Here is a 57,671-nt window from a genome sequence, read left to right as displayed (position 1 = left end):
CTGGAGCGGCTGCGCGCGATCGTCGCCGACATGCTGTTCCTGGCCCGCGCCGAACAGGGCCAGCGCGCGCGCCAGTGCGAGGACGCGTCGCTGGCCGAGGAAGTCGGCAAGACCGTGGAGTTCTTCGAGGTGCTGCTGGACGAGGCCGGCCTGCAGGTGGAGGTGCGCGGCGACGTGGTGGCACCGGTGGAGAAGTCGCTGCTGCGGCGCGCGCTGTCCAACCTGCTGCACAACGCCATCCAGCACTCGGCCGGTCACGCGCCGATCGTGGTGGAGATCGCACAGCGCGGCGGCGAAGCACTGATCGCCTTCTCCAACCCCAGCGTGGCGCTGGCGCCGGAGCATCTGCAGCGCCTGTTCGATCGCTTCTACCGCGGCGACGCCGCCCGCGCCAACAGCCGCGAAAGCCACGGCCTGGGATTGGCCATCGTCAAGGCGGTGGCGACCATGCACGGCGGACGCGTGTTCGCGCAGCACCGCGACGGCATCACCACGATCGGGTTTTCGGTGGCGCTGGGCGGCACTGCTACCGGCGCGCCGACACACGCCGCCCTGCGCTGGTAAACCGCAACGCCGGGCTCAGGCGGCCAGTGCGCGGGCCTGCAGCGCCGGCAGTTCGTGCGCGGTGACGAAACGGCCCTTGGCATCGCGCTGCAACTGGGCCAATGCGCAGTCCGGATCGTGGGTGAAGAACAGGCGCACGTCGCGGACCAGCGCGTCTTCCAGGAATGCGCGCTTCTCGTCGATCAGCAGCTCGGCGTTGCGGTCGTAGCCCATGGTGATCGGCACGTGCACCCAGGAGCGGCCCGGGATCAGGTCGGCGCAGAACGCCACACCGCCGTGCGCCTGGCCATCCTCGCCGTGGCCGGGGCCGACGATCTCGGCCAGCATCAGTCCCGGCGTGTGGCCGTCGCTGAAACGGAACCGTACCGCCTCGCCGAGCGCGCGCGAATAGCCGCCGTCGACCAGTTCCAGGCGACCACTGGCCTCGAGCAGGCCGGGCAGTTCCGGGATGAAGCTGGCGCGGTCGCGCGGATGCGGCTGCAGCGCGCGCTGCCAGTGCGCCGCGCCGACCAGGAACTGCGCATTGGGGAACAGCAGTTCCGGCGCGGCGCCCTCGCGGTACGCGGCCAGCAGCCCGCCGGCATGATCGAAATGCAGGTGGCTCAGCACCACCACGTCGATGTCGGTATGGGCGAAGCCGGCGTCCTGCAGCGAATCCAGCAGCACGTGGCGCGCCTCCTGCACGCCGTAGCGCTCGCGCAGCGCCGGCGGGAAGAACGCGCCGATCCCGGTCTCGAACAGCACGGTCTTGCCGGCCAGCGGGCTGGCCAGCAGCGCGCGGCAGGCCAGCGCGATGCGGTTGCCGTCGTCGGGCGCGGCCCACTGCTGCCACATCGCCTTGGGCGCGTTGCCGAACATCGCGCCGCCGTCGAGTTTCTGCGAGTTGCCTTGGATGGACCAGAGTTTCATGGGCGGGGATTCGGGAGTCGGGATTGGGGATTCGCAAACGTGGGCGTCAGGGCGCCGGCGCGGTCTGCAGCACTTCGGCACTGCCGACTTCGTTGCGCGGGTCGCTGCCGCCGCTGAGCACGTTGCGGCGCTTGTCCCATTCCACGGTCTGCAGGTTGCCCCAGACGTGGCTGGAGCCGTGGCCGTCCTCGGCCGTGTCGCCAGGCAGCTTGAGCGTGTGCCCCATCGCTTCCAGGCCCTTCGCGGTGTCCGCGTCGAAGGTGCCGGTCTCGGCCTCGATCACGTCCGGCAGCCACTGGTGGTGGTAGCGCGGCAGCGCGGCGACCTGCTGCGCCGTGAGGCCGTCGTCGTAGCCGAGGATGCCGAGCAGCACCATGGTGATGATGCGGCTGCCGCCCGGGGTGCCGAGCACGATCGCCTTGTCCGCGTTCTCCATGAAGGTGGGCGACATCGAGCTGAGCGGGCGCTTGCCCGGCTTGGGCGCGTTGGCCGCGTAGCCCATCACCCCGAAGGCGTTGGGCGTGCCCGGACGCAGCGCGAAATCGTCCATCTCGTTGTTGAGCAGCACGCCGGTGCCCTTGGGGATCAGCCCGGAGCCGTACAGCAGGTTGACCGTCTGGGTGGCGCCGACGCGGTTGCCTTCGCCGTCGATGATCGAGAAATGCGTGGTCTCGTCGTCTTCCAGCGGGGTCGGCTGGCCCGACAGCAGGTCGCTGGGCGTGGCCTTGTCCGGGTTGATCGTCGAGCGCAGGCCCACCGCATAGTCCTTGCTGAGCAGGATGCGCTGCGGCACGTGGGTGAAATCCGGATCGCCCAGGAAGAAGGTGCGGTCGCGGTAGGCGCGGCGCATCGCCTCCACGGTCAGGTGTACGCGGTGCACCGAGTCCATGGTCTTGAGGTCGTAGCCCTCCAGGATCTGCAGCATGCTGGCCAGGGCGATGCCGCCGGAGGACGGCGGCGGCGCGGTGGTGATGGTCCAGCCCTTGTAGTCGAAGCGGATCGGGGTGCGTTCCTTGACCGTGTAGCCGGCCAGTTCCTCCGCGGTCCAGCGCCCGCCGGCCTGCTTCACGCCGGCCAGCAGCTTCTTGGCGGTGGCGCCGCGGTAGAAACCGTCGAAGCCCTTGTCGGCCAGCAGTTGCAGCGTGTTGGCCAGTTCCGGCTGCTTGAACACGTCGCCCACCGCGATCGGCCGGCCGTTGCGCAGGTAGACCTCGCGGGTGCCGGGATAGCGCTCCATCACCTTGCGCCGCGACTGGTAGCCCTCGGCCATGCGCGCGTAGACCGGGAAGCCATCGCGGGCGATGCGGATCGCCGGCGCCAGCGACTGCCGCAGCGGCAGCCGGCCGTGCTTGGTCGCCAGTTCCACCAGCGCCGCCGGCAGCCCCGGAATGCCGGCCGACCACGGGCCGTTGATCGAGCGATCGCGGTCCAGCTCGCCCTTGGCGTCCAGGAACGCGGCCGGCGTCGCCGATTCCGGCGCGGTCTCGCGCGCATCCAGCATCACGTCCTTGCCGGTCTTCGCGTCGTGCAGCAGGAAGAAGCCGCCGCCGCCGAGGCCGGAGCTGATCGGTTCGACCACCGACAGCGTCGAGGACACCGCCACCGCGGCGTCGAAGGCGTTGCCGCCCTCGCGCAGGATCTGCAGGCCGGCCTCGGTGGCCAGGCGATGGCCACTGGCGATCGCGGCGCCGGGCGGATGCGCGGCCGGGGCGGTGGCGGTCGCCTCGGCGACCGGCGCCTCGGCCCACGCCGACGGCGTCAGGACCAGGGCGAGCAGCAGGACACGGCGGACGAGGCTTCTCATGCGGCGGGGGGCTCCTGTGGGTACAACTCGGGGTGGTCGCGCTGCAGGCGCTGCAGCTTGGCCAGCAACTGGGCGTGGGTCTCCGGGATGGCCGGGTCGGGGTCGATGCACTCCACCGGGCACACCACCACGCACTGCGGCTCGTCGAAATGGCCGACGCATTCGGTACAGCGGGCGGGGTCGATCACGTAGATCGTCTCGCCCATGGCGATGGCCTGATTCGGGCAGGCCGGCTCGCAGACGTCGCAGTTGACGCAGAGCTCGTTGATCTTGAGGGACATGTGGCGCACTTCGGCACTGACCCGGGCAGTTTACCGGATCGGGACGGGACGGCCCTGCGAAGGCGGCGCCGGGGAGCGGAACGCTGCAATGCAGCGCAAGGCGGCTTGGGCAACTACCGCGATGTGGCGCGGCACGCAGCAGAACTGCGCAGCGCAACCGCCCGTTGCGGGCGGCGCGGGATGGCGGAACCGGCGCGCATCGGCGCGCCGGTCCGCACGGGGCTTACTTGGCTTCGACGAAGATGTAGTCGGCGCCGGTCGGCTTGACCACGGCTTCGACGCGGGCGTTGTCGGCCGGGGCGCCGATGTAGACCACGCGCACGCCCTTCATGCTGTTGGCCTCGACCTTGGCGAACGCGGCGGCGATCAGGTCGGCCATCTTGGCCGAGGCCGAGGAGCCGAACGCCAGCATGTTGCCCGGCTGGATGCCGCGGCCGATGGCGGTGGTGGCGCTTTCGACCTGGCGCTCGTACTTGGCCTGGAACTCCGGATCCGATTCCGGCGGCAGGTAATACAGGAACGGGCTGTTGGTGACGTTGCCCATGTTCTGGATCGCCACTTCCTGCAGGTACTTCTTCCAGCCGGCATCGTCGTCCTTGGCCGGGGCGGTCAGCGCGGGCTGCGCGTCGGCGGCCGGCTTGGCGGCCTCTTCCTTCTTGCAGGCGGTGAAGCCCAGGGCCAGCGAAGCGATCAGCAACGCGCGTGCGGTGGTGTTCATGGAACGGCTCCCTCTGTGTCGTCAGTGAATGGTGGTCGGCTCAGCGCTGCGCGGCGGCCTGGCGGGCCTGGACCAGCGCCTGCACCACCGACGGCGGCACGAAGCCGGAGACGTCCCCGCCCAGGCGCGCGATCTCGCGCACCAACGAGGACGAAATGAAGCTGTGTTGCTCGGCCGGGGTGAGGAACAGCGTCTCCACCTCCGGGATCAGATGCCGGTTCATGCTCGCCATCTGGAACTCGTATTCGAAATCCGACACCGCGCGCAGACCGCGCAGCAGCACGCCGCCGCCGACCGAGCGCACGAAGTGCGCCAACAGGGTGTCGAAGCCCAGCACTTCCACGTTGCGGTGCCCGGCCAGCGCCTCGCGGGCCAGCGACACGCGCAGGTCCAGCGGTAGGGTCGGCCCCTTGGACGGGCTCTGCGCCACGCCCACGATCACCTGCTCGAACAGCGGCGCCGCACGGTTGACCAGATCGATATGGCCGTTGGTGATCGGATCGAAGGTGCCGGGATAGACGGCGATGCGGCTATGGGCCACGGTCATGCGTCGGGTACCGCGTGAAGGTCGCCGGGAAGTGTAGCAGCGGTGCGCCGGTACAGGGCAGCGCGCACCTCGCGGCTGCCGCCCTCGCGGTACAGCGCCCAGGGCGCCGGCACTGCGGGCGCCTGCCCGGCCGGCGACTCGAGGTATAGCCAGGCATCGGCCGCCAGCCGCGCCGGCAGGCGCTGCAGCACCGCGTCCCACAGCCCGGCGGCGAACGGCGGGTCGACGAAGGCGATGTCCGCCAGGGCCTCGGCCGGCGCCTCGGCCAGCCAGCGCAGCGCATCGCCCTGCACCACCTGCACCTGGTCCTGCGCCTGCAGCCGCGCGACCGTGGCACGTAACTGCGCCGCCTGGCCTAAATCGCGCTCGACCAGCACCGCAGCGGCCGCGCCGCGCGACACCGCCTCCAGCCCCAGCGCGCCGCTGCCGGCGAACAGGTCCAGCACCCGCGCCCCGGGCAGCACCGGCTGCAGCCAGTTGAACAGGGTCTCGCGGACCCGGTCGGAGGTCGGGCGCAGCCCGGCCAGGTCCGGCACCGGCAGCCGCGTGTTGCGCCAGCGCCCGCCGATGATCCGCACCTGGCCGCCGCCGGGACGGCTCATCGGCGGCCTCGCAGGGGCCGGGACAGGCGGGACGGGGAATGCAGGAACGGCATGGGCGGCGGGCGCGGAAACGGGGTCCGGATCATAGACCAGCGCGGTGTCGCGCGTATGCGCAGCCCAGCGCTTGAAGCCGGCCGCAGCCGCCACCATGTCGGCCGGCAGAGCCGTGCCCTCCTCCGCGCGGCCGCCCATCCTTCATGGAGCACCTACCGATGAGCGTGGAAACCCAAAAAGAAACCCTGGGCTTTCAGACCGAGGTCAAGCAGCTGCTGCAGCTGATGATCCATTCGCTGTATTCCAACAAGGAGATCTTCCTGCGCGAACTGATCTCCAATGCCTCCGACGCCGCCGACAAGCTGCGCTTCGAGGCGCTGGTCAAGCCGGAGCTGCTGGACGGCGATGCGCAACTGCGCATCCGCATCGGCTTCGACAAGGAGGCCGGCACCGTCACCATCGACGACAACGGCATCGGCATGAGCCGCGAGGAGATCGTGGCGCACCTGGGCACCATCGCCAAGTCCGGCACCTCCGAGTTCCTCAAGCACCTGTCCGGCGACCAGAAGAAGGATTCGCACCTGATCGGCCAGTTCGGCGTGGGCTTCTACAGCGCCTTCATCGTCGCCGACCAGGTCGACGTGTACAGCCGCCGCGCCGGGCTGCCGGCCAGCGAAGGCGTGCACTGGTCCTCGCGCGGCGAAGGCGAGTTCGAGGTCGCCACCATCGAGAAGGCCGAACGTGGCACCCGCATCGTGCTGCACCTGAAGGCCGACGAGAAGGACTTCGCCGACGGCTGGAAGCTGCGCGGCATCGTGCGCAAGTATTCCGACCACATCGCCCTGCCGATCGAGTTTCACAAGGAACACTACGGCGAGGACAAGGACAAGCCCGAGTCCCCGGAATGGGAAACCGTCAACCGCGCCAGCGCGCTGTGGACGCGCCCGCGCACCGAGATCAAGGACGAGGAATACCAAGAGCTGTACAAGCACATCGCCCACGACCACGAGAACCCGGTGGCGTGGAGCCACAACAAGGTCGAAGGCAAGCTGGAGTACACCTCGCTGCTGTACGTGCCCGGCCGCGCGCCGTTCGACCTGTACCAGCGCGACGCCTCGCGCGGGCTCAAGCTGTACGTGCAGCGCGTCTTCATCATGGACCAGGCCGAGCAGTTCCTGCCGCTGTACCTGCGCTTCATCAAGGGCATCGTCGATTCCAGCGACCTGCCGCTGAACGTCTCGCGCGAGATCCTGCAGTCCGGCCCGGTGATCGACTCGATGAAGTCGGCGCTGACCAAGCGTGCCCTGGACATGCTGGAGAAGCTGGCCAAGGACGACGCCGAGCGCTACCAGGGCGTGTGGAAGAACTTCGGCCAGGTGCTGAAGGAAGGCCCGGCCGAGGACTTCGGCAACCGCGAGAAGATCGCCGGCCTGCTGCGCTTCGCCTCCACCCACGGCAGCGACGGCGCGCAGAACGTCTCGCTGGCCGACTATGTGGCGCGGATGCAGGAAGGCCAGGACAAGCTGTACTACCTGACCGGCGAGAGCTACGCGCAGATCAAGGACAGCCCGCACCTGGAAGTGTTCCGCAAGAAGGGCATCGAAGTGCTGCTGCTCACCGACCGCATCGACGAGTGGCTGATGAGCTACCTCACCGAGTTCGACGGCAAGTCCTTCGTCGACGTGGCGCGCGGCGACCTGGACCTGGGCAAGCTCGACAGCGAGGAAGAGAAGCAGGCCAAGGAAGAAGCCGCCAAGGCCAAGCAGGGCCTGGTCGAGCGCATCCAGAACGTATTGAAGGACGAGGTCTCCGAGGTGCGCGTCTCGCACCGCCTGACCGACTCGCCGGCGATCCTGGCCATCGGCCAGGGCGACCTGGGCCTGCAGATGCGGCAGATCCTGGAAGCCAGCGGCCAGAAGCTGCCGGAGAGCAAGCCGGTGTTCGAGTTCAACCCGGCGCATCCGCTGATCGAGAAGCTGGACGCGGAAGCCGATGGCGAGCGCTTCGGCGACCTGGCCAAGGTGCTGTTCGACCAAGCGGCGTTGGCGGCGGGCGACAGCCTGAAGGATCCGGCGGCGTATGTGCGGCGGCTCAACAAGCTGTTGTTGGAGTTGTCGGTGTAGGCCTGAGACATGTGATTGCGAAAAGAACGAAGCCGGCATACGCCGGCTTTGTTTTTTGAAGAATCCTGAGTGATCGATCATTACAGTGCCTCGGAGCGAGGCGACGCTGTGCACGGCACCGGCCGACGTAGATAGAACTTCGAGATTGCATGACGCTCCCAGGCTTCTCACGAAGCGCCGTGAGCGCGAGAATCCATGACATTTCCGGACCGTCTTCTTCGATGAAAGCCAGCGACACTATCCCCCTGTCCCTGGACCAGGCCACCACCCTGGTCGAACGCATCCTGACCCACGCCGGCTTCAGCCCGGCGCACGTGCAGGCGCTCACCCACACCATCGTCGCCGGCGAACGCGACGGCTGCGCGTCGCACGGGTTGTACCGGACGCTCGGCTGCGTGGCGACGCTGCGCAACGGCAAGGTGGTGGGCGATGCCGCGCCTGCCGTGCACGATCATGCGCCCGGCATCGTGCGGGTCGATGCACGCGGCGGGTTCTCGCTGCTGGCGTTCGAGCGTGGGCTGCCGCTGTTGATCGAGAAGACCCGTGCCAATGGCCTGGCGGCGCTGGCGATCAACCATTGCGTGCATTTCTCTGCGCTATGGCCGGAGGTCGAACGCATCACCGACGCTGGCTTGGTCGCGCTGATCTGCAACCCCAGTCATGCCTGGGTGACCCCGGCCGGCGGCCGCACGCCGCTGCTGGGCACCAACCCGCTGGCGTTCGGCTGGCCGCGCGTGGACGCGCCGCCGTTCGTGTTCGATTTCGCCACCAGCGCGGTGGCGCGCGGCGAGATCGAGCTGCGCCGGCGCGCCGGCCAGTCGATTCCCGAAGGCTGGGGGGTGGACGCGGCGGGCGCGCCGACCACCGATCCAGCCGCAGTCGCCGACGGCGGTGCGATGCTGACCTTCGGTGGGCACAAGGGGTCCGCGCTATCCGCGATGATCGAACTGATCGCCGGGCCGTTGATCGGCGACCTCACCAGCGCCGAATCGCTGGCGCACGACGCTGGCGCCGGCGCTTCGCCCTACCATGGCGAACTGATTCTGGCCCTGGATCCGGCGCGCTTTCTTGGCGCCGACCGCGCCGCACACCTGGCCCGTGCGGAAGCATTTTTTGCGGCCTACGAGGCCACCGGGGCACGCCTGCCGTCGCAACGCCGTTACCAGGCGCGGGAACGCAGCCGCAGCGAAGGCGTGCGGATTCCGCAGGCTCTGCATCAGGATCTGCTGGCCTTGCTCGACTGAAGGAGACTATTGGTAACGCGCTTCAACGCGGCTCAGCGGGACATGCCGTTGTCGCGTAGAGGCGGCGTCAGCCGCGACCGGCATTACTGGTGAGGCGTCGCAGCTAAAGTCGCTTCTACAATTGAGCTTCAGCGCATCGTGTGCTCGTGTCATGCGCGCGCCAGATGCGGGTGAGCAAGCGCCCCGCCCGCACGATCCGCGGGCAGGAATGGCATTACCGCCGACGTGGAATCTCGCTAGCAGGTGGAATCGCGCCTGGCCGAACATACCGCGGCGGGCTCCACCCGCCACGGCACTGTCACCTACTCGCCTTCGCAACCAGGCTCCGCCTCAGAACTTCACCGTCGCCCGCGCCCAGTAGTAGCGGCCGAGCAGATCGTAGGTGGCCACGTCGGTGTTGGCGTTGGTGACGTTGTTGGCGTAGTACAGCGGCGGCTGCCGGTCGGCCAGGTTGTCCACGCCCACTTCGAAACGGGTGTTCCACGGCTTGACCTGATAGCCCACCTGCACGCTGTGGTAGACGTAGGCGCCGATGTCGCGGACCACGGCGGGCTGGTCGGCATCGGCCGACAGGCTCTGGCGGGTATCGGCGCTGCCGATCTCGGTGCGGCCGATGTAGCGGATGCGCCACGACGCGCTCCAGTCGCCCAGGTTCCAGTTCAAGGTGCCCAGCGCGCGCCAGCGCGGGAAGTTGCCGTAGGCGTAGGTGTACTTGCCGGCGTTGTGGATGGTGACGGTGCTGGCGTCGGTGGTGTCGGGGTTGATGTCGTAGCGGATCACGTAGGTGCCGTTGAGGCCGGCGCTGAAGTTGCCCCAGGCGGTGTCCGGCAGGCGATAGGTGAGGCTGAAGTCCGCGCCGCTGGCCCACAGCTTGCCGAGGTTCACGGTGGGCTCGGCGATGTAGTTGATGGTGCCGTTGTCGTTGCGGTGGATCAGCGCGCAGAACGCGCTGGCATCGTTGGCGTAGCACTGGTTGAGCACGGTCTGCGCCGAGACCTGGGTGATGGTGTCCTTGAGGTTGATCTTCCACAGGTCCGCGCTCATCGACAGGCCCTCGACCCAGCCCGGGTCGTAGACCACGCCGAAGTCGTAGGACATGCCGGTCTCCGGCTTGAGCTGGTAGCCGGCCACTGCCGCGCCGGAGGCCTTGGCGCCGACCTGGTTGTCGGCCTGCTGGTAGCTGCCATCGGTGGGCACGTTGGCGCAGGCCGCGGCATGTCCGCCGGTGTAGCCATTGCACGGGTCGGTGACCGACGGCGAGTCGCCGGCCACACCGGCATACAGCTCGCCGATGTTGGGCGCGCGGAACACCTGCGAGGCGGTCCCGCGCAGCAGCAGGTTCTCGATCGGGCGGTACTCCAGCGAGACCTTGCTGTTGGTCTTGCTGCCGACGGTGTCGTAGTCGGAGAAGCGGCTGCCCACGGTCAGGTTGAGCGAGTGCACGCCCGGCAGCCCGGCCAGCAGCGGGAACAGCGCTTCGGCATAGGCTTCCTTGACGCTGAAGCTGCCGCCGAGCACCGAGGCGCAGTACTCGAGCACGCCGCACATGCCGTTCTCGTCGCCGGTCCACAGCGGATCGGCGGCGGTACTGGTGCTTTCCTTGCGATAGGAGACACCCACGGCCAGGCTCGCGGTACCGGCCGGCAGCGCGAACAGTTCGCCGTTGGCGTTGGCCTCGAACTGCTTGACCGTATAGACGTTGGTGACGATCGGATTGACCACCAGCGCTTCCAGCGCGGCCTTGTTGCTGGCGGCGTTGAGGTTGAACACGTCGATCGGGGTGCAGCCGGCGATCGGCGCGCCGGCGCTGCCGCACTTGACCGTGCCGTCGGCGGCAAGGAACGACGGCCCCACCGCGGCGTTGAAGCCGGCGTAGTCGAGAAAGCCGTAGTTGATCGACTTCTGCTTGACCTTGCCGTAGTTGAGGCTGGCATCCCACTGCCAGGAACTGTCGCCGAAGCTGCCGCGCAGGCCCGGATTGATCTGGAAATTGTAGGTGTTGTACTCGTAACGGCGGTTGCCCAGCACCGTGGCGCGGGTGTTGAAGTTGTTGTACGAGGTGCCGGTGCTGCGGTCGGTGCCGAAGTTGACCCCGAACGGGTTGTAGTAGCTGGCGGAGGAGACCAGGAAGTTGTCGCCGTTGGCGAAGATCGGGATCGGCGCGATGATCGAGGACGAGGTGGTCTTGCTGAAATAGGTGTTGACGTAGCCTTCCAGGTGGTCGCTGAAGCGGTAGCTGCCGAGCACGAAGGCGTTGGTGCGCTCCTGCGGGGTCTGCAGCAGGTTGTACGGCTGGTAGTTGTAGGAATCGGTGGAGGCGACGTAGCAGTGGTACTGGCTGGCGTTGGTCGGGCTGCTGCTGCCACCGTTGAAGGTGACCCGCGAACAGCCGTTGCTGGCCGCCAGCGCCTTGGCCGCGGCCGAGCCGTCGTTGAAGCTGATGCTGCCGGTCGGCGTGGCCGAGGAACCCTGCTTCACCCCGACCCCGTCGATCAGCGACAGCGCGTCCTTGGAATACGCGCGCGCGCCGGCCGAGACCGGGTCGATGTCATGATAGGACAGGCCGGCGACGATGCTGCCGCGCTCGCCGGTCTTGCCGGCGGTCAGCGAGAAATTGCGGCGGTTGCCGTCGCTGCGCGAACTGGTGCCGAAGTCGGCGCTGGCCTCGATACCGTCGAAGCCCTTGCGCAGGATGAAGTTGACCACGCCGCCGATCGCGTCCGAGCCGTACACCGCCGAGGCGCCGTCGCTGAGCACTTCCACCCGCTCGATCATGGTCGCCGGGATCGCATTGACGTCGTTGCTGGCCAGGCGCGTGCCGTTGACCAGGACCAGGGTGCGCTTGTCGCCGAGGCCGCGCAGCGAGATCACCGAAGCGCCGGTGCCGCCGCCGTTGTTGGTATTGGGGTTGGTGGCGTTGCCGGCGATCGACGGCAGTTCCTGCACCAGATCGCCCAGCGTCGCCTTGCCGGTGGCTTCGATCTGCGCGCGGCTGATGGTCACCACCGGATTGGCGGTCTCGGTATCGACGCGGCGCAGGCGCGAGCCGGTGACCACGATGCTGTCCAGGGTCTGGGTGGCGCTGTCGGCGCTCGCCTCCTGCGCCTGCGCCGCTGCCGCGCTGCCCAGCGACAAGGCGGTGGCGACCGCCAGCGCCAGCGGCGTTGCGGCATGGCGGAAGGAAGGGCGTGGCTGCGAAAACGACATGGGCGAACTCCTGAACGATGGCGAGACGGGAACGGTGCAGAAACGCAGGCCGAACGCTGCCACGCCGGCGCTGTGCCGACGGACGGACCTGCAAGACGGTGGCGCCTGCGCGGCGCCTGCGGTGGCGTGCCTGCACCGGACCACGACGGCCTGGCGCACAACGGGGAGGCCGATCTCCTGCGCGCACGGCCGTGCGCGGCTCCCCGCTCCTGCGATGACGTCCGACGACGACGGCGACGCTCCGGTGGCGCGCGCCGGCGCCATGGCCGGTACAACGATGCGATCAGATTTTCATCACGCGGTCACACTGTGCCGTGGATGCATGGCCGCGTCTTGTCGCGATTCGCGGTTTCGCATGCGGAATCACGCATGGTCATGTGGGGCTCCACGCCTGCACGTGGCAACGTGCCGCGGCATGGCGCGGTGTCGCGCGAACACGACCACGACAGGCACACGCTGCAATCGACCGTGCGCGGCGATGGCAACGATTCGCGCCATGCCGCGTCACGCCGGGATCAGCCAGCCGCCGAACAGCGGGCCGGCGGTGTCGCCGTGCTGCGGCTCGATGCGCACGATCAACGGCTGCGCATCCCGGGTGAGCGCCGGCGGCAGTGGGTAATCGCGGTCGACGAAATCGATCACCTGGCCGCGCTCCACCGCCACTTCCACGGCCAGCTTGCCATTGATCAGGATGTTGAAGCGCCCCTTGTCGCTGCCCCAGAAGCGCAGGCGCAGCGCCAGCGGCTGCGCGCTGCCGCGCATGCGGAACTCGACGAAGCCCTTGCCGCGCACGTCGCGGCACTGCTGCCGACGGTAGGCGCCACCGAAGGAGGTATCGCTGCGCAACTGGTGCGCCTGCTCGGAGGCCTCGTCGCCGAACTGGATCATGTCCACCGCGATCGCACGCAGCTTGTCCTGCTCGGCCTGGCGCCGCGCCCGCCGCTGCGCTTCCTGCGCCCACTGCGCAGGATCCATACGCTTGAAATACAGCGCGCTGCGGCGCTCGTACTGTGCGTAGAACGGGACGAAGGTCAGGCCCGTCGGTTGCGTGCTGCTGGCCAGGAAATGGCCGGGCTGCGGCAGCTCGACGAAGCCGCGCAGCGGATCGGCCGCGGCTACCAGCGCCGGGTCCGGCGCGTCGTACGGCGTACTCACCGGCCCCAGGTCGGCGGCCAGCGCCAGCGGACCGCGCATCACCACCACCGTGTCCGCATCGCCGGCGGCGTGTTCCAGCCGCAGCGGCGTGGCCAGGTCCAGGTCGATCACGTCGCCGGCGCGCCAGTCGCGCTCCAGCGCCAGATAGCCATCGGCCAATGCCGCACGCGCGGGCTTGCCGTTCACGCGCAGGGTGTAGTGGCCCTCGCACCAGGCGGGCACCCGCAACAGCAGCCGGCGCGGCGCGCGTGCGCCGGCACGCAGTACCTGCAGGCGCACCTTGCCGTTGTCGGGCACGCCGCTGTCCAGTTCCAGCGCCAGATCGCGCTCGCTCCAGTCCAGCCGCGAGGGAATGTAGAGATTCACGTACAACGAGGTGGCGTCCTGCCAGTAGATCGCATCGCCGAACTGCGCGTGCGCTTCCATGCCGCTGCCGACGCAGCACCAGAACGAATCGAACTTGTCGGAGAAACCGCGCTCGCCGCCGCTGATCATCGGCGTCATGTAGGTGAACATGCCGGTGGCCGGATGCTGCGCGGCCATGGTGTGGTTGTGCAGCGTGCGCTCGTAGTAGTCGAAGTAGCGCGCCTGCGGCGTCCACTGGTACAGGTGCCGGGTCAGCTTGAGCATGTTGTAGCTGTTGCAATGCTCGCAGGTCTGCTCGGTCAGGAAGGCGGCGATGGTGTCCGGCTCCTGGAAATACTCGCGGTCGGCATTGCCGCCGATCACGTAGCTGTAGTGCGCGGTCACCGTCTCCCAGAAGAAGCGCGCCGCCGCGGCCGCATCGGCATCGCCGGCGACCTCGAACTGGCGCGCCTCGCCGATGAACTTGGGCACCTGGGTGTTGGCGTGGATGTGCGGCAGTTCGTCGCGCCCGGCCACGGCCGGGTCGATCACCTTCTCGTGGCGCAGGCGCTTGCCGATGGCGATCCAGCGCGCATCGCCGGTGCGCGCGCCCAGTTCGATGTAGGACTCGTTGAGGCCGCCGAACTCGGTATCCAGCAGGGTCTGCATCTGCGCGTGGTCGAGCGCGTCGAACACACCGGCGAGGTAGCCGGCCAGCGGCAACAGCACCTGCAGCGCTTGTGCGTTGCCGGCCAGTTCTTGCGCGTCGAGCAATCCGGCGAACAGTTTGTGCACCGTGTACAGCGGCGACCAGCTACCGTTGAGATTGAACTTGCTGCCCTTGATGACGCCGCGGCGCACTTCCTCGAACACCACTTTGCCGCTGTCGATGGCGCCGTTGTCGTTCTTGCGGGTGAGCCCGCCGACGTAGCCGTCCGCGTCCTTTGCCTGCGCGCGCGCCAGTTCGGCGACGATGTAGTCGATGCGCTCGCGCAGTGCGGGATCGCGGGTCTGCGCGTGCATCTTCGCCAGTGCGCTGAGGTAGTGGCCCAGCGTGTGGCCGGCGATGGTGTCGCCCTCCCAGCCGCCGTACACCGCGCCCTTCGGCGGCAGGCCGGCGTACTGCAGGAAGTTGTGCAGCAGGCGGTCCGGCTCCAGTTCCAGCAGGTAGCGGCGGTTGGTCTGCAACGAGTCCAGGAACAGCGAGGGTTTCAGCGTGACCTGCTGCAAGGGCAGCGCCTGCACCCGGCCCGGGGTGGACGCGGCGGCGTCCAGTGGGAAGCGCAGCAGCCCGGCGGCCACCGCCAGTGCGCTCCATTGCAGGAAGCGGCGTCGCGAGGGATCCAGCGCGGCGCCGGCCGCGTCGGCAGCTGCGTGCGCGCAGGCGGCGCCATGCCGATGCATGCCCTGCCCGCTCATCGCCGGCCTCCCGCGTGCGAGGCGGCATGCGGGAAAGAAACGCATCGAGGCATGGACTGCTCCTGTATGAGATGTCGGGACGCCGACGCCGCAGGGCAACGACCAGCGGATCCATGGTCACTGTGTCATCCGGGTGACAGCGCGTCTTGTCCCCCCTGATGCGTGCAGATGCGGATTTCTGCCGAATCACCGTGCCGACCCGGCGCTGGCGACCAGGCCCCTGCGGACAGCGTGGGCGAACGCGGCCGACACGCCAATGCGCTGCGGCTCATGCGCCACCTGCACGACGCGTCGCGTCATGCCGGGATCGCGACACCGCAGTGGTGTCGCAGCGAATGCACCGTGCATCCGCCACGACACCGCCTGGCAGTCATTGCCGGTCGATCATTGCGGCTTCGCCGTGACCTCTGGCACCGCGTCGGTCAGGTCGGCGCCATAATCGGGGTTGGTCACCGTATTCGCATCGACGTAGCCGTAGAACACGCCCTTGCTGGCCGACGCGCCGCGTTGTTCGACGTCGCCACGCAACTGCGCGGAACCGGACAGCGTGAACCCGCCGAACGCCCCCGCCGGCTTGAACACCGTATGCAACCGGGCGCGATCCTTCACCGTCACCCCGTCCTGCAGCAAGCTCAACCCGCCAACCACGGCGCCGTCCTGCACCTGCCCGCCCAGGATCGTCGCATGATCCTCGATGCGCGCATCGCCCAGCACCTTGCCACCCAGCACCCGCGCATGCGGGCCGACATAGGCGGTCGACGCGACATACGCGTTCTGGGCGACCCAGCCACCGCCGTTGGGGTGACGGCCGCCCACGCGCGTCGGCGTCGGCGCCCCGGGCTGCTGGCCCGACGGATACGCGTTCTGCAGCGTGACGCTCCACGGGTAGCGGTAGACCGAATAGTAGGACTGATCCCACTTGATCTTCTGCATCTTGCTCGGCGTCCCCATCACCACCAGATACAGGTCGCTGTCATCGCTGCGCACCTGGAACGACAGCGCGGCATCGGCGCCTCGCTGCAACGCGCTGTAGCGCGGCTTGCCGTTCGCCTCGATTGCGACCAGGCCCCAGCGCCAATCCGAATCCGGCGTACCGATCGTCTCGGGATCGTTGACCAGGCCCGGCAACGTGTCGACCGCCGACTTCTGCTGCACGTTGCCATGGAACTTCACCACGACCGCATTCGCACCCACGGTGGAAATCAGCCGGACCAGGTTGTAGCCCCACCGCTGCGGCGCCCAGTCGAACGGCACCTGGTAGACGCCTGTCTGGCCCTGCACCGGATCCAGCTGGGTCAGGCGCAGTGCGCGATCGCGATTGGTCTCATCGGCCGGGTTTTCCGGATCGAACGCGGTATTGCTGCCGTACTGCTGGCGCATCACGGCGCCATGGTCGCGACCGTCCGGGTCGGTGTAGTCCCACTGCACGTTGTGCATGGCCCAGTCGCCGAACACGTCGTTGAGCTGCGACTGGCTCCAGCCCATATTGTCGCGAATGATCGAGAACGGATCGGCATCGGCCTGGCGGGAATCGCCGGGTTTGGGCGCCTTGGCCCACAGATCGTTGATGATCGCGTAACCGAAGCGATCCTTGAGGTACTCCATGAACTGCCAGTTGCAGTAGCGGTCGCGGGTCGAGCCAAGATAGAGATGCGGGTAGTTCACCAACATCTCCGAGCACTGCACGTCGTCGTGGAAATAGTGATGCGCCATCCAGTTGGCATGCGATTCCCAGATCCAGCCGACGTACGGCGAGTCGCGCAAGCCGCCGGTACTGCCCTGCAAGCCATGGGTCAATTCATGCGCCAGACCCCAGTGATACCCCAGCTGGTCCGGATTGATCCACATGCCCATGCCGCCGCTGGCGGAAGTACCGCCGTTCAGGCCGAAGCTGTGGTCCAGGTGGACGCTGACCTTGTACTTCGTTGCCGTGTTGCAGTAAGGCTCGGGAAACCCGACGCGCCCCATGTAGTCGTCCCAGATCAGCTCCAGCTCCTTGGCTGCGGAGGTCACATCGTCCTGCGACACGGCTTGTCCGTCCTTCCAGCGGAACGCGAAGTGCTGGGTTTCGTAGCGGACGGCCGGCATGTCGGTATCGCCGGGATTGGCGATCCATTGACCGGCAGTGCAGACCGCCGCGGCAGCCGCCTGCGCATGCTGCGTAGCCAGGATCAGAACCGCCGACAGGCACACCGTGGACGCCAGACGCACGAATCGAGAAGCAGCAAGTTTCACGGCTCTACACTCCTCTTGTCCGACGACATTGGATGAATAGGACGATCGACGCGCGTTCCGCCGCACCAGCCTGCAGTGATTGAGGCATGCCGCCGCCACCCCGACGGCATGCGGATCCAGGTTCGCCTCCGGCGAACGCCAGGAACACGCCGCACGGCAGCCACTCGCGTATCGGCAATGCGTCGCCAGACTAATCCACCAAAACGCCATGCACCCGACGGTTATCCTCATGGAATCGGGATAATTCCGCACAGAGTCCGAAAATCAAACCGACGTCACGGCAGGAACATGATGCGGCCGGCACCTGCCGCCGACATCAGCGGCAGGTGCTGCAACCGAAGCGCCTGCGAAGGTCGGCGAGGTCGGTTCGATCGGCATGCACGCCTCACTTCAAGGCATGTCGCAGCGCTGCACATCCGCCGCGCTCGCCTGCGGCAAGCGCTGCGCCTGCGGCGCCAACATCTCCCACTCCTGCACCGCCAGTGCGGCGTAGCGCTCGCCGCCGCCGGATGCGTCCAGCACCGCGCGCATGCAGCGCGTGGTCACCGGCGCGAAGCGCAGCGTCTGCCAGCGGCCGGCGACGGGTGCGCGCGTACTCTCTGCCAGCGGCCACCAACGGCCGTCGCGACGGTACTCCAACCGCCAGCGCGCCGGCGGCGCCACGCCGCTGTCCGCGCCCGGCGGATGATCGGCCCAGAACAGGATGCGACTGCCCTGCAGCGTCACCGGTTGCGCCCAGCTGTACTGCAGCCATTGCTGCGGTGGGTTGTGCGGTGTCCAACTGCCCCATAGCTGCGGCGGCAACGGATTGCGCTTGACCCGGCCGTCGTTGAGCGCGGCGATCCAGTACTGGTGCGGAATGTCCGGACCGTTGGACGCGCTGGCCTGCGCATAACGAGCGAGGTTGCGCTGCGGCGGCAACGGCGGCTGCGGCCGCTGCGTGGGCACCACCGGCAGGATCCGCGCCGGCTGCCGGGTGTCGTCCCACTGCAGCCGGTCGATCGCCACGCTGCGGCGGAAATGCCCGCCGCCCTTGGCGTCGGCGGTGTGGTAGACCAGGTACCACTGGCCCTTGAATTGCACGATGCCCGGATGCGAGGTGGTCGAGGACACCGGTGGCAGGATCACGCCGCGATAGGTCCATGGCCCCAACGGCGACGGCGCGCTGCCGTAGGCGATGCACGCGTGGTACAGCGTCGGCGTGCACTCCGACTCCGGCCCGGCATGGTTGTCGGCGTAGGCCATGTAGTAGGTGCCATTGCGCTTGAACAGCCACGGCGCTTCGAAGTAGCCGTCCAGCGTGGTCACCGCCACCGCCTGCCCCTTCGGCGTGACCATGTCGCGTTCCAGTTCGATGCCGAACAGCTTGCCGAAAGTGCCCCAGTACAGATACACGCGGCCGTCGTCGTCGACCAGGACGGTCGGGTCGATGTTCTGGATCGCGTTGGGCACCGGCAGCGACTGCGACAGGATCGGTCCCTGCGGATGCGCGTCGCGCCACGGCCCCAGCGGGCTGTCGGCCACCGCCACGCCGATCGCGAATGGATCTGCATTACGCGAGTGTGCTTCGTGCACCGGCGCATACAGGTAATAGCGTTTATCCGGGCCCTGCACGATCTGCGCCGCGTAGGCGTGGCCGGGCGCCGCCCAGGCGAATACCTGCTGCGGGCGCAGCAACGTCGGGTAATGGGTCCAGTCGCCGCGGCCGACATCGTCGGTGACCAGCAGTTGCCAGCGGTCGATCACGAAGTCGTTGACCTCGGGTGCCGCCTCGTCGCGGCCGGCGATGATGTAGAGCTTGCCGTCGGCGACCAGCGGCGCGGGGTCGGCCGAATAGGCGCGGCCGTCGGCCAGGATCGGATTGCCCGGCGCATGTACCTGCCGCGACCAGGGCACCGCCGGTGTCGCGGCGATGGTCGCGGCAACGCCGATGCAGGCAGCGCAGGCCACCAGCAGGCAGGCGACGACACGGCGCACGGGATGGCGGTTCATGGCGTCGTCTCCGCCTCGATCACCAGCTCCAGCCGCACCGGCAGCGTCCCGGTGCCATCGCGGCCCTGCGCCTGCCCGACCACGCTCAGGCGGCCGGGCTTGGCGTAGGCGGCCGGCGCCAACGGCGACCACTGCACCGGCACACGCTCGCGCGAGCCGTCGTTGTACTGCACGGAGACCAGTTCCGGCAGCGCCGGCGCCTGCCCCGCAGGCATGTGCAGCGGCGGCGGCGCCTGCACGGTGGTGAGCTGGCCCGGCGCGGTCGCGCGGACCCAGATGCTGGCCGTCACCGGCACGCCGCCGTCGGCCAGGCCCTGCACCTGCACGCGGCCCTCGCCGGCCAGCGCCGCCGCATCGACTTGCGACCAGCGCACGCCCAGCCAGGCCCAGCTGCCGTCGGCGAAGTAGCCGGCGATGCGTGCCGGCAGCGTCGGCGCCTGCCCGGGCGCGATGCGCACGTCCACCGCTTCGGTCGCCACCGCGCGCTCGGCGAACACCTGCCATTCGTCCAGCCCGACCGCGTAGTGGCCCTCGCCCTGCGTCGCGGTCTGCAGCACCGCGCGCAAGGCCGTGGTAACCACCGGCGCGAACGTCACCCGGCTCGGCGCGCCATCGCCGTGCACCGGATAACCGCCGCGCACGGCGATGTCGCGCCACTGCGTGCCGTCGCGGTATTGCAACGTCCACGCGCGCGGCAACGCCACCCCGCCCTGCGGCTGGTCGTCCCAGAAATACAGCGCCGCCGCGTTCAGCCGTTGCGGTTGCGGCCACTCGTACTGCACCCACACCGAAGCCGGCTGCGCGCGCCCCCAACTGCCCCAGCGGCGGTCGGCGGCCGGCACCTGGTCCGGCGCCGGCAGCAGCCCATCGTTGAGCGCCTGCAGGCGGTGATGGCCGGCGGTGAACTGCGCGCTCGGCGTGGCCTCGCCCTGTACTTGCAGTGTCTGCCCGGCCGGAGCCGCCGCCGCGATCACCACCACCTCGGCGTGTCCTTGCAGCGCGCCATCGTCGGCCTGCAACTGCAGGGTGTAGGCGCCGGGCGCAGTGAAGCGCACCTGCGTGGTGGCCGCCTGCGGCTGCTCGAACACCGCCGCACCGCCGGGCGGCGCCTGCAGCGTGCGCCACTGCAGCGTCAGCGTGCCGTTCGGCAACGCATCGTCGCCGACCTGGCCGACCAGGCGCATCACGCCACCCGCCGCGCTGCCGTCTTCCTGCCAGGCCTCGACCTGCGGCGCCTGGTTGCCGTGCGCCGCCGGCGCCGCGGCGCCGCTGGCATAGGCCTGGAGCTCCTTGATCCCGGTGCGCAGCGCGCCGGCATGCGTGACCTGCAGACGCCAGCGCTGCGCGCGCAGCGGCGGGAAACGGATGCGGTTGCGGTTGCCCTGCGCGATCGGTGCATCGCGCACCTGGCCCGGCACGGTCTTCCACACGCCGGCGTCAAAGTACTGCAGCACGTACAGCCACGGCGGCGCGTAGCCGGCGCGCGTGCCCGACGGGAAGCCGTGCTGTTCACCCGGAGGCGAGGAACTGCGATAGAAGTACACGCGTACATCGTCCAGGGTCTGCGGGCGCTGCAGATCCAGTTCCAGCCAGTCGCTGCTACTGCTCGAACCGGCGGTGCCCCAGAACGGTTCGTTGGCGGTGCTGCCGTCGACCGCCGCCGTGGCCGGGAATCCGTCGGTCGCGTAGCTGGCGCTGACTGCCGCGTCCTGCGCCAGGTTGCGCGCGCCGGGCGGCAACGCGATGTCGAGCCCCGCGTCGGCGAGGACCGCACCGATTCGCGCCGTGCCGGGAAACCGCACCTGCTGCGGCGCCTGCAATGCCAGCCGATGCGCGGCCAGCACCTGCATCTGCGCGGCACCGGCATTGACCGCATCCGGCAAGGCCTGCACGCGGCCGCTGGCGGGGTCGTACAGCACGTGCGCCAGACGATCGACGGTGAAGGCCAGGTGGCCGTCCAGGTACAGCGAATAGCCCTTCGGCGCCGCTCCGCCGTAGCGGCGGCCGTCGCGATCCCAGACGATGCTCAGGTCGCGATCGCGATAGCGCAGGCAGTCGGCGACGAAATGATCCCAGCCGATATCGATGGGATACAGCTCGATCAGGGCGTCGCTGCGCGGGCGCAGGCCCATCGCATCCTCGATCACCGTGAAGTTGGTGGCGCCGAGCTGGGTGTGGTGGATCCACGAGCGATAGCCGATGCGGCCGCCATCGGCGGCGCTGCCCTGCGCCCAGAATTCGTTCTGGTCCGGGTAGCGGTTGTCGCCGTCGATGTAGTGCGCCCACGCGTTCCAGTACAGCAGCTTGCGGTAGCTGGACGCATCGAGGTACGGGCTCGGGTAATCACGCAACACGCTGCCGAGCAGGCGGAACGCCACGGTGGAATTGATCACCGAGAAATTGTTGCTGCCGCCGGCGCCGCGCGCCTGCGCATCGGCCTGGTTGGCGGTGTAGAACGGGAACAGCGGGAACTGCCGCGCATCGGCGAACAGGCGAAGCGCGCGCACGTACTTGGGGTCGTCGTCGGCATCGCCATGCCTGGGCATCAGGCCGACGCTGAAGGGGTAATAGTTGTTGGTTTCCTTCCAGTCCACCGGCAGACGCGGCCCATCGGCCTGACGCTGCTTGAGCAGGTCGCCGTGCAGGCCCATGCCGTCGGCCTGTGCACTGTGGTCCTGCCACAGCACATCGAGCACGGCGCGGCGGATCTTCGCCGCCAGCGCCTGCATGCGCTTGGCGGTGGCGGCATCGCCGGCCAACTGCGCGGCTTGCGCGGCGGCCAGCGCATTGGCGTACACGTACGCGCTCTCGCTGCGGTCCATGCGCGCTGCGCCATGGTGTTTGGCCCAGTCGAAGGACACCGCGTCGGCGTCGTTGCCGGTCATCGCCGCCCAGTCGTATTCGATCAGGCCATTGCCGTTGCGGTCATAGGCGCGCAGCAGCGCGTCCACGTCGTCGCTGGCGTAGCGCGCCAGTTGCCCGGCGATCGCCGGCGGCCCGCCGTGCACCTGGTAGGCGCGCCAGGCGGCGGCACTGAGGTACTGGGCGTAGGAATTGGACCAGTTCTCCGGCGCGCCGGGGTTGTCCACGTACTTGCCGCCGCCGGCGGTCTCGCCGGCGCCGAGCCAGGAGCCGTAGGCGTAGAGCGGATCGCGCAGGTACTTGAGGTCGTCGATGAACATGCCGGTGGTGAGCACGATGGCGTTGTCGTAGCCGAGCACTCCTTCGATCGCCACCGGGAACTGGTAGTCGTTGCCGGGCACCGCCGCGTCGAGGAAATTGAAGCGCAGCAGCCACCAGCGGTAGAACAGGGTCTTGTCGAGATTGTCCTCGGGCGTGTCCAGGTACGGCAGGTTGTCGGCCCACCAGCGGTTGTAGGCGACGACGTGGTCGCGGTAGGCCTGCTGCGGCGACTGCGCGGCGATGCGCCGGTATTCCTGCAGCGAGGCGGGCAGCTCGCGCGCGATCAGCCCCAGTTGCACCTTCAGTGTCGGCGCGGTGCCGTGCGCCGGCACCGCCAGCGGCCGCGCGATGCTTGCGCCATCGACCGCGAAGCCGTCGCCGGACAAGCGCGGAAACAGCGTGGTGATGGCGTTATGGGTGACGAAGGCGCCGGTCAACTCGGCACTGTCGGGATGCGTGGCCATCGGCGAGACCGCACGCAGGGTCAGGGTGTGCGCCACGCCGTCGACACTGGACACGGTGACTTCGGCCACCGCCACGTTCTGCTCGCTGATGAACTTGACCAGTTGCAGGCGCACGCCGCCACCGGCATACGCGCTGCTGAAATAGCTCGGCGTCTGTCGCCGCTGCGCGCTGTCCTCGACCAGCGCGATCGGCACGCCGTCGCGCTCCAGTTGCAGGCGGAACAGCGCGTCGTGGCCGGTCTTGTGCACGTAGGCCACGTCGCCCACGAAGCCAGGCTCCTCCGGCTTGTGCGTGTACAGGTAGGCGGCGCGGCCGCGGGTGAACAGCCAGTTGTTGCTGTCGCCGAAACCGCCGCCGGTGCCCTGCCGCGCCAGCAGGCGGTCGATCCAGAAATCGCGACCGGGCGTGCGGCCGGCACCCGCCGCCAGGTCGGCGGCGAACACGCGCTGCAACTGGCCCTGCCCCCGGCCCGGCGTGAACGCCACGCCGCTATCCGGCAAGGGATGCGCATCGCCCTTGAAGTGCGGCATGCCGACCGCGGCATTGCTGGGCTGCAGGCCTTCGCCGTCGCGGTCGAGGTCGCCGACGGCGGCTGACGCCGCCACCGCACTCGCAGCGAACGACAGGCCAACCAGGAGAGCGATGGCGCCGCGCCGCACGCGCGATGCGGCGCCACCGAGGACAGGCATGCGACTCAAAACTCGGTCCTGATCCGCGCCCAGAAGTAACGCCCCAGCGTGTCGTAGGTGAACGCATCGGTGTTGGCCGCGCTGGCATAGCCGTAGTAGCGCGGCGGCGTGCGATTGCCGAGGTTGTTCACGCCCAGCGCCAGGGTGGCATGCAGGCTCTCGAACTTCCGGCTCACGCTGGCGTCGTGATAGGTCACCGTGCCGACCGGGAAGTACACGCAACTGCCGTCGGCGGCGGTGTTGACGCAGAAGTCCTCGTAGGCGCTGCCGACGGTGGTGCGCCCGATCAGCCGCGTGTTCCAGCTCGCGTGCCATGGGCCGTTGTCCCAGTCGAGGGTGAAGTTGGCGCGCCAGCGCGGCAGGTTGCCGTAGCTGGATTGTTCGCCCACGTAGTTGTGCGGATCGCCGCTGAACGTGTAGCTGGACAGGTAGGTGGCATCGACACCGGCGCGGAAGCGGCCCCACGCCGTCTCCGGCAAGGCGTACTTGATGCCGACGTCGTCGCCGCGGATGTCGACCTTGCCGCTGTTGATCGCGAACGGCACGGTCACGCTGACCAGTTGCCCGGTGGGGCCGCGCTTGATCAGCGGACAGTAGGCGCTCTGGCCGTCGTAACAGTTCTGCAGCACCTGATCCAGGCCGGTGCCGTTGATCATGTCGTCCAGGGTGACGCGCCAGCTGTCCAGATTCAGCGACAGACCCTCGGCCCAGCCCGGGTCGTACACCGCGCCGATGTTGTAGGAGCGCCCCTGCTCGGGCTTGATCGCAAAGCCCGCGTTGGCCGAGCCGGTGGTGAGCACGGTGAAGGACGAGCTGTTGACGAAGCTGCCGTTGGTCGGCACGTTGGCGCAGGCCGCGGGATTGCCGCCGCCGGTGTAGCCGTTGCACGGATCGGTATAGGTGCCGGCGTCGTCGACCACGCCGTTGAACGGGGAGCCGTACAGATCGCCCAGCGCCGGCGCGCGGAACACCTGCGAGCCGGTGGCGCGGATCAGCAGGTTGTCGATCGGTCGCCATTCCAGCGCCACCTTGCTGTTGGTGGTGCTGCCCCAGTAGTCGTAGCGCGAGTAGCGCGTGCCCAGGTTGAGGTTCAGCGCCTGCGCGCCGGTCACGCCCTTGAGCAGCGGTACCAGCACTTCGGCATACGCCTCCTTGATGGTCTCGTCGTGGCCCTGGTTCATGATGCAACCGTCGTTGTAGTCGCAGTTGCCGTCGGCATCGGCCGCCGCCACCGGATTGCTGGTGCCCTGCGAGAAGCCGTTCTTGCGGAACGACAGGCCGAACGCGGCCTGCACCGCTCCGGCCGGCATCGCGAACAGGTCGCCGTTGACGCTGGCCTCGGCGAACTTCATCGTGCTCTCGTCGATCAGGTCGACCGCGCTCTGGGTGGCCTTGATGCCGGCGATGGTGGCCGGATCGTCCGGGTTGAACACGTTGATCGGGGTACAGCCGGCGATGACGTTGCCGGGCGTACCGCACTTGATGGTGCCGTCGCTGTCGCGGAACGAGGCACCCACCGCGTTGTTGAGCGCCGAGGTGATGGAGAAGCCGTTGCGCACCAGGGTGTCCTTGTAGTGCGCGTAGCCGGCCGCCGCATCCCACTGCCAGCTGCTGTCGCCGAACTTGCCGCGCAAGCCGGCGACGATGTTGGTCTGGTACATCGTCGAGGTGTAGACGCGGGTGTTGGCCGGCACCGAACGCAGCAGGTAGCGGCTGAGCTGGGCGCCGAAGGGGTTGTAGTAGTTCTGCGCGGCGTTGGGCAGTTCCAGGCCGTAGGCGGTGAGCTGCGAGGTGGTCTCGCTGCGGGTCCAGAACATGTCCAGGTAGCCCTGCACGTTCGGGGTGAAATCGAACGTGGCGTGTGCAGAGGCGTTGGTGCGCTGCACCGGGGTGATCAGGTACTGCCCGGTGTAGGAGTTGTAGCCTTCCACCGCCTGGCTGTAGGTATGGAAGTCGCTGGCGGTGACCTGGCCCGGCGCCAGGTTGGCGTTGGGCGTCAGCACGCTGCCATTGCGCAGGAAGGCGCGGGTGCCGTTGCCGCGGCGCTCCACCACCTGGCCGTTGAGATAGTTCTGCGCGGTGCGCGCGTAGTCGCGATCGCTGTCGTACAGCGCGTTCATCGAGCTGCGGCTCACGCCCAGGACCAGCCCGCCGCGGTCCCAGGTCTTGCCCCACTCCAGGCCGAGCGAGCGCCGGTTGCCGTCGCCGTGGGTGCTCAGGCCGTAGTCGGCGGTGGCGGCGAAGCCGTCGTACTTGTCCTTGAGGATGATGTTGACCACGCCGGCGATGGCGTCGGAGCCGTACACCGACGAGGCGCCGTCGGTGAGCACCTCGATGCGCTCGACCATGGCCGCCGGAATCGCGTTGACGTCCACGCCGGGCGCGGCGGCGACGCTGCTGGCCGGCCCGGCCATGCGATGGCCGTTGACCAGCACCAGGGTGCGCTCGGGGCCGAGGTTGCGCAGCGACACCAGCGCGCGACCGTGGCTGAAGCCGGAGTTGAGCGCGACGTTGGGCATGTTGCCGGCCATCGCCGGCAGTTGCTGCAGCAACTGGCCGAGGGTGTCCTGGCCGCTGTCCTCGATGCGCTGGCGGTCGATGGTGATGACCGGGCTGGCGGTTTCCGCATCGACCCGGCGCAGATGGCTGCCGGTGACGCTGATGCGTTCCAGCGTGGTCGCCTGGCTATCCTGCGTCGGCGCATCCTGCGCCTGCGCCGCCGGCGCGAGCAGGGCCAGGGCGGTGCAGATCGCCGCGGCCAGCGGACCGGGCTGCGGCGCGGCGCGCCAGGAACACGGGAGCAGCGGCGCAACGCGTTCGAGCAAAGACGGCATCGGAAATCTCCTGAGCGGCAGCCTGACGATCGCCGGAACGCCGCCCTTCCCCAGGCGGCCGCCCCGTCGCCAGCGCGTGTGGCGGATACGAAAACGGACGTGTCCACGCATGCGCCATCGGATGGGACGATCCCGACGCCGCCTGCACGGCGACGCGCACGACCCATGCGCTGCGTCCCCGGTGACGTGCAGGAATCTCCCCCTTGGACATTCACTGCACGGTCACAATGTGCGCGTACGACGCGCGTGGCGTCTTGTCGTATTTATCGGGAAAACGTGCGGAATACCGCACTGCCCCGCAGGCAGGCGGGACGTTTCCGACTTTTTCGCCACTCAGCCGTAGACGGCGGAAATCGCCACCGTCGCCGCGCTGCCGGCCGGCACCAGCACGCGCTCGTTGCGCGGCCCGGACAGCGCCGCCGGCTGCCCGTCCAGTTGCACCTCCTGCAGGCGGGTGCCGGCCGGCACGCGCAGGGTCAGCCAGGTGCGTGCCGGCCGCTGCGCCGGCAGCGTCACGCGGCCGTCGATGCGCTTGCGCGCCGGATCCCCGCGCAGCGCCAGCGACACCCTGCCCCAGCGCGTCGGCGCGGCGTCGATCGCGATCGTCTCGCCGCTGCCCAGCCAGTCGCGCGGCACCGCCCGCGCCAAGAACAGTTCCTCGCCGGCGCTGTCCTCGAACACCAGCATCCAGCGCAGCAGCAGCGGGATGGTCAGCTGCGCCGGGATGCAGAACAGCGGCATGCCGCCGGTGATGCCGGTGACCTCGCCCGCGGTCCAGCTGCCGCGGGTATGCACGTGGAAGCGGTGCGCGTACAGGAACAGCAGGTATTCCTCGATTCGGTCCAGGCGCAGCAACTGCTGCGCGTAGCCGTAGGAGATGAAACCAAGCAGGTCGCGCGCCTCCGGGGTCGGCGCGGTGATGTTGCCGACCACACCGAGGCTGGTGCCGCCGTGGCCGCGCACGCAGTCGATGACCAGGTGCGCCAGGTCGTCGGGCAGCACGTCGGCCTGCAGCAGTTCTGCATAGGCGCGGTGCGGCCAGCCCTGCTCGCTGGGATGCTCCTGCTGCAGCGACTGGCGGAACGTCAGCTTCACCCCCGGCAGCGGGCCGATGTAAGGCGGCTGCAGATCGCGGCGGATGTTGCCACGCAGCGTGCGCAACAATTGCGCGGACAACTGCTGCGCGCGCCGCTGCCATTGCGCCGCGGCGGCCTGCCCGCCCGGCCCGGCGATGCCGCTCCACACCGCGGCCAGGTCCTGCCAGCCGCGCACCGTCAGCGCGCTGTTGGCGTAGTACGGCTTCCACCACACCTGCGGATCGGGGAACAGGCAGGCGTCGGATTCGTTCCAGCCGTGGAGCAGGCCATGCCCCGGTGCCGATGCCGGCAGGCGCAGGCTGGCGTCGTGCAGCTCGACCAGCACCTGCGCGGTGGCGGCGATCTTGTCGCGGTGCTTGCGCAGCAGCGCGGCATCGCCGGTGTAGCGCAGGTAGCGCGCCAGCAGCGACAGGGTCAACCCGAACTGGCCGGTCTCCGGGCCGCGCATGTTGACCATGCCGTCGGCCTGCACGAAGTCACTGAAATAGCCGTCCAGCACCGCCGCCGCCTGACTGAAACGCCCCCATTCCAGGTTGGCGTACAGCGAACTGGTGAAGGTGTCCTGGAAGCCGTCGTACTCGTTGCCGTAGTAGTCGCGGTCCACCGCGCCGTACTTGGGATAGGTGCCGCCCGGACGCACCACCAGTTCGCGGGCGAAGGCGAAGCGCGCCATGTCGCGCCAACTCGCATCCGGGGTTTGCGCCTGCACAGTGTCGGCGAGCTGCGCCTGCCAGTAGCCGGCGAAGGCGAGCAGACCGCGGTAGAAATCCTCGGCGCTGCGCGGGCCGCGCCGCGGCGGGTAGTCGGGATAGCTGTAGCCGTACACGACCTTGCTGACCTTGCCTTGCTCCACCAGCGCACTGCGGTGCCAGGTCTGCACCACGAAGCGGTCCTCGGCCAGCACGTCGGCGAACAGCAGGATGTCGTAGTAGCGGCCCTCGCCGGCCGGCACTACCTTGCGCACCGCCGGCATCCAGCCGCCGAGCAGGCCTTCGCTGCGGCGCCGCACCAGCTCGTCCTTGCCCAGCTCCGGGAACGCCTGGATCGCGCGATAGCAGCGGGTGCGCCCATCCGGGTACACCGGCATGGTGTCGGCGCACTCGCGGGTGCCGACGAAGGTGGTCCACGGCAGGCGCCCGTTGTAGTCCTTGGGATCCAGTTGCGAGGCCGGCGGCGGCGCGACGTCGCGCACCTCGTCGGCGCGGGGGTCGCCGTCGCGCAGCAGGCGATCGGCGAGCAGGTCGGCATCGGCCATCGCCACTTCGGCCAGGGCCATGCCGAAGTACGGGGCCTGCGCCGCAGGGAACACCGCTTCGGTGCGCTTGCCCAGCACCAGCGCCCCGCCCGGCCCGCGCAGGGTCAGATCGCCGTCGGGCTGGCGCAGGTCTTCGTACACCTCCCAGGTCGCGCCGGCCTCGACGAACCGGCAGTGCAGGGTGTGCCCGGCGAGGGTGTCGGCCGCCAGCGGCTGCAGTTGCGGCGGCGCAGGCGCACGTGCGGCGCTGGCCGCTACCGGTGTCGCGGCGGCGCGCCCGGCCAGCACTTCCACACCGGCGACCGCACCGACCGCTAGGCCCTGACGCAGGAAATCTCTCCGATCCATCTACCGTCCCCGATGCAATGCGATCGTCGCATCGTGCGCGGTGCGCGCCGCAGCGTCTTGTGCGCTGTACCGAGGATGGATGCGGAAAATCGCATAGCCGCGCAGGCGGGTGGCCTGGCTGCGGCTGACGGGCCTGCAACGCACGCATCCGGCCGCGCGGAGCGCGTCCGGATCCTCAGGTCACGCAGCGCACTTCCGACGCGCCGTCCGCACCGATCCGGCGACGACCCGCCACCTGGCCTCCGCCCGCTTAGGCGAGAACGTCGAGCAGGCTGCCGATGCTGTCGTCGGCCGCGCGCAGCACCCGCGCATTGGCCTGGAACGCGGTGCGCTCGGTCAGCGTGCCGACCATGTCGTCGACCAGATCGCTGCCCTGCCCGTCGGCCTGCCGCACCTGCCCGACCACGCCACCGCCGGCGCTCGCCTGGTTCACCGGGACCGAACGCTGGAAGCCCTCGGTGGCGAGGTTGGCGATGTTGTTGGCGCGCACCTGCAGCCCGGACGTGGCAGCGCGCATGCCGGACAGCGCGAGCGAGGAACTGGGAGCGATGGCGGTCATGGCAGGCCGTGGCGCAAGGAGACTTGCCGGGATATCGGCCGAGTTCGCGGCATCTTTAGGGGCGGGAGTCGGGATTGGGAATTCGCAGGAGCGAACGCATCGGCGCCGAGAGCAAAGGCCCCTCTCCCGCCGGGAGAGGGTTGGGGCTGAGGGTACGGAAGCGCCGCGATGCCTGCGAACCCCAATGCCTCCTCCGCCTCCTCATCCGCCCCTGCGGGGCTCCTTCTGCCGACAGGTCAAGGAAACACGTCGAAGTATTGGCGATCGCGATCCACCCATCCATCAATTGTGCGATCGAAGTCAGATGATATTGCTGCCCTGTTCGCAGCGGACCGCGGATGGATCGCCACGTCATTCGGCCAAATTAATGTGTCATAAATATGAAATTATCTTGACGCCTCTTGAATGAACTGTTAATTTTATTTTCCTTAAAAATTCAGGGTATATATTCCGAAATACAAAATTCAGTAAATAAAATTAGATTTCTTATCGAATTCCACTTGATTCACTTGACTCACTTGCAAGAGAGAAGAATGAAGATTTATAAAAAATCAGTCGTGGCATGCGCGTTGTTTTCCATTGCCGGAGCAGGCAATTGCGGAATAGGCGAGAACTCGTGGTTCTTCATGCCCTTGGAAAAAGTAACCTATGACTTCACCGCTGGCGAAGAACACATGGGCCTTGAAACAGGATGCGATTTCTTCGCCCCCGGCAATATCTTTTTTGCGATCACATACTCTGGCACGCCTGCAGCCGAAAAAAGAGTCTATGTCGAAACCGACGACCCCAGAAACGTCACGTACGACAAAGCCGCAAAGACGTTCTACGTCACAAATCCAAAGCGCATGGCAATAGGACTCCCCTATGGCGGAACCTACACCATTAAAAATCGCTCATTAGCGACGATCAAAGGCGCCAACTGTGACGCCGGATTTTATTAAATCCACGATTTCCGAATGATCCGATGCCGCCACCGGAAGGCGGCATCTCTGACATTCATGCAGGCGCGCTCTACTTATCGCGTAACGCGTCCGTCCACGCCATTCCAACGCGGCGTCGGCTCCCCCAGCAGATGCTGCACGAAGAAGTCGTACTGGCGTCGCTGGACGTAGTCGATGGGACCGGTGGAGCGGCCGACGGTGTGTTCGCCGCCGGGCACGGCGAGCAGATCGAAGTCCTTGCCGGCCTTGATCAGTGCGTCCACCACCTGCGCGGTCGAGGCCGGGTCGACGTTGCTGTCCTGCTCGCCGACGATCAACAGCAGGTCGCCACGCAGCTTGGCCGCATTGTCCACACCGGAGGCGCGGGCATAGCTGGCGTCCACCGGCCAGCCCATCCACTGCTCGTTCCAACTGATCTTGTCCATGCGGTTGTCGTAGCACCCGGCATAGGCCACGCCGACCTTGTAGAAGTCCGGATGCCGCTCCAGCGCGCCCAGCGTGCTCTGCCCGCCGGCCGACGCGCCGTAGATGCCGACGCGGCCGATGTCGTAGGACGGATCCTGTGCGGCCAGCGCCTTGTGCCAGGCGATGCGGTCGGGGAAGCCGGAATCGCCGAGGTTCTTCCAGGCCACGTCGTGGAAGGCCTTGGAGCGGTTGGCGGTGCCCATGCCGTCGATCATCACCACGATGAAGCCCAGGTCCGCCTGCGCCTGCATGCCGATCTGCTTGTCGCCGCCGGAGTGATAGCCGAACGGCCAGAAGGTCTTGGGCACGAAGGAATCGTGCGGGCCGGCGTAGATGTTCTCGATCACTGGGTATTTCTTGTGCGGATCGTAGTCGCGCGGCCGCACCACCATGCCCCAGATGTCGGTCTTGCCGTCGCGGCCCTTGGCGACGAAGGTCTGCGGCGCGCGCCAGCCGGCGGCCTGCAGCTTGCGGATGTCGCCGCGCTCGACCACCTGCAGCAGGCGCCCGTCGATGGCATGCAGTTCCATCACCGGGGCCATGTCCGGACGCGAATACACGTCCACGTAATGGCGCCCATCGTCGGCGATGGCCACGTCGTGGTCGGCATCGGCCTGGGTCAGCCGGGTCAGGTGGCCGCCGTCGAAATCCACCGCGAACAGTTGCCGATAGTACGGATCCTTGCCCGCATCCATGCCGCTGGCGGTGAACCAGATGCGCCGCTGTGCATCGTCCACGCGCAGCACGTCGCGCACGATCCACTCGCCCTTGGTGATCTGCGTCTTGATCCGGCCGCTGGCACCGTCGAACAGGTACAGGTGGCGCCAACCATCGCGCTCGGAGATCCAGAGGATTTTCTGGCCCAGGCCGTCGACATCGTGGTGGTAGCTGCGGTCGGCGTACACGAAGGTCTTGGCGTCCTCGCCCACCGCCACATGCGCCTTGCCCGTGGCCGCATCCACCGCGATCGCGCGCATGCGCTGGAAGCCGCGCTGCACGTAGTCGAACACGAAACTGGCGCTGTCGCGGCGCCACTGGATCGGCGAGAGCTGGTACGGGTTGGCGAACAGCGCGTCGTCGATGACCAGGCGCTTGGGCGCGCCGCCGCGCGCCAGCGCGCCGAGGTCGAACAGCACCGGTCGCTCGATATCCACCGCATCGCCGGGCTTGGGATACAGCTGCGTGCGCACGATCGGCTGGCCGCCGCCGGGCGGCGCCGCCTCGACCCGGGTGACGCGGCGGGGAAAGCCGGGCTTCACCCGGTACAGCGCCAGCCGCTGCGAATCCGGCGACCACGCAATCGTTTCCGGGTCGTAGAAATCGTCGCTGCGGCTATCGTCGGCCAGGCGCAGCGTGTGGCCGTCCGCCACCGCGCGCAGCATCAGCGCATTGCCGTCGACATAGGCGTCCCAGCGTCCGTCCGGCGAGCGCCGCGGAGTGGCATCGGCCGGCACGCTGAGATCGCGCACCACACCGAAACCGCGCGGCCGCGGCTGCGGGCCGCGGTCGGCACGCGCGCAGACGTAGGTGGTGAGCGTGCAGCGCCACGGCGTCTCATCGAGCTCGAAGGCGATCGCCGCCTGCGCCTTGCCACCCTCTGCGACGTAGGCGAAACGCGCGAACGGCAGGCGCAGCGCCGGATAGGCGGTGCCGGTTGCCGCGCCCAGCGCGCGCGCCAGCCGCGCCTGGTCGAACGCCGGCTGCTTGCGTTGGCTGGCCACGTCCTCGACCTCGAAGGCGAAACCGCCCGGCACGGTCTTGCGGTAGTAGAACGCGCCGTCGTCGCGCCACTGCGCCGGCCAGGTCACGTTCTCGGTCAGGCCGATCCAGGCCTCGCGCAGGCCCAGCGAGCGCTGGTAGTCGGCGACGCTGGGCGCGGCCTGGGCGGCGCCGGCGCAGCAGGCCAGTGCCATGACGATAGATACGACGAACTTGTTCATGCGGTTTCCAAAAATCTCATGACGCGCTGTTTCCCGTAGAGCGGCTTTAGCCGCGACGGGCTTTCCCGTTGACGTCTGCCGCAGCCAATCCCACAAAAAGGGACAAGAACCGTCCTACGCCTCTCCACACACGCAACGGCTACTCCCCGTCATCCTCTTCCAACGCGAGTTCCTCCGGACGCAGGCCGCTGCGCGCACCCCAGTGGTAGCAACCCAAGGCGATCGCGGCCACGCACAGCGTGTCCCAGGGATGCGCGATCCAGCCGCTGCCGCCGAAGGTGCCCAGACGCGACACCACCAACACCAGCGCGAAGAACACGATCAGCCACAGCACACCGCGCACCTGCCGCCACAGCCGCGCACGGCCGGCGGCGTTGGGCAGACGGTACAGCACGTACAGCGCGAACATGGCGATCTGCAGGCCGAGCAGCCACGACAGCGTGTTCCAGGTCGACCAGTACACGATCAGGCCTGCGACGATGAACGACAGCGGCCCGAGCAGCGCCATGCCGCGCAGCCGGAACGGCCGCGGCAGCTCCGGCGCACTGCGCCGCAGTGCGGCCACGGTCACCGGCGCCACCGCATAGCTCAGCACCAGCGCCGCCGACACCACGTTGATCAGCGCCTCCCACGAGGGGAACGGCAGGGTCCAGAACACCGACAGGCCCAGGCTCAGCCACAGCGCCGGACGCGGGATGCCGGAGGCGGCGTCCACCTTGGTCAGCACCGGCAGGAATCCGCCGCTGCGCGCCCAGCCGTAGACCACCCGCGGCGTGGCGTTCATGTAGATGTTGCCGGTGCCGCTGGGCGAGATCATCGCGTCGCAGATCACCAGCGCCGCCAGCCAGCCCATGCCCAGCGCCAGGGCGATATCGTGGTACGGCAGCGAGAACGCCTTGTCGATGCCGCCCCAGCCGTTGACCAGATGTTGCGCCGGCACCCCGCCGAGGAAGGCGAGCTGCAGCAGCACGTAGATCACCGTGGACAGTGCCACCGACAGGATCAGCGCGATCGGGATGTTGCGCTGCGGATCGCGCACCTCGCTGGCCACCGACACGATCGGCGTGAGCCCGAGGTAGGCGAAGATGATGCCGCCGGCGGAGATCGCCGCCTCCACCCCGGCCGCACCGAACGGCGCGAAGCCCTGCACGTGCAGGTTGCGCGCATCGAAATGCGCCATCAGCAACACGATCACCAGCACCGGCACCAGGAACTTGAACACGCTGACGATGTTGTTGGCGGTGGCGAAGGTCTTGACGCTGTAGTAGTTGAGCAGGAAGAACGCGACCAGCAGCGCCAGTTGCAGCAGCCAGCCGGCGACGCTGGGATGAGTGCTGCCGGCCTGGTTGAGCCAGGGGAACCACGCCGCGGCGTATTGCCGCGCCGCTTCCACTTCGATCGCGATCAGGCTGGAGAAGGCGATCAGGGTGATGAAGCCCATCAGCCAGCCCAGCAGCACGCCGTGCGAGTACTCCGGGTAGCGCACCACGCCGCCGGCGCGCGGCAGCGCCGCGCCGAGTTCGCAGTACACCAGGCCCAGCAGCAGCACCGCCACGCCGCCGGCGATCCACGAGACGATGCCGGCCGGCCCGGCGATCGCCGAGACGTGGCTGGCCGAGAACAGCCAACCGGACCCGAAGATCGAGCCCAAGCCGATGAAGGTCAGATCGGTGAGGCTCAAGCGCTTGTGGAACTTGCCTTGTGCGGCCATGGCGTCTCCCGCTGGATTGGTGTCACTGGCGATTCGATGATCTGCGGCGTTCCCTACCCTCACCCCAACCCCTCTCCCGGAGGGAGAGGGGCTTTTACTTCCCTTCTCCCCTCGGGAGAAGGTGCCCCGAAGGGGCGGATGAGGGTCCGAGCGAAGCCTCGTGCAGCTGAAACACCGCATGCGCTTCGCGCCCGACCCTCACCCCAACCCCTCTCCCGGGGGGAGAGGGGCTTTGCTTTTTCCTTCTCCCTCCGGGAGAAGGTGCCCCGAAGGGGCGGATGAGGGTCCGAGCGATGCCTCGTGCAGCTGAAACACCGCATGCGCTTCGCGCCCGAACCCTCACCCCAACCCCTCTCCCGGGGGGAGAGGGGCTTATTGCTTCGCCGCCTCCTTCGACCAAGGCGATTTCCCACCCTCGGCAATGAACCGGTCGATGCGCTGCTCCAGCACCGGCAGCGGCACCGAACCGGTTTCCAGCACCGCGTCGTGGAACGCGCGGATGTCGAACTTCTCGCCCAGCGCCTGCTCCGCCTTGCGCCGCAGTTCCAGGATCTTCAACTCACCCAGGTAGTACGACAGCGCCTGTCCGGGCCAGGCGATGTAGCGGTCGACCTCGGTGGTCACCTCGTGCTCGCTGAGCGCGGTGTTGTCGCGCAGGAATGCCTGCGCCTGCTCCCGCGTCCAGCCATCGTGGTGGATGCCGGTGTCGATCACCAGCCGGCATGCACGCCACATCTGGTAGGTCAGGTAGCCGAAGCGGTCGTACGGGGTGTCGTACATCCCCATCTCCTGCCCCAGGTATTCCGAGTACACCGCCCAGCCCTCGCCATACGCGGAAATGAAGGTGTAACGGCGGAAATCCGGCAGGTTGTCCTGCTCGGCCGCCAACGGCATCTGCAGCGCATGGCCCGGTGAGGACTCGTGCAAGGTCAGCGCAGCGAGGTTGTACAGCGGCCGCGACGGCAGGTCGTAGGTGTTGACCAGGTAGATACCCGGGCCACCGCGCCCGCCGGTGTAGAACGGCGCCAGGTCCGCCGGCACCGGCTCGATCGCGAAGCGCTGCCGCGGCAGCCGGCCGATGTAGTCGCCGATCTTGCCGTCCACGCGCTTGGCGATCCACGCCGCGTCCTTGAGCAGTTCTTCCGGGGTCTTGGCGTAGAACCTGGGATCGGTGCGCAGGTAGTGCAGGAACGCCGGGAAGGTCTGCTGCCCCGGCGGGGTCTTGAAGCCGCTGTCGGCGATCGCCTGGTCCATCTCCTTGCGCAGCCGCGCCACCTCCTTCAGGCCCACCGCGTGGATCTGCTCGGGGCTGAGGTCGAGCGTGGTGTATTCGCGGATCTGCGCGCGGTAGTACGCCGCGCCGTCGGGCAGCGATTCGGCGGCCAGCGCCGGGCGTGCCTTGGGCAGGTATTCCTCGCGCATGAAACGCAGCAGCTTGGCGTAGGCCGGCACCACCTGCTGGGCGATCGCCGTGCGCGCCTGCGCGCGCAACTGCGCCTGCAGCGGCGCCGGGATCGTCGCCGGCATCTGCTTGAACGGGGTGTAGAACAGATTGGTCTCGCCAGGCGCCTGCGCGACCTCGGCGATCGACTGGTCGCGGCCCTGCAGGGTCACTTTGGGCTGGGCGAAACCGCGCGCCAGGCCGGCGCGCATGTTGGCGATCTGCTCGTCGAAGTAGCGCGGGATGTCGGCGAGCTGTCCGAGATAGCGCTGGTAGTCCTCGCGGTTGCGCAGGGTGGCGCGCGCAGTGAACCCCAGGTCGCTCCAGAACGCGGTGTCGCTGTTGAACGGCATTTCCCAGGCGCGGAACCGCTGCTGGTCGAGCAGCACCTGCAGTTGCTGGCGATAGACCTGGTAGTTCACCTGGTCCTGCGCCGACAACTGCGCCGGGTCGATCGCATCCAGATCATGCAGCGTCTGCTGCCAGTAGGCGGTGCGCTGCGCCTGGGTGGCCGGATCGACCTTGGGCAGGTGATCGGCGGCCTGTCCCTGCGCGTCCTCGTCGTCGGCGCCGGCGAACTGCTCCTGGCGCCATTTCCACTCGCGCTGGTACAGCGCTTTGAAGCGCGCGCCGGCATCGCCGGCGGGGGCAGCGGCCGCCGGCGCGGCGGTCTTTGCCGGCGCGGCGGCGGCAGCACCCTGCCAGGCCAGGGTGCACGCGATGGCCAGGGCCAGCGCCGTGCGCAGTCGGGAACGGGAGGTCATCGCGAAGTCTCCGAAGTGGCGGGGGTGCCGGCCTGGACCTGGGCGATCCAGGCATCGATGCGCGCGTCCAGCAGGTCCAGCGGCATCGCGCCGCCGCCGAGGATGGCATCGTGGAAGGCGCGGATGTCGAAGCGCTCGCCCAGCGCGCGCCTGGCCTTCTCGCGCAGCGCCAGGATGTCCAGTTCGCCGAGCTTGTAGCCCAGTGCCTGGCCCGGCCAGACGATGTAGCGATCGGTCTCGGCCTGGATGCTGGGCTCGTCGTCGGACGGATGCGCGTGGAAGAAGTCGATCATCTGCTGCCGCGTCCAGCGCTTGTAGTGGACGCCGGTATCCAGCACCAGTCGGTTGGCGCGTAGCAGTTCGCCGGCCAGGCGGCCGTAGTCGCTGTACGGATCGCGGTAGAAGCCCACCTCCTTGCCCAGCTTCTCGGCGTACAGCGCCCAGCCTTCCACGTAGGCGTTGTAGCTGGATTGTTGGCGGAACGGCGGCAGCGGCAGGGTCTGCGCCAGCGAGATCTGCAGGTGATGACCGGGCACGCCCTCGTGGTAGGCGGTGGCCTCGATGTTGACCAGGGTACGGTGCGCGTAGTCGCTGGTGTTGACCATCACCAGCCCCGGCTTGCTGCCCTGCGCGTCGCTCTGCCAGTACTCGGCACCGGGCGCGGTGGCACGGAACGCCGGCATCGCGCGCACCTCCAGCGGCGTCTTCGGCAAGGTGCCGAACAGCTTGGTCAACTGCGGCTGCATCTGCGCGATGTCGTCGCGGTAGCGCTGCAGGATCTGCTCGGACGAACTGGCGAAGAACTTGCGGTCATGGGCCACCGCCTGACGCAACGCCGGCAGGTCGGCATAGCCGAGCTGCTTGGCGATGACGCCCATCTCGCCCTCGATGCGCGCGACCTCGGCCAGGCCGGTCTGGTGGATCTGCTCGGGCGACTGATCGGTGGTGGTCTGGGTGTGGATCGCGAAGCGGTAGCGGCGCGCACCATCGGGCAGCGACCACAGGCCTTCGTGGACACGGCCCTGCGGCGCGTATTCGTCGGCGACGAAGTCGGCGAGCTTGCGATAGGCCGGGCGCACCTGCTGGTCGATCGCCGCGATCATCGCCGCGCGCAGGCGCGGCCGCTCGGCCTCCGGCACTGCCGCGGGGAACTGCTGCAGCGGCGCGGCGAACGGACTGTCGGCCCCGGCCGGTGCGGCGATCTCGCGTACCTGCGCGGGAATGCGCTCGAGCAGGTACTTCGGCTGCACCAGCCCGTCCCTGGCGCCGGCGCGCGACAACGCCACCACCTGATCGAGCAGCGCCGGGATCGCCTGCAGGCGCTTGATGTAGTCCTCGTAGTCCTTGACGCTGGCGAACGGGAACGCCTGCGCATAGCCCGGCAACGCCACCTGGATGCCGCCGACCGGCTCCAGCGGCATCTCGTCGTTCTTCAACGCGATCGCCTCCAGCCGGTCGCGCAACTGCCGCTGCATCATCTGCAGGCTCAACCGCTCCTGCGCCGACAGCGCCTTGGCATCGATCGCATCGAAGCGCGCCAGGAACGCAGCGGTGGCCTGGCGTTCGGCCTCCAGCGCGGCGAGCGAATAGTCGCTCCAGCGATCGTTGTAGCGGCTGTCGCCGATGATGCTGGCGAACTCCGGATGGTGTTCGAGCTGGTACTGCCACTGCGCGTCGAGCAGCGCGGCGAAGGCCTGCGACGGCGAGGTGCTTGCCTTGGCCGGCGCCGTTGCCGCCGGCGTGGAAGGCGCCGACGGTGCCGACGGCTGACAGGCACTCAGCAGGGCCAGTGCCAGCATGCCGACGACGGGCAGACGTATGTGCTTCATCGAGGAACTCCGCAGGGCGGCACGCGCCCGTGACACACCGCGGCGGCCGCCGCGCAAACGTTGCAGGCGGCCGCCCTACGCATCAGGCGAACGGCCGGTCGATCGCCGGCGACGGGGGCGTGAACCACTGCGCGCCGTCCTCGGTGACGTAGAAATGATCCTCCAGGCGCACACCGAACTCGCCCGGCACCACGATCATCGGCTCGTTGCTGCAGCACATGCCCGGGGCCAGCGCCAGCGCATTGCCGCGCACCAGGTACGGTGCCTCGTGGATGCTCATGCCGCAACCGTGGCCGGTGCGATGCGGCAGCCCCGGCAACTGGTAGTCCGGGCCGAGCCCGGCACGCTGCAGCACCTTGCGCGCGGCCTCGTCCACCACCGCGCAGGCCACGCCCGGCCGCACCGCGGCGAAGGCCGCCGCCTGCGCGTCGTGCTCCAGTTGCCAGATGCGTCGCTGCTTCTCGCTGGGCTCGCCGAAGATGTAGGTGCGGGTGATGTCGGAGTGGTAGCCCTGCACCGTGCAGCCGGTATCGATCAGCACCAGTTCGCCCGGGCGCAGCGCCTGCACGCCGGGAATGCCGTGCGGATACGCGGTGGCATGGCCGAACTGCACGATGCAGAAGGTCGAGCCGTTGTCGGCACCGAGCGCGCGGTGCGCCTGGTCGATGAAGCGGGTCAGTTCCGCGGTGGTGATGCCTTCGTGGATCAGCCCGGCGGCCAGCCGCTGCACGTGCAGGGTCATGTCACAGGCCTGCTGCATCAGCGCCAGTTCCGCCGGCGACTTGCGCATGCGGCAACCGTCGACGATCGCCGCCGCATCGCGGATGGCGATCCGCCCCAGCACCGCCGTCAGCCCGGTGTGCACCGCAAAGGCCACGCCCGGGTCCAGCGCCAGGCTCTGCGCGTCCAGTTCCAGCAAGGCCTCGGCGACCAGCGCGTGCGGATCCTCGTGTTCCTGCCACAGGCGCTTGCGTACCGGCACCGACAGCACCGCGTCCAGCGAGCCTTCCTCGAACGCCGGGCAGATCAGCAGCGGATCGCCTTCGGCGGTGAGCAACATCGCCACCAGGCGCTCGCTTGCGCCCCACGGCACGCCGGTGAAATAGCGCAGCGAGGCGCCGGCGCCGATCAGCAGCGCGTCGGCACCGTGCGCACGCATCAGCGCACGCGCGTTGGCAAGGCGCTGCCGGTACTCCTGCTGTTGGATCGCCGGCGCGCGGTGCGGCCACGGCGCCAGTTGTGCGTGCGCCTGCTCCAGGGTCAACCCGCCGATCTGGGCCTGCTCGCTCATGCGCGCGGCTCCACGTCGGCGGTGCTCCAACTGCCGTCGATCAAGCGCTGCACGCCGCCGGGATTGCGATCGCGCAGCAAGGGCGGCAGCAGCGCGTCGGGCACGCCGTCATAGCTGTGCAGCGCGGCGAAGCGGCGGATCGCCGCGGGCATGCCGACGGCAGTGAAGCCCGGATGGCCGGTGCTCGGATACGGGCCGCCATGGTTCATCGCCGGGCTCACCGCCACGCCGGTCGGCATCTTGTTGCAGATCAGGCGGCCGACCCGCGGACGCAGCGCCGCGGCCAGCGCGGCGAAGGCCATGTCGTCGCTGCCATCGGCGGCGCGATAGAGCGTACCGGTGAGATTGCCCTCGAAGCTGCGCGCCAGGGCGGTCAACTGCCCCAACCCGCCGCTGCGCACGATCAGGCTGACCGGGCCGAACGCCTCGGTCTGCAGCGCCTCGGGCTGCTGCAGGAAGGCCTCGGCCGACACTTGCAGCAGGGTCGGCGCATGCCGATAGCCGGGGCCGGCATCGGCCTCGCCACCGGCCAGCACCGTGGCGCCAGCATCGCGCAGCGTGCCCACGCTGCGCTGCAGATGCTCCAGCACGCCGCGCGAGAACAGCAGCGCCGGCGCAGCCGCGGCGAAATGCGCGGTGGCCGCGGCGACGAAGGCATCGCCGGCCTCGCCCTCGGGCACCACCACGATGCCCGGGTTGGTGCAGAACTGGCCGCTGCCCATGGTGCAGGAGGCGAAGAACTCCTGCGCCAGCGCCGCACCGCGTTCGGCCAGCGCGCCCGGCAGCAGGAACACCGGATTGACGCTGGACAACTCGACGTAGGCCGGCACCCCGGCGCGGTCGGCGGCGGCCTTCAGCGCCAGCCCGCCGGCACGGCTGCCGGTGAAACCGATCGCGCCCAGGCGCGGATCGCCTGCCAGTTCCAGGCCCAGCGTGCTGTCGAAGTGATACAGCAACTGCACCGTCGCCGCCGGCAGGTCGTTGGCCAGCAGCGCCTGGTGCGCGAGCTGGGCCAGGCGCTGGCTGGTGGCCGGATGCGAGGGATGCGCCTTGGCGATGACCGGATTGCGCGCGGCGATGGCCGAGGCGAAATCGCTGCCGGCCACCGCGTTGAACGCGAACGGGAAATTGTTCGGGCCGAACACGAGCACCGGCTTGTGCAGCGGCCCCAGCTGCGCGCGCAGGCCGGCCGCGGTGTCGATCACCGGCTGCGCCCAGCTGTGGCTGCGCACTGCCTGTGCGGCCTGGCGCAACTGCCCGCTGGCGCGCGGCAGTTCCACCTTGGCCAAGCGCGGCTCCACCGGCAGGCCGGTTTCGGCATGGGCCAGCGCCACCAGGCGCTCGACGTCGGCGTCGATCGCGTCCGCGTACGCATCCAGGAACCCGGCGATGCGTTCCGGCGCAGCCGCGGCCAGCGCATCGGCGCTCAGCGCCGCCGCGCTCAGCGCCGCTTCCAGGTCGGCGGCGCCGCTGATCGGGAACGACGGGCCGAACTCGCTCCCGTCGCGCGGGTCCTCGGCGCGGAAACTGCCGCGCTCTTCCAGCGAGGCCTGCCAATGGCCGGCCAGCAACAGCGGTTGCGTGCTCATCTCAGTGCCCAGGGTGGGTGGCGATGGCGTGGTCGATGACCTTCAGCGCGGCCTCGCGCTCGGCGCCTTCCAGCACCAGCCGCGGCGCGCGCACGCGCTCGCTGCCCAGGCCGACCTTCTCCTGCACCAGCTTGATCAGCTGCACGAACTTGGGCACGGTGTCCAGGCGCAGCAGCGGCAGGAACCAGTCGTATAGCGCCTTGGCCGCCGGGTAGCCGCCGTCGCGGGCCAGCTCGAACAGCTTCACCGACTCCTTCGGGTAGGCGTTGACCAGGCCGGCGATCCAGCCCTTGGCGCCCATGCTCAGGCCTTCGACGATCGCATCGTCCATGCCCACCAGCAGCACCAGGCGGTCGCCGAGCAGCTCGCCCAGCGCGGCGAAGCGGCGCACGTCGCCGGAGGATTCCTTGACCGCCTGCAGGTTCGGGAATTCGGCGGCCAGCTCGGCGATCTGCGCCGGGCTGAAATCGGTCTTGTAGGCGATCGGGTTGTTGTACAGGATCGCCGGCAGGTCGGTGGCGGCGATCACCGCGCGCATGTGCGCGCCCATTTCGCGCCAGTCGGTGGAATACACATACGGCGGCAGCACCATGAGGCCACCGCAGCCGACCTGCTTGGCCGCCTGCGCCAGGCGCACGGCCTCGTCGGTGGACAGCGCGGCGATGCCCGGCACCACCGGGATGCGGCCGTCGACCGCCTGCACCAGGGTCTTCAGGATCGCCAGCTTGTCGTCGAAGCTCAGCGTAGCCGCCTCGCCCAGCGAGCCCAGCGGCACGATCGCAGTGCAGCCGGCGTCGATCATCAGCTGCGCATGCTTGGCCAGGAACGCGTGGTCGATGCTGCCGTCGGCGTTGAAGGGGGTGGTGATGGCCGGCAGCACGCCGTACCAGAAGGAAGCCTTGCTCATGGATGTACACCTTGTGGAGAGTTGCGAAGGGATGCCGCGCGCGACGGCGCGGCGCAAGCGGTGTGCGGACCGGGGTCCGGACAGGGATGGGCCAGCGCGTCCAGCCGCGCCGGGAACAGCGGCGGCCGGCGGCCGTCGTCGGAGAAATCGGCGGCGCGCGCGGCCAGCCCCAGCTCGGTCAGCGCGCTGCCGCAAATGCGACCTTGGCAGGCGCCCATGCCGCAGCGCGAGGCCAGCTTGGCGTCGCGCAGGTCGGCATGGCCCTGCAGCGCGGACAGCGGCACGTCTTCGCAGCGGCACACCAGCGTGTCCGGCGCGGCCAGCGCGTGGATGCGCGGGTCCAGCGCGAACTGCCGCTGCAGCAGTTCAGCAAAGGCGCGCGCGCGGCGCCGCTGCGGCTGCAGCGCCTGCGCAGCGGCGTCCTGGCCGGCGGCCAGATGGCCGGCGATGGCGCCTTCCACCCGCGCGCAATCGCGCCCGCCGATGCCCAGCGCCTCGCCCGCGGCGTACACGCCGTCGACGCTGGTGCGCAGTTGCGCATCCACCGCCACGCACGGATGCGCGCCGCTGCGGCCCAGCCGGCAGCCCAGCAGTTGCGCCAATTCCACGTTCGGCACCAGGCCGTAGCCCACCGACAGTTGATCGCAGGCGAGACGGCGGCGGCCGCGCGGGCCGTCGATCTCCGCCTCTTGCACGCGGCCCTCGCCGTACGCGGCCAGCACCACGCTGCCGGCGTGGTAGCCGACCCCGGCCAGTTGCGTGCGCAGCGCCAGCGCCTGCAGCGCCTTGTCCGGCCAACGCAGCGGCAGCTGCGCGGCGAACGCGGCCAGCGCGCGCCACGGCGCCTGTTCGACGATGCCCAGCACCTGCGCGCCGTGGCGATGCAGCGTCGCCGCCGAGGCCAGCAGCAGCGGCCCGCTGCCGGCGACCAGCACGCGCCGCCCGCGCAGCGGCCAGCCCTGCTTGGCCAGCGCCTGCGCGCCACCTGCACCGGTCACCCCGGGCAGGGTCCAGCCCGGGAACGGCAACAGCAACTCGCGCGCGCCGGTGGCCAGCACCAGCGCGTCGTAGCCCAGCCAGCGCGGGCCATCGGGTCCATCGGTGAGCAGTTGCCGGTCCTGCGCCAGCAGCACCTGGGTCTGCGGCAGAAACGTCACGGCGCTGGCCGCCAGTTGCGCCAGGGTGCGCGCGGCCAGGCGCGGCGGCGCCTGGGCCACGTCGTGGCGCCAGATCTGCCCGCCGGCACGCGCCTGCAGATCGACCAGGCCGACGCGGCGGCCATGCCCGGCCGCGGCCAGCGCCGCCGCCAGCCCGGCCGGCCCGGCGCCGATCACCAAGACCTCGAAGTGGGTGCGCGGCTCAGCCATCGGTCCACACCTGCATGCCGTCGCGCGCCGGGGTGATGCAGGCGCGCAACTGGCCGACGCGGTCGATGCGCACCCGGCACTCGGCGCACACGCCCATGCCGCACAGCGGCGCGCGCGGCTGGCCGCTGCGCGAGCGGCGGAAATGCGTGGCCACCTGCGCCACCGCCGCGGCCACGCTGCTGCCATCAGGCACTTCGACATCGCGGCCGTCGACCTGCAGGCGCAACATGCGCGCGCTCATGCCAGCGCCCGCCCCGGCGCGTACGGCGCCGCGTCGATGGCCGTGGGCCGCTGCAGCAACTGGTCCAGCAGCAGGCGCGCACTGCCCAGCGCCGTCGTCACGCCCAGGCCCTCGTGGCCGGCCGCGACCCACACGTCGCGCCGCTCCGGCACCGCGCCCAGGTACGGGCGTCCGTCCGGCGTGGCCGGACGCAGGCCGGTCCACACCCGGATCGCCTGCAGTTGCCGCAGGCCCGGCAGGAACGCGAAGGCGCGCTCCAGCATCCGCTGCAGCATCGGCATCGACACCGTGCGGTCGGTCGCATCGAATTCGCGCGAGGAGCCGATCAGGATCTGCCCGGTCGGCCGCGGCTGCACGTTGAACGCCACGCTGCTGCCGTCGCTGCCGTGCGCGCTGTCGGCGTAGCCCAGTTCCAGCAATTGATGGGCGACGAAGCCCGGATAGCGGTCGGTGATCACCAGTTGCCCTTTGCGCGCGCGCATCGGCAGTTCCGGCAACAGCTCCGGCACGGCGCAGCCGGTGGCGACCAGCACCGGGCCATGCAGCGCGCTGCCGTCGTCCAGACGCACGCCGGCATCGGCCAGCGCAGTGGCGCGACGCCCGGCGTACAGCTGCGCACCGGCGGCGCAGGCACGCTCGACCAGGTAGCGCGCCATCCGCGGCGGATACACCACCGCCTCGGCGGCCACGCGCATGCCGCCGGCCAGGCCCGGCACCAGCGCCGGCTCCAGTTGGTACAAGCGCTGCGCATCGAGCGCTTCGGCGTGCACGCCGGCCGCGGCCAGCCGCTGGATCTTGGCCGGAATCGCCTCCAGTTCGCGCGCCTCGCGCGCCACCCACAGCGTGCCGCAGCGGCTGAACTCGGCCTCCGGCAGCGGCGCGAATTCTTCCCACAAACGCAGCGAGTACGCCGACAGCGCCAGTTCCGCCGGATCGTCGTCCATCGCCACCAGGTGCCCCATCGCCGCGGCGGTGGAACCGCCGCCGATACTGCCCGACTCGACGATCGCCACGCGCAGGCCGGCGGCCGCCGCCGCATCGGCGCAGGCCGCGCCGACGATGCCGGCGCCGACGACGATCAGGTCGAAACCGCTCATGCGGCGCCGATGCCCCAGGCGAACGGATCCTGCGGATCGATCGACAACTGCGCGCGCGCAGTGATGTAGGCCTGCCCGGTGATGCGCGGCAGTACCCCGCGCGCACCGGCCGTGTAGCTGCCCTCGAACACGCTGCCGAGGATGCCCTGCTGCCGCCACACCTGGCCCGGCGCCAGCTTGCCGTCGGCGGCCAGGCACGCCAGCTTGGCGCTGGTGCCGGTGCCGCAGGGCGACCGGTCGTAGGCCAGGCCCGGGCACAGCACGAAGTTGCGCGCATCGGCGCTGGCGTCCGGCGCCGGCCCGTTGATCTCGATGTGGTCGATCTCGCCGCCGTCGGCGCCGCGGATGCCCGCCGCCTCCAGCGCCAGCCGCACCGCCTCGGTGTAAGCGGTCAGCGCGCGCTGGTGGCGCAGTTCCAGCGCGCACGGCGTCTGTTCGGTGATGAAGAACCAGTTGCCGCCCCAGGCGACGTCGCCGCGCACGCGCCCGTACTCGGGCACCTGCACTTCGACGCCGGTGGCATGGCGGTAGCTCTCGACGTTGTCGACCGAGACGCGGCCGTCGGCGTGCAGTTCCACGCCGACCGTGCCCACCGGCGTCTCGATGCGGTGCGTGCCCGCACTCAGCCGGCCCAGCTCGGCCAGCGTGCGCACCAGGCCGATGGTGCCGTGGCCGCACATGCCCAGGTAGCCGACGTTGTTGAAGAAGATCACCGCCGCGCAGGCATCGGCGGCCACCGGCGGCAGCAGCAGCGCGCCGACCATGGTGTCCGAGCCGCGCGGTTCGCAGGCGATGGCGCTACGCCAGGCGTCGAAGCGCGTGCGGAACAGCTCCCGGCGCTCGGCCAGGGAACCGGTTCCCAGATCGGGGAAGCCGGAGACGACGACACGGGTCGGTTCGCCGGCGCTGTGCGAGTCGATGACATCGAGTGTATGCATGGAGCCATGCTCACATTCGGCACCGCCGCCGGCTAGCAGCGTTTGCCTGTCGCCAATGCGGAAGTTCGCACAACCCGGCGACGCCCCAGGGCGCCGACTTAGGCTAGCATCGGCATTCGGGGGACGCGCGGCGGCGCGCCCGCACCGCCGCCCACTTCCGCAGGTGAACGCCATGGACACTCTGATTTCGGCACTGGAACTGCAGACGCTGTTCGACGCCCTGCCGGACGTGGTGTTCTTCGTGAAGGACCGCGACGGCCGCTACACCCACGTCAACCTGACCCTGGTGCGGCGGCTGGGCAAGAAATACCGCGCCGACCTGATCGGCAAGTCGGCTGCGGACGTGTTCCCGCTGCCGCTGGGCGGCAGCTACCTGATGCAGGACCGGCGCGTGCTGTGCGGCGAGGTGATCGAGAACCAGTTGGAAGTGCACTTGTTCCCGAATCGCACCCCCGGCTGGTGCCTGACCTTCAAGCGCCCGCTGTGCGAGGGCGAGGAGGTGATCGGCGTGGTCGGCATCTCCCGCGACCTGGGCCAGCCGGACAACCGCCATTCCGCCTACGAGCGCATCAGCCGCGCCATGGAACACATGCAGGCGCACTACGGCGACAACCTGCGCGTGCAGACCCTGGCCGACCTGGCCGAGCTGTCGGTGGCGCAACTGGAGCGACACTTCCGCCGCGTGTTCCAGCTGACTCCGCAGCAACTGCTGACCAAGATGCGCATCGAAGCGGCGATGCGCCTGCTGCACGGCGACGACAGCATCGCCAGCATCGGCCAGTTGTGCGGCTTCGCCGACCAGAGCGCCTTCGCCCGCCAGTTCAAGGCCACCGTGGGCATGACCCCGCGCGACTACCGGTCGATGAAGGGCAAGCTGTGAAAAGCCGGGAATGGGGATTGGGGAATCGGGATTGGTTGCTGAATGCGGGCGTTGGGATGGCTGCACTGCAGATGCGGATGCGGATGCGGATGCGGCTATAGAAGCAGCTTCAGCCCCTCGGGGCAGCCTCTCCCGCAAGGAGAGAGGATGCTAAAGCCCCTCTCCCTCCGGGAGAGGGGTTGGGGTGAGGGTCCGGCACAGCCGATCGCATTGAAATGCCATGACATGTCTGCACCTCCACCCTGCGACCGCACTTCACTTTGAACACCACGGTTGCAGCTAGCCCGCCAATTGGGACAAGCGCCGCGCCAATGCACGCACACACGGTCGTGAGGCACGAATTCCACTTTGCCGACCATCCCAGCCAGCCCCCGCTGCACCGGCCGCTCAGGTCGCAAGTGGTAGCATTCTTCGTTTCCGGTCCACGCGTCATCCATGGTCAGCCTATTCCGCCGCAACAAGCCCCAGGACAACGCCGGCGAGAGCCGCACGCAGCGCTACAGCATCGAGGAACTGGCCGCCGCCTTCCCCAAGCCGGCAAGCGCCGAACCCGCTGCGCCTGCGCCGTCGGCGCCGCCCATCGCTGAGGCAGCGCCTACCGCTCCCGCACCCGCCGCCACCCCGGAACCGACGCCCGCGCCGGTCGCCGAACACGCCGAACACGCCGTACAGGCGCCGGCCCCGGTCGCGGTCCCGCAGCCGCAATCGACGCCGCTGCCGCCCGCAGCGCCCACGCCGCCGCAGGCCTATGTGCCGGCGCCGGCCGCCGCGCCGGTGCCGAGCGTGCCGCAGCCGACGCCCGCCCCCGCCCAGCCGCCCGTCGCGGTGTCCGTGCCTGCCGCCGACGCCGACCTGGTCCGCAGCGACGCGCTGCCCGCTGCGCCGGCCGGCAAGCCCGGCTGGCGCGAGCGGCTGCGCAACAGCAGCTTCGCGCGCAGCGTCGGCAGTCTGTTCTCGCGCAATCCCAAGCTCGACGACGACCTGCTCGACGAGATCGAGACCGCGCTGATCACCGCCGACGTCGGCATCCCCGCCACCACCGCGCTGATCGAGAGCCTGCGCAAGCGCATGAAGGCGCGCGAGTTCGCCGACGCCAGGGCGCTGCAGCAGGCGCTGCGCGCCGACCTGCTGGCGATCCTGCAGCCGGTGGCCAGGCCGCTGCAGATCGACCGCAACGCCAAGCCCTTCGTGGTGCTCACCGTCGGCGTCAACGGCGTCGGCAAGACCACCACCATCGGCAAGCTGGCCAAGCGCTTCAAGGACGAGGGCCACAGCCTGATGCTGGCCGCCGGCGACACCTTCCGCGCCGCCGCGGTGGCGCAGCTGCAGGCCTGGGGCGAGCGCAACGGCGTGAGCGTGATCGCGCAGGGCCAGAACGCCGACGCCGCCTCGGTGGCCTTCGATGCGCTGCAGGCCGGCAAGGCGCGCGGCACCGAGGTGCTGATCGCCGACACCGCCGGCCGCCTGCACACCCAGACCGGGCTGATGAACGAACTGGGCAAGATCCGCCGCGTGCTCGGCAAGCTCGATCCCAGCGCGCCGCACGAGGTGCTGATGGTCATCGACGGCACCACCGGCCAGAACGCGCTGTCGCAGCTGCGCCAGTTCCACGCCGCGGTCGGCGTCACCGGTCTGGTGGTGACCAAGCTCGACGGCACCGCCAAGGGCGGCGTGGTGTTCGCCCTGGCCCGCGAATTCGGCATCCCGATCCGCTTCGCCGGCATCGGCGAGCGCCCCGAAGACCTGCGCGTGTTCGACGCCGAAGCCTTCGTCGACGCGTTGCTGCCCGACGCCTTGGGTGCCTGATCCTGAGCCCCTCTCCCACTGGGGCGACTGGGCACGGCTTGCGCGCCACTGGCGCGCGTGCCCTGGAGCGCCCGCGCCGCCAGCGCGGGCCGGGGCGCGGAGCGGGGGTTGGGGTGAGGGTGCGGCGGAGCCCGCCATGCCGGCATGCGCACTACCCAAACCGCACCAGGCTTCGCCCGTACCCTCATCCGCCCCTTCGGGGCACCTTCTCCCGAGGGGAGAAGGAACTCAGATGCCAGCATGCGCCAGCCCTCTGACACCTTCCCTACCCGCCTGCTCGCCTGGTTCGACCGCCACGGACGCCATGACCTGCCCTGGCAGCATCCGCGCAGTCCGTACCGGGTGTGGCTGTCGGAGATCATGCTGCAGCAGACCCAGGTGGCGGTGGTCATCCCCTATTTCCTGCGCTTCCTGCAGCACTTCCCGACCCTGCCCGACCTGGCCGCCGCCGACAACGACGCGGTGATGGCGCAATGGGCCGGGCTCGGCTACTACGCCCGTGCGCGCAACCTGCATGCCGCCGCCAAGCGCTGCGTGGAACTGCACGGCGGCGAGCTGCCGCGCGATTTCGAGGCCCTGCACGCGCTGCCCGGCATCGGCCGCAGCACCGCCGGCGCGATCCTCAGCCAGGCCTGGAACGACCGTTTCCCGATCCTCGACGGCAACGTCAAGCGCGTGCTGACCCGCTATCACGGCATCGCCGGCTATCCCGGCCTGCCGGCGGTGGAAAAGCCGCTGTGGGCGCTCGCGCACGACCACGTGGCCGCCGTGCCGGACGGGCGCATGGCCGACTACACCCAGGCGCAGATGGATTTCGGCGCCACCCTGTGCACCCGCGCCAACCCGGCCTGCGTGCTGTGCCCGCTGCAGGACGACTGCGTGGCGCGCCGCGACGGCCTGGTCGAGGCGCTGCCCACGCCCAAGCCGGGCAAGACCCTGCCCGAGCGCGAGGCGCTGGCGCTGCTGCTGGAGAACGCCGCCGGCGAATTGCTGCTGCAGCGGCGGCCGCCGACCGGCATCTGGGCCTCGCTGTGGACCCTGCCGCAGGCCGACACCGACAGCGAGCTGCGCGCCTGGTACGCGCGCTGGATGCGCGGGCGCGCCTACGACGACGCCGAAGCGCTGCCGCCGATCGTGCACACCTTCAGCCATTACCGCCTGCATCTGCAGCCACTGCGCCTGCGCAAGGTCGCCATGGGCGATGCGCTGGGCGACAATGACGACCTGCGCTGGGTGGCGCGCGCCGACCTGTCGACGCTGGGCCTGCCCGCACCGATCCGCAAACTGCTCGACGGCCTCTAGCGCGCCAGCGCGCGCCGCCGCACGCACCGCCAGGAATTGCCATGTCCCGCACCGTCTTCTGCCAGTACCAGCAACGCGACGCCGAAGGGCTCGATTACGTGCCCTATCCCGGCGAGCTCGGCAAGCGTGTGTTCGCGCACATCGGCAAGGCCGGCTGGCAGGCCTGGCTGGCGCACCAGACCATGCTGATCAACGAGAACCGGCTGTCGCCGCGCGATCCCAAGCACCGCGCGTTCCTGGAAGCGGAACTGGAGAAGTTCCTGTTCCAGGGCGGCGCCGACAAGCCCGACGGCTACGTGGCGCCCGACCAGGCCTCCTGAGCACCACCGCGTCGTCGCGTCACGCGCACGCACCGACGCTCAGACACCGCCAAGCGCCTGCGTTCGTCGCACCTCACCCGATCTCCAGGAGCGGCTTCAGCCGCGACACGGCCTTACCGGTAATACCCGTCGCGGCTGAAGCGTGCGCCCCGGGGCCATAAGGGCGTGCCGCACAGCACCTTGCAGTGCACCTGACGCAACAGGCTGCACCAGCAAGCGACAGCGCGACATCACACTAGCCGCACCACCGCGCGCACCGCCTCGCGAATCCCGAATCCCGGCACTGCGTCAGCTCCCAGGCGCCTGCTGCGCCCGCTCCTGCACCTTGGCCTCGCGCAGTTCCTTCTCCGAGGTTCGCAGCGCCTTGACGTCGAGCGGGCGGATGCTGTCGATGCGGCACGGCAGGCGAATCGCGGCGGGGCCGCCGCCGAGCACCAGCACGTCGTCGAACTTCGCCGAGACCTGGCTGCCGAAATGGGTGATGGCGATGCTGGGGGCGAAATCCAGGTCCTGGCAGGTGCCGGCGAATTCCAGCAGATAGGCCTGGTTCGGGCGCGTCCACACCGCCAGCGCGCTGTCGCCGAGTGCGGTCCAGCCACTGAGCCGGTTGAAGTACTGGAAGTCGCGCACCGGCGCACCGGCGTGGGCGCGGTACAGGGTCAGACGCTCGTCGTCGCTGAGCCGGTTGGTGGCGCAGCCGGCCAGCACGGCCGTGGCGACGAGGGAGGACAGCAGCAGGCGTTTCATGGCAGTGCTCCCGATGGTGTGGAGCGCATCATGCGCCCGCCGCCGTGCACGCGAGCGTGGATAAGCGCGCCGCGTTCAGCGACAAGGCAGCCAACGCGTGCGGCGACGGCAGCGCTTACTGCGGAGCACCACGCGCGGACTCGCAGAAGCGCTGCCGGTACTCCAGCGCCTTGGGCATCAGCGCCTGCAGGTTCTGGATGCGGGTGCCCGGATTGGGATGGGTGGAGGCGAACTCCGGCGGCGCCTGGCCGCCACTGCTGGCGCTCATCCGCTCCCACAGCGGCACCGCCTCGCGCGGGTCGAAACAGGCCGCCGCGGCCAGCATCAGGCCCACTTCGTCGGCCTGGGTCTCGTGGCTGCGCGCGTACGGCAGCAGGTAGCCATAGCCCATCGCCGCCATCGCCATCTGCTGCTGTTGCGGATCCAGGCCGCCGGCGGCGCCGGCCATCTGCCCGATCTGGGTCAGCTTCTGCTGGGCCATGCGCTGCGCGCCATGCCGCAGCAGCGCATGCGCGATCTCGTGGCCCATCACCACCGCCATCGCGTCGGCGTTCTTGGCCACCGGCAGCAACCCGGTGTAGACCGCTATCTTGCCGCCGGGGAGGCAGAACGCATTGGCCTGGTCGGACTCGATCACGTTGACGTCCCAGTCGAAGCCGCGCGCGTAATGCTTGGCCTGCATGCCGTGCTCGGCGGCCAGCGCGTCCTCGACCACGTCGACCTTGGCGATCAGCCGCTGCGCGATCGCACGCACCTGCTGCGCCACCTGCGACTGCGGATCGACCGGATGTTCCTGCGCCAGGATCTCCTGGTACGCCTGCAAACCCAGCGCCTTCTCGTCCTCCACATTCAACGAGCGGTCGATCAGCACCTGTTCGCCGGTGTACGGATCCTCGCTGCGGTTGGAGAACCAGTAGAACCCGGCATACACGGCAAACCCCAGGAGTACCAGCCAGCGCACCCCGCCCAGCGGTCCACGGCGGCCGCCTCCCGGTTCGCCGCCCTGGCGGCCGAAGACTTGGTTCATCGCACTCCCCCTCGCTGACTGGTGAGGCAATCTAGCGCCGGCACCGGCGCGGCGGCGTCAAATGCCGCGCACCAGGCGGAAGCCGACGCGTGCGCTGGTGCTGTCCGAATCCTGCATCAGCCGCCAGGCCGCGCGGGTCTGCTCCGGCGCATTGGCCCAGTTGCCGCCGCGCACCACCCGCGAGCGGCAGCCCGGGTTGTACCAGGCCGCGCCGTCGGCCGGCGCGCGGCGATAGCTGGCGTGCCAGCAGTCGGCGACCCACTCGCTGAGGTTGCCGGCCATGTCGTGCAGGCCCCAGGCGTTGGCGGAAAAACTGGCCACCGGGGCCGGGCCCCAGAAGCCGTCGGTGTAGCCGACGAAGGCATTGCGCCAGTGCCGCCCGCTGGGCGAGACGTCGCCGCCGCCGGTGAAGTTGCCGCTGCCGCGCGGCGGCGTGCCGGCGTTGCCCCAGGGATAGCGGCCGCGGCCGCCGGCGCGTAGGGCGTATTCGAACTCGGCCTCGCTGGGCAGCCGGTAATGCCGCCCGGTCTGCTGCGACAGCCAGGCCGCATAGGCCTCGGCGTCGCGCACGCTGACGTGCATCACCGGGCTGTTCGGCGCCGCCCGCGCGCCCTGGTAATCGGACTGCCAGTCAACGCCGTTGCGGCGCACGAAGTTGCCGCTGCGTTCGTCGTAGACAGTCGAATGGCCGCGGCGGGTGGCGCGCGGACGCGCATTGGTCGCCTCCACGAAACGGCGGAACTCGGCCACGGTGACCTCGGTGATCGACATGGCGAAACCGCGGTCGAAGCGCACGTAGTGCTGCGGCATCTCCGCCGGCGAGGCGCCGGGTTCGGTCTCGGCCGCGCCCATGCGGAAGCCGCCGTGCGGCACCACGATCATCTGCGGGCCGCGCCCGCCGTCGTGCATGCCGTCGGTGAACACCTGGCCGGGGCGGAAGCTGCCGTAGTGGGTGGCCAGGTCGATGCGTTCGCGCAGCATCGCCGCCACCGGGTCGCCGGGATCGGCGATGCGCAGCACGTCGCCCAGGCGCTCGCGCGCCGACTTCAATCCGGCCGGGGTGGCCAGATCGCGCAGGCCGGCATCGCGCAAGGCGGCGATGCGCGCCACCCGCACCTGCTCCACGCGCTCGCGCGCGTCGTGCACGGTGGGCGCGTCCTCGCGCACCCGCGCCGCGCGCGCCAGCCAACTGCCGGCGGCGGCGAAATCCGAGGCCGCCGCGGCCGTCTCGGCGCGACGGATCAGCGCGCTTTCCACCGCCGCCACGCCCTGCCGCGCGCGCGCATCGTCCGCATCCAGCAGCAACGCCTCACGGAAATTGGCCAGGGCGCCGTTGCCGTCCTCGCCCAGGCGGCCGCCGCGCAGGTCGTCCTCGCCGGCGCGGTTGTAGGCCAGCACCCGCGAGGCGGTCTCCACCCGCTGCTGCAGGCGCCGCACCGCCGGGTCATCGGCATCCAGCCACAGCGCCACCATCGCGATGCGCGCGGCCTGCTCGAGCGTGCGTTCGGAAAGATCCGGATCGCCCAGCGCCTGCGCGCCGAGTTGCAACAGGCGCCGCCGCGCCTTGCGCAGGCCGTCCTGGGCAACGCGATCGTTCGGCGCCAGGCTGCGGATCGCCAGGTACAGCGGAATCGCCGACTGCGCATCCTCGAACAGGCGATCTTCGGCCAGCGCGCGCGCCGCCTGGCGCCGCGCCTGCGGCAGGCCGCTGCGCGTCAGGGTCGGCAACGGCGGCTGCCAGCGCGCCACGGTCTCGGCCGCATCCTCGCCGCCGATGGTCACGCTGGGCGCCTGCACCGGCTTGACCGGCGCCGACTGCGCCGTAGCGGTGGCGGTGGCAGCGGCGGTCGCAGGCGCGGTCTCGGCGGCCGGCGCCGACGGCTGCCGCGCACAGCCGACCAGCGCCGCCGCAAGCATGCTCCAGACCATCACAACGCCGCTGCTGCGCACTTTCCCTCCGAACCATGGACCTTGCGACGCCATCCCGTCCGGCGCGCCGTGCGGCCGGCGGAGCGACGTTAGGCTATTCTCGCCTGCCTGAGCAAACCCTGCAGTCAACGGAAATCACGTGCCTTACTGGATCAAGCAACCTGCCGAGCTGAGCGAACGGCTGGCGCAGCGACCGGCCCGCATCGGCCTGGATACCGAATTCGTCCGCGAACGGACCTACTGGCCGCAACTGGCGCTGGTGCAGATGGTCGTAGGCGACGAAATCCTGCTGATCGACCCGCTGATCCCGGGCATGCCGCAGGCGCTGGCGCCGTGGCTGAGCGACCCGGACATCCTCAAGATCATGCACAGCGCCAGCGAAGACCTGGTCGCCTTCAAGTGCGCCTGCGGCACCCTGCCGCGGCCGCTGTTCGACACCCAGATCGCCGCCGGCCTGGCCGGGCTCGGCGCCGGCATGGGCTACCAGAAGCTGGTGCTGGAGATCACCGGCGTGCACCTGGCCAAGGGCGAGACCCGCTCGGACTGGCTGCGCCGCCCGCTGTCGCCGGCGCAGCTGGAGTACGCCGCCGACGACGTGCGCCATCTGTTCGCGCTGCACGACAACCTGCAGGCGCGGTTGCAGACCCTGGAGCGCGGCGACTGGCTGCACGAGGACGGCGAACGCCTGCTCGGCACCGTCGAGCACGACGACGGCGAACGCTGGCCTCACCTGGGCATGCGCTCGGCGCAGTTCATGGACCGCCCCGCGCAATTGCGCCTGCTGCGCCTGCTGCGCTGGCGCGACGCGCAGGCCCGGCACAACGACAAACCGCGCAGCTGGATCCTGGACAACGAACTGGCCGCCACCCTGGCGCGGTTCCCGCCGCAGGACCAACCGGCCATGCTGGCGCTGTTCGACAAACACCCCAAGGCGCCGCGCAAGCTCAGCGATGCGGTGTGGCAGGCGCTGACCACGCCGCTGGCCGACGAAGCCGACGCCCCGCAGGCGCTGGCCGCCAGCGACGACAACAAGGCCGCGCTGAAGCGGCTGCAGGACGCGGTGGCCGCGCGCAGCGCCGAACTCGGCCTGCCCGACGGCCTGCTCGCTTCGCGCAAGCACCTGGAAGCCCTGCTGGAAAGCGCGCAATGGCCGGCGCCGCTGGCGGGCTGGCGCCGGCGCGAACTGGAACCGCGGCTGCAGCCGCTGCTGGCGGCCACGCGCTGAGCGGACGCGGCCGGGCCGATCGCGCCGCCTCTTCCGCGCAGCGCGATCGGGTCAACGATCGGGCATAAAAAAAGGCCAGGAATTCCTGGCCTTTTTCGTTCGCTCAGTACTTGAAGAGCGGGAACTTCAGATCCGGGTGGCGCGCCTTCCATTCGTTGTAGGCGGCGGTGCCTTCCCAGGCGGCGAACGCCTTCGGGGTGCGGCCGCGGCCGGACCAGGTTTCGCCGGTATGCGGCAACTGATACTTCGGCTTGACCTCGCTGCGGCCGCCGGCGGACTTGCTGCTGGCCGGCTTGGGCGCTGCGCTGGTCACGTAGGCGGCGATCTCGTTGCGCTGCTTGGCGCTGAAGAACTCGGCGAACTGCTCCAGCAGCGACAGCACATTGGCGTGCGCCGCATTGGTTTCGCCCTCGCGCGCCTGCCGCTCCTGCTCTTCCAGCTTGCGCATTTCTTCCTGCAGCTTGGCCTTGGCTTCGGCGATCTGTTGCAAGTTGCGAACTTCCGTCATGTGTAAAAGACCTGTCTTTAGGTAAAAAGGTATGAGGCGGACGGTATATTTCGTCCGGAACGAAATCACCGCGGGGGATTTCGGCCGTTGAGTATATCGACTCCATGCGCGCGCTGTAGACAAAAGGCGAACACGTTTTCCGGCCCGACCGGTCCCCTGCCCCGGCGCTGCCGATGTTGCACTGCCCCCTTGGCACGCGGCCCCGTGCCCAGTTACACTAGGCGTCTGATGTGGGGCGGTAGCTCAGCTGGGAGAGCGTCGCGTTCGCAATGCGAAGGTCGAGGGTTCGATCCCCTTCCGCTCCACCATCTTGCCGTCTTCGACGGTGCAAACGAGGTCAGACAGCCACCAGGCTCTCTGGCCTTTTTTGTTGGCCGATCTTGGGCTTGGCCGCGCTCGATCGCGCGGGGTGCGCCGTCCGCTGGCGCGCCACGCAGTCCTTGGCCGTCGTACTGGCGGAACGGGAAGCGGATGCACTCCGCTCCTCGCCGCCGCATCGCTCAGTCGTGCCCGTCCTGCGCCGCCTCGCCCTGGCCGGAGCGCGGGCCGCGCTCGTGCGCCTCGCGCAGCTTCTGGTCTTCCAGCCCCGGCCGCTGCTTGGCGGTGTCGTCCTGGGCACGGTCCTGCCGGCCCTCGTGGATGCCCTGCTGCTTGCCGGACTGGGTGGTCTCGTCTTTTGCCATGGTCTGCACCTCGCTGGGGCGGATGCCCGTTCGCCGCCACCCTAGCGAGGCCGCCGTGATGCATGGATCACGGCCTACCTGACGTCACGCCGCCAGCGCCGGTGCGCCGGCCTCGGCGATGTCGTCGCTGCGCAGCAGCCGCGCGCGGTCCAGCAGGATCACCAGCCGATCCTCCAGCTTGCCCATGCCCTGCAGCAGGTCGCGGCGGATATCGCTGCCGAAGGCCGGCGGCGCCTCGATCTGCTGCGGCGGCAGTTCCAGGACCTCGTTGACCGCATCCACCAGCAGGCCGAAGGACTGCGCGCCGCCGCCCTCGTCGGTGGCGGCGCTGGCGATGACGATGCAGCTGCGCCGGGTGACCTCGCTGGGCCCGCGGCCGAGCCGCGACTGCAGGTCCACCACCGGCACCACCGCGCCGCGCAGGTTGATCACCCCGCGCACGCAGGCCGGCATGGTCGGCACCGGGGTGGGCGGACGGTACTCGATGATCTCGTGGATGCCGGCGATGTTGAGCCCGAACAGTTCGCGGTCCAGCTGAAAGGTCAGGAACTGCCAGCCACCCTGCGGCGCGTGCTCGGCCGCGCTCTCGTAGCGATCGTTGTGCATGTTCTTCCCCTTCAGAAGTTGACGAACTGGCCTTCGTCCGGCGCATCCGCCAGCGCGTAGGCCGGCACCGGGCGCGCACGCGGGCGCAGGGCCTTGCCGGCGTTGCGCAGCGGCCGGGTGGCGGCCGGCCTCGGCGCCACCGGCGCGGCACGGCGCGGCGCGGCCAGGTCCTGTTCGCGGCTGAGGCGGAAGAATCCCATCGCCTGCTGCAGCGATTCGGCCTGGGTGCTCATCTGTTCGGCGGTCGCCGCCAGTTGCTCGGAGGCCGCCGCGTTCTGCTGTGTGGTCTGGCTGAGCTGGGACACCGCCAGGTTGATCTGGGTGACGCCGGAGGACTGCTCCTGCGAGGCCGAGGCGATCTCCTGCACCAGATCCGACGTCTTCTTGATGCTGGGCACGATGGTGCCGAGCAGGCTGCCGGCGCGATCGGCCAGGCCGACGCTGTTGGCGGCGACTTCGCCAATTTCCTGCGCGGCCACCTGGCTGCGCTCGGCCAGCTTGCGCACTTCGGCGGCGACCACCGCAAAGCCCTTGCCGTGCTCGCCGGC

At 69.4% G+C, this 57,671-nt stretch carries 41 protein-coding genes and 1 tRNA gene (1 of these 42 running past the window's edge); 10 read left to right on the top strand and 32 right to left on the bottom strand.

The genetic code is table 11. The features are described 5' to 3' along the window. A protein-coding gene (locus CEK66_RS01990; RefSeq protein ID WP_152235782.1) for a heavy metal sensor histidine kinase crosses the window boundary here: on the top strand, positions 1 to 564 show its end. It extends 870 nt beyond the left edge of the window; the window shows 564 of its 1,434 coding nt (coding positions 871-1,434); the start codon falls outside the window, past its left edge; the stop codon is at positions 562 to 564. 15 nt (positions 565 to 579) lie between these two features. On the opposite strand, the gene CEK66_RS01985 is transcribed toward CEK66_RS01990, so the two are convergent. From CEK66_RS01985 to rsmD, 6 genes are all read right to left on the bottom strand, one after another. Continuing rightward, positions 580 to 1,473, bottom strand: coding sequence for an MBL fold metallo-hydrolase (locus CEK66_RS01985; protein ID WP_152235781.1), 894 nt, complete (start codon positions 1,471 to 1,473; stop codon positions 580 to 582). A 46-nt stretch (positions 1,474 to 1,519) separates the two neighbouring features. Further along, positions 1,520 to 3,277, bottom strand: a complete 1,758-nt coding sequence (gene ggt, locus CEK66_RS01980) for a gamma-glutamyltransferase (protein ID WP_152235780.1) — start codon at positions 3,275 to 3,277, stop codon at positions 1,520 to 1,522. Continuing rightward, positions 3,274 to 3,558, bottom strand: coding sequence for a YfhL family 4Fe-4S dicluster ferredoxin (locus tag CEK66_RS01975; protein WP_017908325.1), 285 nt, complete (start codon positions 3,556 to 3,558; stop codon positions 3,274 to 3,276). Before CEK66_RS01975 ends, ggt begins: the two co-directional genes overlap by 4 nt. A gap of 223 nt (positions 3,559 to 3,781) precedes the next feature. After that, positions 3,782 to 4,276 carry a hypothetical protein gene (locus CEK66_RS01970; protein WP_010342035.1) on the bottom strand — a complete coding sequence of 165 codons (495 nt, stop codon included), beginning with the start codon at positions 4,274 to 4,276 and terminating at the stop codon, positions 3,782 to 3,784. Positions 4,277 to 4,316: 40 nt separating this feature from the next. Then, a complete protein-coding gene (gene coaD / locus CEK66_RS01965; RefSeq protein WP_010342036.1) occupies positions 4,317 to 4,823 on the bottom strand; it encodes a pantetheine-phosphate adenylyltransferase in 507 nt (168 codons plus the stop codon). After that, positions 4,820 to 5,425, bottom strand: coding sequence for a 16S rRNA (guanine(966)-N(2))-methyltransferase RsmD (gene rsmD / locus CEK66_RS01960; RefSeq protein ID WP_152235779.1), 606 nt, complete (start codon positions 5,423 to 5,425; stop codon positions 4,820 to 4,822). The genes coaD and rsmD overlap by 4 nt, the downstream gene beginning before the upstream one ends. Positions 5,426 to 5,637: 212 nt before the next feature. Between rsmD and htpG the strand changes: the two genes are divergently transcribed. After that, positions 5,638 to 7,542 carry a molecular chaperone HtpG gene (htpG, locus tag CEK66_RS01955; RefSeq protein WP_152235778.1) on the top strand — a complete coding sequence of 635 codons (1,905 nt, stop codon included), beginning with the start codon at positions 5,638 to 5,640 and terminating at the stop codon, positions 7,540 to 7,542. A gap of 221 nt (positions 7,543 to 7,763) precedes the next feature. Continuing rightward, positions 7,764 to 8,786 (top strand): Ldh family oxidoreductase, encoded by a 1,023-nt coding sequence (locus CEK66_RS01950; protein ID WP_152235777.1) that lies wholly within the window; start codon positions 7,764 to 7,766, stop codon positions 8,784 to 8,786. Between the two features lie 330 nt (positions 8,787 to 9,116). Here the strand turns inward: CEK66_RS01950 and CEK66_RS01945 are convergent, their stop codons facing one another. The 8 genes from CEK66_RS01945 to CEK66_RS01910 all read right to left on the bottom strand — a co-directional run bounded on the left by CEK66_RS01945 (position 9,117) and on the right by CEK66_RS01910 (position 29,569). Beyond that, entirely contained in the window at positions 9,117 to 11,993 is a 2,877-nt protein-coding gene (locus CEK66_RS01945) for a TonB-dependent receptor (protein ID WP_152235776.1), read from the bottom strand. Between the two features lie 504 nt (positions 11,994 to 12,497). Continuing rightward, positions 12,498 to 14,912: a glycoside hydrolase family 127 protein gene (locus CEK66_RS01940; RefSeq protein ID WP_152235775.1), complete on the bottom strand. Its 2,415-nt coding sequence runs from the start codon at positions 14,910 to 14,912 to the stop codon at positions 12,498 to 12,500. Positions 14,913 to 15,296: 384 nt separating this feature from the next. Next, positions 15,297 to 17,105, bottom strand: coding sequence for an Svx/AvrXca family virulence/avirulence protein (locus tag CEK66_RS01935; protein ID WP_152235787.1), 1,809 nt, complete (start codon positions 17,103 to 17,105; stop codon positions 15,297 to 15,299). A gap of 432 nt (positions 17,106 to 17,537) precedes the next feature. Next, positions 17,538 to 19,139, bottom strand: coding sequence for a family 43 glycosylhydrolase (locus tag CEK66_RS01930; RefSeq protein WP_152235774.1), 1,602 nt, complete (start codon positions 19,137 to 19,139; stop codon positions 17,538 to 17,540). Beyond that, positions 19,136 to 23,317: an Ig-like domain-containing protein gene (locus CEK66_RS01925; protein ID WP_226978466.1), complete on the bottom strand. Its 4,182-nt coding sequence runs from the start codon at positions 23,315 to 23,317 to the stop codon at positions 19,136 to 19,138. The genes CEK66_RS01930 and CEK66_RS01925 overlap by 4 nt, the downstream gene beginning before the upstream one ends. 164 nt (positions 23,318 to 23,481) lie before the next feature. Next, positions 23,482 to 26,310 (bottom strand): TonB-dependent receptor, encoded by a 2,829-nt coding sequence (locus CEK66_RS01920; RefSeq protein ID WP_152235772.1) that lies wholly within the window; start codon positions 26,308 to 26,310, stop codon positions 23,482 to 23,484. Between the two features lie 333 nt (positions 26,311 to 26,643). Beyond that, entirely contained in the window at positions 26,644 to 29,010 is a 2,367-nt protein-coding gene (locus CEK66_RS01915; RefSeq protein WP_152235771.1) for a Tat pathway signal protein, read from the bottom strand. 250 nt (positions 29,011 to 29,260) lie between these two features. Continuing rightward, positions 29,261 to 29,569, bottom strand: a complete 309-nt coding sequence (locus CEK66_RS01910) for a flagellar basal body protein (protein WP_152235770.1) — start codon at positions 29,567 to 29,569, stop codon at positions 29,261 to 29,263. A 533-nt stretch (positions 29,570 to 30,102) separates the two neighbouring features. On the opposite strand from CEK66_RS01910, the gene CEK66_RS01905 reads away from it, so the two are divergent. Beyond that, positions 30,103 to 30,510: a hypothetical protein gene (locus CEK66_RS01905; RefSeq protein ID WP_152181887.1), complete on the top strand. Its 408-nt coding sequence runs from the start codon at positions 30,103 to 30,105 to the stop codon at positions 30,508 to 30,510. A 74-nt stretch (positions 30,511 to 30,584) separates the two neighbouring features. Here CEK66_RS01905 and CEK66_RS01900 read toward each other — a convergent pair whose 3' ends face one another. The 11 genes from CEK66_RS01900 to CEK66_RS01850 form a co-directional block, all read right to left on the bottom strand. Next, a complete protein-coding gene (locus CEK66_RS01900; protein WP_152235769.1) occupies positions 30,585 to 32,915 on the bottom strand; it encodes a S9 family peptidase in 2,331 nt (776 codons plus the stop codon). Positions 32,916 to 33,054: 139 nt separating this feature from the next. Beyond that, a complete protein-coding gene (locus CEK66_RS01895; RefSeq protein ID WP_017909346.1) occupies positions 33,055 to 34,626 on the bottom strand; it encodes an APC family permease in 1,572 nt (523 codons plus the stop codon). A 372-nt stretch (positions 34,627 to 34,998) separates the two neighbouring features. Next, entirely contained in the window at positions 34,999 to 36,831 is a 1,833-nt protein-coding gene (locus CEK66_RS01890; RefSeq protein ID WP_152235768.1) for a DUF885 family protein, read from the bottom strand. Continuing rightward, entirely contained in the window at positions 36,828 to 38,660 is a 1,833-nt protein-coding gene (locus CEK66_RS01885; RefSeq protein ID WP_152235767.1) for a DUF885 family protein, read from the bottom strand. The genes CEK66_RS01890 and CEK66_RS01885 overlap by 4 nt, the downstream gene beginning before the upstream one ends. 82 nt (positions 38,661 to 38,742) lie before the next feature. Further along, positions 38,743 to 39,951, bottom strand: coding sequence for a Xaa-Pro peptidase family protein (locus CEK66_RS01880; protein WP_152235766.1), 1,209 nt, complete (start codon positions 39,949 to 39,951; stop codon positions 38,743 to 38,745). Then, the gene (locus CEK66_RS01875; protein WP_152235765.1) at positions 39,948 to 41,540 is read right to left on the bottom strand and encodes an aldehyde dehydrogenase family protein; all 1,593 of its coding nucleotides are present in this window, start codon (positions 41,538 to 41,540) and stop codon (positions 39,948 to 39,950) included. Before CEK66_RS01875 ends, CEK66_RS01880 begins: the two co-directional genes overlap by 4 nt. Position 41,541: 1 nt before the next feature. Continuing rightward, positions 41,542 to 42,447, bottom strand: coding sequence for a dihydrodipicolinate synthase family protein (locus tag CEK66_RS01870; protein ID WP_017909351.1), 906 nt, complete (start codon positions 42,445 to 42,447; stop codon positions 41,542 to 41,544). After that, positions 42,444 to 43,814 carry an FAD/NAD(P)-binding oxidoreductase gene (locus CEK66_RS01865; RefSeq protein WP_152235764.1) on the bottom strand — a complete coding sequence of 457 codons (1,371 nt, stop codon included), beginning with the start codon at positions 43,812 to 43,814 and terminating at the stop codon, positions 42,444 to 42,446. The genes CEK66_RS01870 and CEK66_RS01865 overlap by 4 nt, the downstream gene beginning before the upstream one ends. Beyond that, the gene (locus tag CEK66_RS01860; protein WP_170268107.1) at positions 43,807 to 44,055 is read right to left on the bottom strand and encodes a (2Fe-2S)-binding protein; all 249 of its coding nucleotides are present in this window, start codon (positions 44,053 to 44,055) and stop codon (positions 43,807 to 43,809) included. Before CEK66_RS01860 ends, CEK66_RS01865 begins: the two co-directional genes overlap by 8 nt. Continuing rightward, positions 44,052 to 45,152 carry an FAD-dependent oxidoreductase gene (locus CEK66_RS01855; RefSeq protein ID WP_152235763.1) on the bottom strand — a complete coding sequence of 367 codons (1,101 nt, stop codon included), beginning with the start codon at positions 45,150 to 45,152 and terminating at the stop codon, positions 44,052 to 44,054. The genes CEK66_RS01860 and CEK66_RS01855 overlap by 4 nt, the downstream gene beginning before the upstream one ends. Beyond that, positions 45,149 to 46,090 carry a 4-hydroxyproline epimerase gene (locus tag CEK66_RS01850; protein WP_017911045.1) on the bottom strand — a complete coding sequence of 314 codons (942 nt, stop codon included), beginning with the start codon at positions 46,088 to 46,090 and terminating at the stop codon, positions 45,149 to 45,151. The genes CEK66_RS01855 and CEK66_RS01850 overlap by 4 nt, the downstream gene beginning before the upstream one ends. 172 nt (positions 46,091 to 46,262) lie before the next feature. Here CEK66_RS01850 and CEK66_RS01845 point away from each other — a divergent pair, with 172 nt between their 5' ends. From CEK66_RS01845 to CEK66_RS01830, 4 genes are all read left to right on the top strand, one after another. Continuing rightward, positions 46,263 to 46,970: an AraC family transcriptional regulator gene (locus tag CEK66_RS01845; protein ID WP_152235762.1), complete on the top strand. Its 708-nt coding sequence runs from the start codon at positions 46,263 to 46,265 to the stop codon at positions 46,968 to 46,970. Positions 46,971 to 47,405: 435 nt separating this feature from the next. Next, entirely contained in the window at positions 47,406 to 48,776 is a 1,371-nt protein-coding gene (gene ftsY / locus CEK66_RS01840; protein WP_152235761.1) for a signal recognition particle-docking protein FtsY, read from the top strand. A gap of 240 nt (positions 48,777 to 49,016) precedes the next feature. Beyond that, positions 49,017 to 50,078, top strand: coding sequence for an A/G-specific adenine glycosylase (mutY, locus tag CEK66_RS01835; RefSeq protein WP_152235760.1), 1,062 nt, complete (start codon positions 49,017 to 49,019; stop codon positions 50,076 to 50,078). 41 nt (positions 50,079 to 50,119) lie between these two features. After that, complete coding sequence (locus tag CEK66_RS01830; RefSeq protein ID WP_017912227.1) at positions 50,120 to 50,398, top strand: oxidative damage protection protein; 279 nt, start codon at positions 50,120 to 50,122, stop codon at positions 50,396 to 50,398. 288 nt (positions 50,399 to 50,686) lie between these two features. On the opposite strand, the gene CEK66_RS01825 is transcribed toward CEK66_RS01830, so the two are convergent. The 3 genes from CEK66_RS01825 to CEK66_RS01815 all read right to left on the bottom strand — a co-directional run bounded on the left by CEK66_RS01825 (position 50,687) and on the right by CEK66_RS01815 (position 54,089). Further along, the gene (locus CEK66_RS01825) at positions 50,687 to 51,145 is read right to left on the bottom strand and encodes a DUF6491 family protein (protein WP_017909671.1); all 459 of its coding nucleotides are present in this window, start codon (positions 51,143 to 51,145) and stop codon (positions 50,687 to 50,689) included. Between the two features lie 115 nt (positions 51,146 to 51,260). Further along, complete coding sequence (locus tag CEK66_RS01820; protein WP_152235759.1) at positions 51,261 to 52,172, bottom strand: M48 family metallopeptidase; 912 nt, start codon at positions 52,170 to 52,172, stop codon at positions 51,261 to 51,263. Between the two features lie 57 nt (positions 52,173 to 52,229). Next, positions 52,230 to 54,089, bottom strand: coding sequence for a formylglycine-generating enzyme family protein (locus tag CEK66_RS01815; protein ID WP_152235786.1), 1,860 nt, complete (start codon positions 54,087 to 54,089; stop codon positions 52,230 to 52,232). 151 nt (positions 54,090 to 54,240) lie between these two features. Between CEK66_RS01815 and rnd the strand changes: the two genes are divergently transcribed. Then, entirely contained in the window at positions 54,241 to 55,326 is a 1,086-nt protein-coding gene (gene rnd, locus CEK66_RS01810) for a ribonuclease D (RefSeq protein ID WP_152235758.1), read from the top strand. Between the two features lie 103 nt (positions 55,327 to 55,429). On the opposite strand, the gene CEK66_RS01805 is transcribed toward rnd, so the two are convergent. Further along, positions 55,430 to 55,834 carry an H-NS family nucleoid-associated regulatory protein gene (locus tag CEK66_RS01805; RefSeq protein WP_010344215.1) on the bottom strand — a complete coding sequence of 135 codons (405 nt, stop codon included), beginning with the start codon at positions 55,832 to 55,834 and terminating at the stop codon, positions 55,430 to 55,432. Positions 55,835 to 56,066: 232 nt separating this feature from the next. On the opposite strand from CEK66_RS01805, the gene CEK66_RS01800 reads away from it, so the two are divergent. Beyond that, positions 56,067 to 56,142: transfer RNA gene (locus CEK66_RS01800), tRNA-Ala, on the top strand. Positions 56,143 to 56,334: 192 nt separating this feature from the next. Here the strand turns inward: CEK66_RS01800 and CEK66_RS01795 are convergent. From CEK66_RS01795 to CEK66_RS01785, 3 genes are all read right to left on the bottom strand, one after another. After that, positions 56,335 to 56,517: a hypothetical protein gene (locus CEK66_RS01795; protein WP_043092554.1), complete on the bottom strand. Its 183-nt coding sequence runs from the start codon at positions 56,515 to 56,517 to the stop codon at positions 56,335 to 56,337. Positions 56,518 to 56,601: 84 nt separating this feature from the next. Continuing rightward, positions 56,602 to 57,123 carry a chemotaxis protein CheW gene (locus CEK66_RS01790; protein WP_017907720.1) on the bottom strand — a complete coding sequence of 174 codons (522 nt, stop codon included), beginning with the start codon at positions 57,121 to 57,123 and terminating at the stop codon, positions 56,602 to 56,604. A gap of 11 nt (positions 57,124 to 57,134) precedes the next feature. Then, a partial coding sequence (locus CEK66_RS01785; protein WP_226978464.1) for a methyl-accepting chemotaxis protein occupies positions 57,135 to 57,671 on the bottom strand: 537 nt, incomplete at its 5' end.

This window comes from Xanthomonas sp. LMG 12460, assembly GCF_009192895.1.
GTDB classification, from domain to species: domain Bacteria; phylum Pseudomonadota; class Gammaproteobacteria; order Xanthomonadales; family Xanthomonadaceae; genus Xanthomonas_A; species Xanthomonas_A sontii.
The sequence above is the reverse complement of the archived record's forward strand: the minus strand, read 5'-3'. Positions and strand labels throughout refer to the sequence as shown.

Bases quoted from the DNA above. Each gene is read 5' to 3' on its own strand.
- CEK66_RS01895 (WP_017909346.1), bottom strand. From the start codon at position 34,626: ATGGCCGCACAAGGCAAGTTCCACAAGCGCTTGAGCCTCACCGATCTG.
- CEK66_RS01925 (WP_226978466.1), bottom strand. From the start codon at position 23,317: ATGCCGCACTTCAAGGGCGATGCGCATCCCTTGCCGGATAGCGGCGTG.
- ftsY (WP_152235761.1), top strand. From the start codon at position 47,406: ATGGTCAGCCTATTCCGCCGCAACAAGCCCCAGGACAACGCCGGCGAG.
- htpG (WP_152235778.1), top strand. From the start codon at position 5,638: ATGAGCGTGGAAACCCAAAAAGAAACCCTGGGCTTTCAGACCGAGGTC.
- CEK66_RS01970 (WP_010342035.1), bottom strand. From the start codon at position 4,276: ATGAACACCACCGCACGCGCGTTGCTGATCGCTTCGCTGGCCCTGGGC.
- CEK66_RS01920 (WP_152235772.1), bottom strand. From the start codon at position 26,310: ATGCCGTCTTTGCTCGAACGCGTTGCGCCGCTGCTCCCGTGTTCCTGG.
- CEK66_RS01885 (WP_152235767.1), bottom strand. From the start codon at position 38,660: ATGAAGCACATACGTCTGCCCGTCGTCGGCATGCTGGCACTGGCCCTG.
- CEK66_RS01875 (WP_152235765.1), bottom strand. From the start codon at position 41,540: ATGAGCACGCAACCGCTGTTGCTGGCCGGCCATTGGCAGGCCTCGCTG.
- CEK66_RS01815 (WP_152235786.1), bottom strand. From the start codon at position 54,089: ATGCTTGCGGCGGCGCTGGTCGGCTGTGCGCGGCAGCCGTCGGCGCCG.
- CEK66_RS01825 (WP_017909671.1), bottom strand. From the start codon at position 51,145: ATGAAACGCCTGCTGCTGTCCTCCCTCGTCGCCACGGCCGTGCTGGCC.
- CEK66_RS01795 (WP_043092554.1), bottom strand. From the start codon at position 56,517: ATGGCAAAAGACGAGACCACCCAGTCCGGCAAGCAGCAGGGCATCCAC.
- CEK66_RS01790 (WP_017907720.1), bottom strand. From the start codon at position 57,123: ATGCACAACGATCGCTACGAGAGCGCGGCCGAGCACGCGCCGCAGGGT.
- CEK66_RS01985 (WP_152235781.1), bottom strand. From the start codon at position 1,473: ATGAAACTCTGGTCCATCCAAGGCAACTCGCAGAAACTCGACGGCGGC.
- ggt (WP_152235780.1), bottom strand. From the start codon at position 3,277: ATGAGAAGCCTCGTCCGCCGTGTCCTGCTGCTCGCCCTGGTCCTGACG.
- CEK66_RS01855 (WP_152235763.1), bottom strand. From the start codon at position 45,152: ATGAGCGGTTTCGACCTGATCGTCGTCGGCGCCGGCATCGTCGGCGCG.
- CEK66_RS01905 (WP_152181887.1), top strand. From the start codon at position 30,103: ATGAAGATTTATAAAAAATCAGTCGTGGCATGCGCGTTGTTTTCCATT.
- CEK66_RS01805 (WP_010344215.1), bottom strand. From the start codon at position 55,834: ATGACGGAAGTTCGCAACTTGCAACAGATCGCCGAAGCCAAGGCCAAG.
- CEK66_RS01880 (WP_152235766.1), bottom strand. From the start codon at position 39,951: ATGAGCGAGCAGGCCCAGATCGGCGGGTTGACCCTGGAGCAGGCGCAC.
- CEK66_RS01975 (WP_017908325.1), bottom strand. From the start codon at position 3,558: ATGTCCCTCAAGATCAACGAGCTCTGCGTCAACTGCGACGTCTGCGAG.
- CEK66_RS01890 (WP_152235768.1), bottom strand. From the start codon at position 36,831: ATGACCTCCCGTTCCCGACTGCGCACGGCGCTGGCCCTGGCCATCGCG.
- CEK66_RS01850 (WP_017911045.1), bottom strand. From the start codon at position 46,090: ATGCATACACTCGATGTCATCGACTCGCACAGCGCCGGCGAACCGACC.
- coaD (WP_010342036.1), bottom strand. From the start codon at position 4,823: ATGACCGTGGCCCATAGCCGCATCGCCGTCTATCCCGGCACCTTCGAT.
- CEK66_RS01865 (WP_152235764.1), bottom strand. From the start codon at position 43,814: ATGGCTGAGCCGCGCACCCACTTCGAGGTCTTGGTGATCGGCGCCGGG.
- CEK66_RS01915 (WP_152235771.1), bottom strand. From the start codon at position 29,010: ATGGATCGGAGAGATTTCCTGCGTCAGGGCCTAGCGGTCGGTGCGGTC.
- CEK66_RS01945 (WP_152235776.1), bottom strand. From the start codon at position 11,993: ATGTCGTTTTCGCAGCCACGCCCTTCCTTCCGCCATGCCGCAACGCCG.
- mutY (WP_152235760.1), top strand. From the start codon at position 49,017: ATGCGCCAGCCCTCTGACACCTTCCCTACCCGCCTGCTCGCCTGGTTC.
- rsmD (WP_152235779.1), bottom strand. From the start codon at position 5,425: ATGAGCCGTCCCGGCGGCGGCCAGGTGCGGATCATCGGCGGGCGCTGG.
- CEK66_RS01940 (WP_152235775.1), bottom strand. From the start codon at position 14,912: ATGAGCGGGCAGGGCATGCATCGGCATGGCGCCGCCTGCGCGCACGCA.
- CEK66_RS01820 (WP_152235759.1), bottom strand. From the start codon at position 52,172: ATGAACCAAGTCTTCGGCCGCCAGGGCGGCGAACCGGGAGGCGGCCGC.
- CEK66_RS01830 (WP_017912227.1), top strand. From the start codon at position 50,120: ATGTCCCGCACCGTCTTCTGCCAGTACCAGCAACGCGACGCCGAAGGG.
- CEK66_RS01845 (WP_152235762.1), top strand. From the start codon at position 46,263: ATGGACACTCTGATTTCGGCACTGGAACTGCAGACGCTGTTCGACGCC.
- CEK66_RS01910 (WP_152235770.1), bottom strand. From the start codon at position 29,569: ATGACCGCCATCGCTCCCAGTTCCTCGCTCGCGCTGTCCGGCATGCGC.
- CEK66_RS01900 (WP_152235769.1), bottom strand. From the start codon at position 32,915: ATGAACAAGTTCGTCGTATCTATCGTCATGGCACTGGCCTGCTGCGCC.
- CEK66_RS01870 (WP_017909351.1), bottom strand. From the start codon at position 42,447: ATGAGCAAGGCTTCCTTCTGGTACGGCGTGCTGCCGGCCATCACCACC.
- CEK66_RS01950 (WP_152235777.1), top strand. From the start codon at position 7,764: ATGAAAGCCAGCGACACTATCCCCCTGTCCCTGGACCAGGCCACCACC.
- CEK66_RS01930 (WP_152235774.1), bottom strand. From the start codon at position 19,139: ATGAACCGCCATCCCGTGCGCCGTGTCGTCGCCTGCCTGCTGGTGGCC.
- CEK66_RS01860 (WP_170268107.1), bottom strand. From the start codon at position 44,055: ATGAGCGCGCGCATGTTGCGCCTGCAGGTCGACGGCCGCGATGTCGAA.